The organism is Parasphingopyxis lamellibrachiae, assembly GCF_003385775.1.
Lineage (GTDB): Bacteria > Pseudomonadota > Alphaproteobacteria > Sphingomonadales > Sphingomonadaceae > Parasphingopyxis > Parasphingopyxis lamellibrachiae.
This window is the reverse complement of the sequence record NZ_QRDP01000004.1, coordinates 1730957-1786385: the sequence shown is the minus strand read 5'-3', so window position 1 is coordinate 1786385 and position 55429 is coordinate 1730957. Positions and strand designations below refer to the sequence as shown.

The following is a 55429-nucleotide window of genomic DNA, read 5'->3' as shown; positions in this document are numbered from 1 at the left end:
TCGACATCAATCTCGGCAAAGAGAATTCGTTGCCGCTGGCAAAGGAATTGCACGAGCGGAACATCCGGTTTGTCTTCGCCTCCGGTTATGATTCGAAATATGATGCCAAGAACATCACCGCGCCATTGTTGCGCAAACCGCTTGGCCTGGAAGAAATCCGAACCGCTCTGTTGCAGGACCGGCCCGACGAAACCAGCGATCGGATCGGCCGGATCGGTTGACGTTTTCACGTCCGCATACCATGCGGATGCCATGCGTTTCTTCTCCGACAATGCGGCCTCTGTATGCCAGCCCGTGCTCAATGCGCTGGCGGCGGCGAACAGTGTCGATACGGCCTATGACGACGATGCGCTGAGCCAGCGGCTCGACGGCGCTTTTTCCGAGATTTTCGAAACCGATGTGACGGCGCTGTGGGTGTCAACAGGAACGGCGGCCAATGCTCTGGCGCTGGCGGCCCTGTGCCCGCCGCACGGTGCGATCGTCTGCCATGAGGAAGCGCATATCCAGAATGATGAATGCGGTGCGCCGGAATTCTACACCCATGGTGCGAAGCTGCTGCTGGGCAAGGGGGATGGCGCGAAGCTCGCGCCTGACGAGGTCGAACGGCTGGCGGCATCAATCCGCGACGATGTGCACCAGATGCAGATCGGTGCGCTCTCCATCACCCAGGCAAGCGAATACGGCATGGTCTACAGTCCGGACGAGGTTCGGACCCTGGGCGATCTGTGCGATGCGCTGGGCTGGAACTTGCATATGGACGGCGCGCGCTTTGCCAATGCGGTTGCCCATCGCGAGTGCGCCCCTGCCGATATCACCTGGCGCGCCGGCGTCGATATTCTAAGCTTCGGCTGTGTGAAGAATGGCGGTATGTCTGCCGAAGCCCTGCTCCTGTTCGGTGATGCGCGCGAAAAGGCGGCGGAAATCCGCTATCGCCGCAAGCGCGGCGGGCACCTGCTTTCCAAGGGCCGTTATCTCGCGGCGCAGATACTCGCGATGCTCGATGACGATCTCTGGCTTACCAATGCGCGCGCGGCCAATGCCGGGGCGCGGCTGATCGCCAAGGCGGCGCCCGACAGGCTGGTTTTTCCGGTGGAAGCGAATGAGGTCTTCATCACGCTTTCGGCGGACGAGGCGGCATCGCTGCGCGCGGCGGGTTTCGATTTTTATGACTGGGGCATTGGCGAGGCCCGGTTCGTGACGAGCTGGGATCAGGGTGCCGAGGAAGTCCGGCCGCTTGCCGAGGCGATCGCAGCGCTATGAATCAGCCCGCAGCGGCGGACGCGGATACCAGTTTCTGGACGCCGCGGATCCTGCTTTCTTTTTTGCTGATTTCGCTGATCTGGGGTTCAACCTGGATCGTCATCAAGGACCAGATCGCCAGCGTGCCGCCGGTCTGGTCGGTCAGCTACCGATTCGCTGCGGCGAGCCTGGCGATGTTTCTTGTCATCCTCATCCGGCGGCAACCGCTGATGCTCGATCGACGCGGCCAGTTCTGGGCGATCCTGCTAGGTTGCAGTCAGTTCGCATTCAACTTCAACTTTGTCTACGGGGCGGAACTTTACATCACATCAGGGCTGGTGGCGGTGATGTTCGCGCTGCTGATGGTGCCCAACGCGATTCTCGGCCGCATATTCCTCGGCCAGCATATCTCCTCCGGTTTCGTGATCGGATCGGCGATCGCGATCGCAGGCATCGCGCTCCTTTTTGTGCGGGAATATCGGCTTGCGCCCGTCGGAGGCAGCACGGTTTTCATCGGCATCGGCCTGACGATGGCGGCGATCATGTCCGCTTCCGCCGCCAATATCCTCCAGGCCAGCAAGGGTGCGCAGGCGCATCCGATACTGACGCTGATCGCCTGGGCCATGCTCTGGGGCACGCTCTTCAATGCCGCTTTTGCGCTGGTGACGGTCGGGCCGCCCGTCGTCGAAATGCGCGCCGCCTATCTTGCCGGGATACTCTATCTCGGCGTGATCGGTTCGGCCGTGACCTTCCCCATCTATTTCGGGCTGATCCGCGAAATCGGCGCGGCGCAGGCCGCCTATACCAGCGTGATCGTGCCGATCGTCGCGATGATCCTGTCGACGCTGTTCGAAGGTTATAGCTGGTCGCTGCTGGCTGCCAGCGGGGCGGTGCTGGCGATTGCCGGGCTGCTTTATGCGATGCGCTCGCGGCGCGCCAGGCGGCCCCGGCTTCCCATCTAGCCCGCGATCGCTCTCAACCCCGCCCGGTAATCGGCATAGGCCGGCGCCCAGCCCAGCAGCCGTTTCGCCTTGCCATTCGCCACCCGGCGGTTCTCCGAATAGAAACCGCGCGCCATTTCGCTGAGCCCGGCCTCGTCCATCGTCTGGAGCGGCGGCGGTTCCATGCCCAGCAGGCGGAAGCCATGGGAAACCACGTCATTATGGGGCGCCGGCAGGTCGTCGGCGAGATTATAGACGCCGGGCGGTCCTTCGAGGCCCGCGACAATCCCGGCCACGATATCGTCGACATGGACGCGGCTGAAAACCTGGTCCGGCAGGTCGATCCGGTGCGCCCTTCCGGCCCGGATACGGTCGAGGATAGAGCGGCCCGGGCCATATATGCCGGGCAGGCGGAATATGCGGACGGAAGCGGAAAGGGTCTGCCAATCGGAATCGGCTTCGCTGCGCGCCTTGCGCCGCCCGCCGCCCGTCGGCGCGCTTTCATCGACCCAGGCCCCGCCGGTGTCGCCATAGACGCCGGTCGAGGAAAGATAGCCGATCCAGCCGGCGGGCGCGTCGGCGAGCGCCTTGCCATAGCGATCGAGCACGGGATCGCTCCCCTCGGCAGGCGGTACGGACGACAGGATATGGCTCGCCTGGCCGATTGCCCTGTTCACCGCGATATCATCGTCGAAAGCCATGGCGTCCGGCCCGGCCTCGCGCCGGGTGGCGGACACGGTCCAGCCATCGCAGCGCAGCCGTTCGGCCAGCCGCCCCGCCGTATAGCCCAGCCCGAAGATCAGCATGTGCGGCATCGCTCAGCCTTCCGGTTCGGCCTCGGGGGCGGGGGGCACAACCATCACCGGGCTTTCCACATTCGCGGCCTTCCAGTCCATCGCCATGCGCACGCGCGTCCGGCCCGAGGGGTGATCGAAAAAGACAAGCTCCTCCAGCGCGCCGGGTTCGATCTTGCGGTACTCCGACAGTTTCATCGCGATCGAGGCGAAGCCGTCCGGCTGGCGCGCGGCGTCGAGACCGAAGGCGTCGGCCTGGCTTTCCACGATACGGACCAGGCTGTTCTGCGCCGGGGTCATCAGCATCAGATACACGGTCAGGATCGCCACAAGCAGCGGAAAGGCCGCCGGATCGCCAATATCGCGCACGCCCCATTTTTCCCCGTGCCGCGCCAATATCCGGGGGGCGAGCTTTGCCGTTACGAACAGCCCGAGGCCCATGATCAGCGAAAGGACGACGACCAGCACCAGCACATGGTTGAGAACATAATGGCCCAGCTCATGGCCCATCACGGCCTCCACCTCTTCCGGCGTGCTCCGCTCCAGCAGATTGTCGTTGAGGGATATCCGCATCGTGCCGAAAAGGCCCGAGACATTGGCGGATATCCGGTCATGCTGGCGAGACTGATCGAACACATAGACATTATCGGCCGGCACATTATGAGCCTCCGCCATGGCGAGGATGCGGTCGCGCAGGGGGCCGTCTTCCATCGGCGTGTAATCGTTGAACAGCGGACTGACAAAGACCGGCATGATCGCGATTCCGATGGTGAAAAAGGCAGCGATTATACCGGTGCCCCACAGCCACCAGCGTTTCGGCGAGCGCCGGATAACAGCGAACAGCGCCAGCAGGAACAGTGCCATGCCGATGATGCCGAGGCCCAGGCCAATGGCCTGTTCGCCCAGCCAGGCCCCGAAGCCCAGATTCATCAGGCCGTAATGCCCCTCGCGCACAAAGCCGGTGTAGATCGTCCAGGGCAGGACGATCAGCGTCGAGACGATCACATAGGGAATGGCGTAAAGGGCGGGAACGAGCCAGCGGCGCTTTGTGATCCGTTCGCCCAAATCCCTGAAGCGTGCGGACAGACCCGTCCGCAGCAGGATCCATTCGGCAAGCACGGCGACGATCGTGCCCCAGAGGACCAGCCAGTAACCGCCTTCGAAATAGGCATCGGACCGGTCGCGCGCGGCGCCCTGCAATGTATCGGTATAGGCCCGGGTTGCCGTTTCGGGATCGAAGCTCCCGATGGTTGCCCATAACGCTGTCGGCAGGATCGCGAACGCCGCAACCATGGCGATTGCCAAATATCTCAGAATCATGACCCGCTCCCCGATTTCCTTGGCCGGCGTGATTGTGCCGCCGGTCCGGGAGGATTAGACGGCAATCATGTCCAATTTGCAATCTGCCTCCGCCATCCCGTCCGCCACCCTGCGCGAAGACTATAGCCCGCCCGACTGGCTCGTGCCCGAGATAGCGCTCGATTTCAGCCTCGATCCTGCACGGACGCTGGTTCGCGCGCGCATGACGGTCGTTCGTCACGAAGCGCATGACGAGCCGCTCCGCCTCGATGGCGAAGGACTCAAACTGCTCGAAGTCCGGCGCAATGGCGAAAAGCTCGACGATGGCGACTGGATGCTGGACGACGAGCGACTGACCATCCCGCTGACGGGCAGCGAAGCCACGGTGGAGACGCTGGTTGAGATTCTGCCGGAGAAGAACAGCCAGCTGATGGGGCTCTACGCTTCGGGCGGAATTTTGTGCACCCAGTGCGAGGCCGAGGGGTTCCGGCGGATCACCTTCTTCCCGGACCGGCCCGACGTGTTGACCCGCTACAGCGTGCGCATGGAGGCGGATCGCAAGCGCTTTCCCGTCCTGCTCTCCAACGGCGACTGCGTCGAGAGCGGGGACGGCGAAAACGGCGCCCATTGGGCGCGCTGGGAAGATCCCTGGCCCAAGCCCTGCTACCTGTTCGCGCTGGTGGCAGGCGATCTTTCGGCCAATCGCGACACCTTTGTCACCCGATCTGGCAAGGAGGTCGCGCTGGCGATCTGGGTGCGCGAGGCGGATCTGCCCAAGACCAGCCATGCGATGCAGGCGTTGAAGGACTCGATGGCCTGGGACGAGCATGTCTATGGTCGTGAATATGATCTTTCGCAGTTCAACATCGTCGCGGTTTCCGATTTCAATTTCGGGGCGATGGAGAACAAGTCGCTCAACATCTTCAATTCGCGCTATATCCTGGCCGATGCGGAAACCGCGACCGATGCCGATTTCGAAGCCATCGCCGGGGTCGTCGCGCATGAATATTTCCACAACTGGTCCGGCAACCGGGTTACGTGCCGGGACTGGTTCCAGCTTTCCCTGAAAGAAGGGTTCACGGTCTTTCGCGACCAGCAATTTTCGGCGGACCAGGGGTCCGCTGCCGTCGCCCGGATAGGCGATGTGCGGATGTTGCGCGCCGCGCAGTTTCCGGAAGATGCCGGCCCGCTCGCGCACCCCGTGCGGCCCGAAAGCTATATCGAGATTTCGAACTTCTACACCGCGACCGTCTACAACAAGGGCGCGGAGCTGATCCGGATGATGCACGCCATGCTGGGCCCGCACGATTTCCGCAAGGGCGCCGATCTCTATTTCGAGCGGCATGACGGCACTGCGGCGACTTGCGAGGATTTTGTTACTGCGATGGAAGATGCCAGCGGTACCGATCTTGGCCAGTTCCGGCTCTGGTACAGCCAGTCGGGCACACCGAAGGTAACGGCAAAGCTCGACTATGAGGCCGAAGACGCGAGCGCCGTGCTGACCCTGTCGCAAACCGTGCCTGCAACACCGGGCCAGCCTGAAAAGAAGCCCATGGCGATTCCGCTGAAAACGGCATTGCTCGGGGAGCGGAGCGGCAGGCCGATTGTCGCCGAGCATCTGGTGATGCTGACCGATAATGAGCAGGAGATTGTTTTCGAGGGATTGCGGGAGCCGCCTGTGCTTTCGATCAACCGCGATTTCACCGCGCCGGTCGCGATGGACAGCGAGAAGGATCCTGCCACGCTCGCATTCCTTTCCGCCCATGATGACGATCCCTTCGCGCGCTATGAAGCGATGCAGCAGTTGATGGTCGAGACGATCATCGATGCGGTTTCAGGACGGCCCGTCGATCACGACCCGGTTATCGAAGCCGTTCGCCAAACCCTAACCGATCCCGATCTCGACAAGGCATTCATTGCCGAGGCGGTGTTGCTGCCGAGCGAGAGTTTCGTTGGCGATCAAATGTTGATCGTGGAACCGGAAGCGATCCACCGGGCGCGCGAGGCGCTTCGCGACGATCTCGGCGAGACGCTCGCTGAAGACTGGCGCGCAGCCTATGCGGCTTCGAGCGGCAATGCCTATACCTATAATCCGGCAGCCACGGGGCTACGGCGATTGCGCGCCGTGGCGCTTGGCTATGTTGCCGCAAGCGGTCTGGACGAGGCGCCGCAGTTAGCGACCGATCAGTTCGAAAGCGCCGACAATATGACCGATCGGCAGGCCGCGCTTGCCGTACTGGCCAATAGCGAATGGCCGGAACGCACCGGTGCGCTGGAGCAATTTTACGACCGCTACCGGAACGATGCGCTGGTTCTCGACAAATGGTTCATGGCACAAGCCCTTTCGACCCGCGAGGATACACTGGCTTCAGTAGAGGCGCTTTCCCGCCATCCTGACTTCAGCATCGACAATCCCAACCGGCTGCGGTCGCTGGTCGGAGCTTTCGGCAGCAACCAGCGGGCCTTTCATGCCGCGTCCGGGCATGGCTATCGCTTCCTTGCCGATTTCATCCTGAAGGCCGATGCGATCAACCCGCAAACCGCGGCACGGTTGCTCCCGCCTTTGGGTAAATGGCGGCGTTTCGACGAAGAGCGGGGCGCGATGATGCGCGCCGAGCTGGAACGGATATTGGCAGGACCCAACCTATCCAAGGATGTGTTCGAACAGGCATCCAAAAGCCTTGGCTGAGCAGTTGCGTATCGAGCGGCGCGATGCGCAATCGGCCACCCCGCAAGACCTGATAGCCTAGCTGGAAACCCAGTCGGAAAATTCAATCGCCATGCGGTTCGCCGCACGGTTGAGCGCCTGGGCAACGGTCTGTGCATCCTGCTCGAAGACAGGTTCCCGCTGCTCGAAGCGGCGCGTGCGGATACCGGCATTGTCGGTGATTGTCGTATCATAGACGATGACGACTTCGTTGGTCCGCGCATCCAGTCCGAACTCGTGTAGCTGGCCGCGGATTATTGTCCCCGGATCGCCGGAATAGGTGGCCGGATCCAGAACGACACGCCCGGTTCGCGCCGCCACAACCTCGCTCAGGAGCGAGCGCAGAAGTTCGTTCGGCGTATCGACCCAAAGCGCGTTGGTCAGATAGGCAATCGTCGTTTCACCGGTCTGCACGGGCAGGCGATTGGTGATCAGCTTCTGCGGGACTTCTGGCCGCTGGATCGTGATGGCCTGGCCCATGGTGGCCGAGCGGCTCTCCCCGCTTTCGATCTGCTGATCCGGGCTGAGTGTCATAAGGAATGGCGGCGGGGTCGATCCGAAGCTGACACAGCCGGCAAGCGTAGCCAGAGCGATCAATGGAATTAGGCGTTTCATCATCGGCTCCTATTGCGGCTCGTAATCGGGCAGGCGGGCGGTTCCGACAAGCGAACCGGCGCCTTCGCGGTTGATGCGCTGTGAAATCGCCGTCATCGCTTCGGACATCTCTCCGAGATCGCGAACGAGCTGGCCGATCTCCGGAATGGTTTGTTCGGAAAAGGCGTTGAGTCCCGGTTCGGCGGCGGTGATCGTGCGATCGAGAGATTGCATACTGGATTCCGCCGAAGCCACGGCCGAGCGCAGATCGCGCATCAGCGCTTCACCCTCGGTGCCGAGCAGATTGTCCGTGGTATCAGCAAGTTCGCCAATCTGCTCCAGCGCCACACCGGCCTGGCGGATCGCGATCCGGCTTTCCGCCAATGTTGCCGTTATTTCAGGGCCCTGGGCGGACAGTTCCGCAGTAAGGCGCTGGGTATTTTCAAGAATGGCGGCGATCGAATTCTGGTTGCGGTCGCCCAGCAGTTCGGTCAGCCTTTCGGTCAGTGTCGTCAGCCGTTCCAGCAGTCGAGGCGCGCTGTTGAGCAGCTCGCCAAAGGCTCCGGGCCGGGTCGGGATAACCGGCACGCCGCCGGGGCCCAGTTCGTCGATCGGGTCGGCGCCCTGAATGCCGCCATTGAGAGAGATTTGGGACACGCCGGTAAAGCCAATCCCCTCAATCGTTGCGCTGGTTCCCTCCAATACCGGAACATCGTCGCTCACCCGGATGCGGACGCGGACGAATTCGGGATTGTCGGGGACGAGCGATATTTCCTCGATCTGGCCGACCGGGACGCCAGAATAAGTGACGCCCGATCCGCTGGCGAGGCCGTCCACCGATTGCGAAAAATAGATGTCATAGGATTTGGCGCTGCCATCGCCGATCCGGGCCAGCCACACAGTGAACAGAATGAGTGCCGCGAGCAGCAGCAGGACGACACTGCCCACCAAAATCTGGTTCGATCGGTTTTCCATCGGTTTAACCTTTCGCTGCCATTGCGGCGCGGCCACGCGGCCCGTTGAAATATTCCTGTATCCAAGGATGATCGAGAGCAAGCAATTCTTCGATTGTTCCGCTGGCGATCACCTTCCTGTCGGCAAGCACGGCGACCCTGTCGCAAATCGTGTGCAACGTATCCAGATCATGGGTGATCAGGAAGATTGTGAGGCCCAGCGCCTCTTTCAGCTCGAGAATGAGATTGTCGAACGAGGCGGCCCCTATGGGATCGAGCCCCGCCGTCGGCTCGTCGAGGAACAACAGCACCGGATCGAGCGCCAGGGACCGCGCCAGCGCCGCCCTTTTGCGCATGCCGCCGGACAGCTCGGACGGGTATTTGGGGGCATCGTCGCCGTGAAGGCCGCTCATGACGATCTTGAAGGTTGCAATTTCGCAGAGCAGGCTCTCGTCGATATTCTTGTAGAATTCGCGGATCGGCACCTGCACATTTTCCGCCACGGTGAGCGTGGAAAACAGCGCTCCATTCTGGAAGAGCACGCCCCAGCGGCGCCGCAGATCGAGATTTTCCTCGGCCGTGGCGCAGTCGATTCGTTCGCCGAAGATGCTGATCTCCCCCACATCCGGCTCCTGCAGGCCAATGATCGAGCGCAGCAGCACGGATTTTCCTGTACCCGATCCGCCCACGACGCCTAGAATTTCGCCCTTATTCACGTCAATGTCGAGATTTTCGTGCACGACATGTTCGCCAAAGCTGTTGCGCAGCCCGCGGACGGAGATGATCGGATCGTCGCTCATCGCCAGCCTAACCCCAGCCTACCGACGAGAAAAACACTGCGAAAAAGGCATCCAGCACGATGACGAGGAAGATGGCCTGGACGACGGCCGCGGTGGTGCGCTGGCCGACTTCCTCGTTATTCCCCCGCACCTGCATGCCCTGGTAACAGCCGGCGAGCCCGATAATCATCCCGAAGACCGGCGCCTTGAGCAGCCCGACCCACAGATCGGTCATCGGGACGACCTCTCGCAGGCGCAGAATGAAGGTTTCGGGCGGAATTCCGAGCCCGATCCAGCACAACAGCCCGCCGCCGATAATCATCAGAACCGTGGAATAGAAACCGAGGAGCGGCATCAATAATGTCGTGGCAAGAACGCGCGGCAGGATCAGCGCTTCCATCGGCGGCACGCCGATCGTGCGCATCGCGTCTACTTCCTCGGCCAGTTTCATCGATCCGATCTGCGCGGCAAAAGCGCTGCCCGACCGGCCCGCTACCATGATCGCAGTCATGAGCACGCCCAGCTCGCGCGTCGTGATCCGGCCGACCAGGTTGATCGTGAAGACCTCGGCCCCGAACTGGCGGAGCTGCACCGCGCCCTGCTGGGCGATCACGATACCGATGAGGAAGCTCATAAGCCCGACAATGCCCAAGGCCGATACGCCGACGGTTTCGAAGCGCTGGACTACGGCGTTGAGGCGCAGGCGGCCCGGATGGCGCAGCACTGTCCCCGTGGCGATCAGCAATCCGCCAAAAAAGGCGAGCAGCCCCTTGAGGCTCGACAGGGCGTCTATCGTCGCTTCGCCGACATTCTGGAGTATCCGCCGGAGATGGCTTTCATCGTCATGATGGGTTTTGGCGGGGTCGTCGGCAATGGTGACCTGCCGGATCAGGCGTTCGGCAAAGTCGCTGGCCCCGACAATCTCGGCGCCATAATCGCGCTTGAGCTTGTGGAGGATCCATGCGCCGACCGTGTCGACGCGGTCTACGGCGGAAACGTCGGCGCGTACCGGACGCACTTCCAGTACATCGAGCCGCTGCGGGACATCGCCGAGCCGGGCTATGGTCAGTCGGCCGGAAAAGCGCACGACGCGCTCGCCCCCCTCGTCCAATTCGGTAAAATCCGCCTCGAGACTCATCGCCCTGTCTTGTGCGGATAAAATCGACGCTCGGCAAGACGGCGCATCATGCTATGGATGGCAACGATGACGAAAATCGCGCTTTACGATCTCGACAAGACGATCACCAAAAGGCCGACCTATATGCCCTTCCTGCTCCACGCGGCATGGCGGCATGAGCGTTGGAGGCTGGCCTTCCTGCCCGGTCTGGTCTTCCTCTTTGCAGGCTATCTCGTCCGCGCTCTGGACCGTGCGCGCCTCAAGGAATTGATGCAGGCGATGTTGCTCGGCTCGCAGGTCGATGCCGGGAAAATGAAAGAGATGGCCGAAAGTTTCGCCAAGGCGACCCTGGAGGGCAATGTTCATATTCAGGCCTTGGCGCAGATCGCCAAAGAAAAGGCCGATGGATATCGCCTCGTTCTGGCAACCGCCTCCTATGCCTTCTACGCCGCACCGCTGGCCCGGCTGCTGGGTTTCGACGATGTGATTGGAACGCTGGTTAAGCGTGGCGAGGATGAAGCGATCCTGCCAAAAATCGACGGTGAAAATTGCTATGGCGAGGCCAAGCTTCGGATGGTCGAGGCCTGGGGTGAAGAACACGGTCTGCCGCGAGACGATCTGGATGTCCGCTTCTATTCCGACAGCCAGACTGACCTGCCGGTGTTTGACTGGTCGGATGACCCCATCTCGACCAATCCAAACGCCAAACTCCGCGCAATCGCTGAAAAGCGCGGATGGCGCATTATCGCTTGGGGGTAAACAGGCACAGTCTCTTCAGCTTGACTCTGCTCTAAAATACAAATATTTGTACAAATATGTTTGGTAACCGGAAGTGACTTATACAATGGTGGATCATGATCGCGCTTTTTCCTACCTGTCTGAAATCAGGCCTGCCTTTCTCGGTCATCTGGCTAGTCGGTTGGACACGCTGATCGGACGGCAGACTAAGGCGATGTTGATCCATGCTGGCGCGCAAACGCCAGGCCGGTCTGTGTCTGTGATGTTGTTTCTCTTGAAGCATGGCGAGGCGAGTATCGCGGACATGGCGCGGCGCGATGGTCAGTCGCACCAACTTGTCGCATCTCGTATCGGTCCGTTGGAAAAGCTCGGCCTATTGGCGGTTTCTGTCGATCCGGATGACGAGCGCCGGAAACTCTGCCGACTAACATCCGATGGTCGCGCAGATGCCAAGATCGTCGAACGGGTCAGTCGCGAGGTTGCCCGCACCCTCAGCACTCTCAATCAGGAACTGGGCTTCGATCTGATGGATGCGATCGAGCTCGCCGAGAAAAGCCTGTCCAGAATCCCCCTGTACGAGCGCTGACGCACAGATCTCAATCCCTCCTATTGTCGAGCTGAAAATCATGAAAACAGATATGTCCTACCGTCACTTGGTTCGCCTCAAGGCGGGATTTTTTCTGCCGTTCTTTGGTCTTTTGATGGCTTGCGCCCATCATCCCCAAGTGCGTGCGAGCTGCGATCTCGGCATCTACGGCAATGAGCGAGAGATTGCAGTCGTTTACGACCGCGAGATGGAACCCGGCGAGCGGACGACCCGTTACACTTTCGTTGATGGCCGACGCGGTGTCATCGGCGATGCAGAGGCGGCCCTTCAATGCGTGGACGGCCAATGGCAAACCACCCCGCGAGCGGCACTTCGGGAAATTCAAACGGTGGAGACGGATACCGTTTTTCGCAGTGGTGAACTGAATCTTGCTGGCCGATTGATAGAGCCTGTCAGGGAAGCCGATCACGCGCGACCTCTCGTCGTGTTCGTCCATGGATCGGAAAGCACGCCAACCGTCGGCAATTCCTACTATCCCCTTCTGCTGGCCGCTCAGGGTGTATCGGTGTTTGTCTATGACAAGCGCGGGACGGGGCAATCCGAGGGTAGTTACACCCAAAATTTCGAACTTCTGGCCAGCGATGTCGTTGCCGCAGCTGCGGAAGCGCGGCGACTGGCGACCGGGCGATATGAACGGTTTGGGCTATTCGGCGGTAGCCAGGGCGGCTGGGTTGCGCCGCTTGCGGCCAACAGGGCGGGTGCCGAGTTTCTGGTAATCGGCTTTGGTCTCGTCCTGTCACCGCTCGAAGAGGATGCTGAGCAGGTTTATGATGAGTTGCGGCGTGCCGGATATGGCGAGGATGTTCTGGCCGATGCGCGCGCGGTAACGCGAGCGACGGGCGAAATCGTTGGCAGTCATTTCACCAGCGGGTTCGAAGCGCTTGTCGAGGTCAAGGCGCGCTTTGGGGGTGAGGTCTGGTTCCAATCGATCGAGGGCGAGTTCACCGGAGATATTTTGCGCGCCAGCGAGACCGGTCTGCGTCGAGGCGTTGCCGGGGATTTCGAAGATTCAGGAGTGCTTTGGCGCCACGATCCGATAGCCGTTCTGCGGACGATCACGGTCCCGCAGCTCTGGGTCATTGCGGCCAACGATACGGCCGCGCCGGGCCTTGTGACGCAGGAACGCCTTGCATCGCTGCAGGCGGAGGGCTTCCCGATCACAACCGCGCTCTATCCGAATACCGATCATGGCATGGTCGAGTTTGAGCAACTTCCGGACGGTTCGCGGCGCTATACCCAGTTTACCGAGGGCTATTTCCGCCTGATTGCGGACACTATGCTGGATATCCGCTCGCCGCCTTATGGGCGAGCGGATATCCGAATGCCGATCGAGGATTGAGGTCTAAACCTGCTCCAGCGCCTGCATGAAGTCAGCGATCAGGTCGTCGGCGTCCTCGACGCCGATCGAGACGCGCACCAGATTGTCAGTGATGCCGAGCGCAGCCTTGCGGTCGTCGGGCACCGACAGATGGGTCATCGCCGCCGGATGGCTGGCCAGCGTTTCCGTGCCGCCCAGGCTGACCGCGAGCTTGGCGATCTTCAGTGCATCGAGAAAGCGGAAACTCTCTTCCTCGCCGCCCTTGATGAACACAGAAAAGGTCGAGCCCGCACCAGAACAGTGCCGGTCGTAGATATCGCGCTGGCTCGATCCTTCTTCGAGGAAACCGAGATAGCCGAGCCCTTCCACCTTAGGGTGATCGCGCAGGAAGGCGCAGACCTTTTCGGCATTCTCGCCGGCCCGCGTCATGCGCAGTTCCACCGTTTCCAGGCTGCGGAGCAGCATCCAGGCAGTGTTGGGATCGGTGATCGTGCCGATCGTGTTGCGCATCGCGCGGATCGGATCGAGATGCGCCTTGGAGCCCATCACGCCGCCGGCGACGAGATCGCTGTGCCCGCCCACATATTTGGTGAGGCTGTAGATGGAGATATCCGCGCCGTGCTTGAGCGGCTGCTGCCAGAGCGGGCCGAGGAACGTGTTGTCCATGGCGATCGGCGGGCCGTCCGCGCCAAAGGCTGCGTCGCGCGCTTCCCTGACCATTTCGATATCGACCAGCGCATTGGTCGGGTTGGCCGGGCTTTCGAGATAAACGATCGCGACCTTGCCCGATCCCGTCGCCATGGTCTTGGCTTTTTCGAGCAGGGTATCGACCTCCTCGCGGCTGGCGCCAGCGGGAAAATCGAGGAAGGTAACGCCAAAGCGGCCGAGCACGCGGTTGATCAGCGTTTCTGTCGCGGCATAGAGCGGGCCGGAATGGACGACGACATCGCCCTGATTGACATTGGCGAGGAGCACGGTGGCGATGGCGGACATGCCGCTGGAGAAGACGAGCGCTTCTTCCGCTTCTTCCCAGACGGAAAGCCGGTCTTCGCAGATTTCCTGGTTCGGGCCGTTAAAGCGTGAATAGACAAGGCCTTCCGCGCCGCCGGGCCGCTTGCCGGTGATGCCTTCGAAATGGCGCTTGCCTGCGGCCGCATTCTCGAACGCAAAGGTGGATGTCAGGAATATCGGCGGCTTCAGAGAGCCTTCGGAAAGCACCGGATCATAGCCATGGCCCATCATCAATGTGGCTGGCTTCAGCTTGCGATTGCCGATCTTTTCGATCTCGGGTTTGGGTTTGCGGCGCGGGGTCGTGCCCGCGAAATCGGCCGGAGTCGAATCGGGATTGTCGCCAGATTGTTCGGGGGTATCAGCCATCATGTGGCTCCTTCCTGTTTACGCTCCTAGGAAGGCAGGAGCTCAATGAGACGGCGAGGGCCAGGGCTCCTACCTCCAAGGAGCGCATCTCCCTCAACCGGCCAAGGTCGAGACGCCCCATGTCAGCAGGACGATCATCGGAATACCGCAAATATCCAATAGAAATCCGGATTTCAACATGCTGGGCAGGGCGATGTGGCCCGATGCCCATGCAATAGCGTTCGGCCCCGTGCCGGAGGGCAGCATAAAGCCCCAACTTGCCGCCATTGCCGCTGGCATGGCGAGCAGCATCGGATCGGCGCCCGTTGCGACAATCAACGCAGCGATAACGGGCATGACGCCGCTGGCGGTAGCGACATTGGAGGCGAATTCAGTGATCAGCACAACCAGCGCCGTCACGGCCAGCGCAATGATGATCACCGGCACGGTCTGAAGCGGCTCCAGCGCTTCGCCCAGCCAGGTGCCCAGGCCGGATGCGATTATGCCCGATGCCAGCGCCAGCCCGCCGCCAAAGAGCATGATCACGCCCCAGGGTGCACGATTGGCTTCCGGCCAGTTGAGCATTGGCCTGCCGCTGCCGTCGGGGAGCACGAACAGGAGCAAGCCGCCAAGAATGGCGATCGTGCCGTCATGGATAGCGCCGTCGGGCAGATAGGTTTTGATGAAAGGGAGGACGACCCAGCCGGCAACGACGAGCATGATTACCGGCACGAGCCTTTTCTCAGCTCCGGACCACGCCCCGGGATCACCAATGGCGATCTTCGCGGCGGCAATATCGAATGCCATCCGGGTGACCCGCTGGGTCCGGATCAATATGAACAGACAGAGCGGAATACCAACGGCAACGACCGGCAGGCCGAACTTCGCCCAGGTCAGGAAATCGATTTCCGTACCGGTGGTCCGGTTGATCAGCCCGGCCGCGATGGCGTTTGTCGGCGATCCCACCAGCGTCCCGATACCGCCGATCGATGCGGCAAAGGCGATACCCATGAGCAGCGCCCCGGCAAAGCCCTTCGTCTCGCCTTCAGCGACGCCGCCCGCGGCAAGCACGGCGATGGCGATCGGCACCATGATCAGGGTCGTCGAGGTGTTGGAGACGATCATCGACAGGATTGCGGTCGCTGCCATGAAGGCGAAGAGCAGGCCCCAGGCGGTTTTCCCGGCCCGGCCGATGATCGCGAGCGCCAGGCGACGGTGCAGGCCGGTCCGTTCGATGGCAAGCGCCAGGAATGCGCCGCCAAGGATCAGAAACAGGATCGGCGAATAATAGGTTGCCGCCACTTCATTGGTGGTCATCGAGGTCATGAAAGGAAGCGCGACGAAAGGGAGAAGCGCGGTGGCTGTCAGCGGCAGCGCTTCGGTCATCCACCAGCTGGCCATCAGGGCAACCAGCGCGGCCACGCGCCAGGCCTCGACGGGCATGCCTTCGGGGGCCGGTAGCAAAAGCAGGGTAATGAACAGGGCGAGCCCGCCGAAAAACCCGTATTGCCTGGCTGTCATTCCGTCATTCCCCCCGCAGCTCGCCTAACATCATTTGCCGGCTTCGCGAAGGTGGCAATGCAGCGGCGTGTCAAAGTGCGATTATCGAGATGTGGCGGCCATAGTCGGGTTCGTCGCGATGGGTGGCGCGGCGATAGCTGAAGAATCGGTCTTCATTGGTATAGGTGTCGATGCCGAGGGCTTCGACAGTGCCAATGCCGGCAAAGGCCAGCCAGGCGGCGACATAGGCTTCCAGGTCGAAATAATGATGGCCGGGCGCCCCGTCGCGAAAATATTGCGCATTTTCGGGTTCGATAGCCTCGAAGCGCTTCCGGAAATCGCTGTCGACTTCATAGGATCCGCGCCCGATACACGGGCCGATAGCGGCGACGATCCTCGCGCGTTGCGCGCCCAGTTCTTCCATCGCTTCGACCACCGATTTGGCGACGCCGGTCATCGCGCCTTTCCAGCCGGCATGCGCCGCGCCGATGACGCCGGCTGCTTTGTCGGCCAGCAATATCGGCGCGCAATCGGCGGTGAGAATGCCCAGCGCGAGGCCCGGACGGTCCGTTACCATTGCATCGGCCTGGGGGCGGTCATCATCCGGAAAAGCATGGGTTATTTGAACCGCCTCGGCGGAGTGGACCTGATGCAGTGTAACGAGCGCAGCGTCCTTCGAAACCGCCTCTACCGCGCGCCGGCGATTGATTTCGACGTTGGATCTTATGTCGTCCGATCCCAGCCCGACATTGAGGCTTTCGAAAATGCCGGTCGATACGCCGCCGGCCCGGCCCAGAAAGCCGTGGGCGACGCCGTTCAGCGCATCGGCGTGTATGGATTCTATTCTTGCGGCCATATATCTCCTGCCCGCTCAGTGTCGGGCCGGTCTTCTTAGCGGCGTTTTTCGCGGTTGCAACGCGCGGCGATCAGAAGGCGGCGGGTGCCGGCCAATCCGGTGCGACCAGTGCCATCGCCTTGAACAGGGTACCCATCTCTTCGGGCTTGGTGAGCCGATCCCGGGCGGAGATCAGCTCGTCGTGACGGTGCGGCGCGGCTTTGACGAGCGCGGCTGTACGCGCGCCGATTCCGAGCGATTCCAGCCAGGCACCCTGACCGATCGGGCCATGCACAGTCAGCCCTGCTGCGCGCCCGATGCCCGCCAATGAGCTGAAATTGACATGCGCGGTAAGATCGCGTTCTCCCGGTTCGGTAAATATATCGGCATGCTCATGGTGCGAAACGGCTTGCAGCGTGTCGCCCGTCACCGTGCCTTCATAGCCATAATCGACGATCAGCGCGGCGCCGCCCTGTTTGGCAATCCGCGCCGCCAGCGCGCGCGCGATGCTTTCGGTTGGCGGCGACATCTCGATCACGCTGCCCTCCGGCGCATCGGCAAGCGGCTCCGGAACCAGCGTGTCGAGCGGCGGGCCCGATGTCACCGGAACGAAGGCACCGTCCTGATAGTCGACCATGATCTCATGCCAGCCGGAGGCGCAGCGCTGGACCTGCCGGATCGGCAGCGCATCGAAAAACTCGTTGGCGATCACGAGTAAGGGTCCCGTCTCCGGCAAGTCATCGAGATCGTTGTGCCAACGGGCGGTAGGCAGCCGTGTCGCCTGATTGTGGCGGAGCACCGGACTGGTTTCCACAAGATGGATAGGAGGTTCGAAGCGCGCCGCGCGCATCGCCCGAAGCGCGTCTTCCGCCAGCGTGCCGCGGCCCGGACCGAGCTCGGCGAAATGGGCATTGGTGGGTGCGCCGGCCCGCGACCAGAGATCGGCGAGCCACAGCCCGGCCAGCTCGCCGAACATCTGGCTGATCTCTGGCGCGGTAATGAAATCGCCGTCCGCGCCCAACGGATCGCGGGTCGCATAATAATGGGCATTGGCCTCGGCCATGAACTGGGCGAGGGAAATCGGTCCGGCAGCCGCGATTACGCCAGCCAGTCTCTCGCCGAGCGGCTTATCGGCAGCCGATTGTCCGTCAGGCGGAGGCATCCGGCTCTGCGGGCACGGGCCTGACCCCGTCTGCCCGTCCCTTCGCGGTAGCGATCAGCCAGAGCCCACCGATCAGCATCGGCACAGTCAGCGTTTGTCCCATCGAGAGCCCCCATGCGAGATGCTCAAGCCCGGCATCGGGCTGACGGAAAAACTCGACTGCGAAGCGGGAAAGGCCATATCCGACAAGGAAAATACCGACGAGCTTGCCCGGCTGATGGCGGGCGTTCGTCTTCCAGAACATGAACCAGAGCAGGGCGAAGAGGAGGATGCCTTCAAGCCCGGCTTCGTAGAGCTGGCTCGGGTGGCGCGGTTCTTCGCCGGCGCGGGTGAAGATCATCGCCCAGGGCACATCGGTCGTGCGGCCCCAAAGCTCGCCGTTCACGAAATTCGCCAGCCGCCCGAAAAACAGGCCGAACGGGATGGTGCAGGCTACATAGTCATGGATGCGCAGCCAGTGCAGCCGGTTCTTCCAGGCCATGAAGAGGATCGCGAGGCTGACGCCGATCACCCCGCCATGGAAAGACATGCCGCCATCCCAGACCCTGATGATACTGGCAGGATCGGCAAAATATTCGGCCGGTTTGTAGAAGAGGACATAGCCGAGCCGTCCGCCGATCAGAATGCCGAGTGTGGCGTAGAACACCAGGTCGTCGGCATGGCGCCGGGCCATGGGGGCGCCGGGCTGGGCGATCAGCCGGAGCAGATACCACCAGCCGATAACGATGCCGGCGATATAGGCGAGGCTGTACCAGCGAAGCTCGAAGAATCCTATTTTCAGCGCGACGGCATGAAGGCCGAGATCTTCGAACCGCAGATATTCGGCGCCCGTCGTCAATGTCGCGGATATTGTCGTTGCCAGAAAGTCCAAGGCTTTCCCCCTTGCTTTTTTGCCTTCATAATGGTGGCAATCGAAAACGGAAAGCGCCGCGATAAGCAAGATAAGCAAAAGGCGCAGGAGAGAAGGATATGGCGACCCAGGCACCCGAGCAGGAATCGGCGAGCAGCGGCTTCACGCGCATGCAGGATGGCAAGGCCGAAGACTGGGCCATTATCGGCAAGGAACATCAGGACCATTATAAGACATCGGCGCCCCAGCGGATCCTGCAGCATCTGCGCGACCTTGGCGAACTGACGCTCGGTTTCAGCTGCGACCAGCTCCAGCACTCCCTGATGACGGCAACGCTCGCCCGCCGCGCCGGCGCAAGCGATGAGGAAGTGGTCGCCGCGCTGTGCCACGATATCGGCAAGACCATGTCGGTGCCCAATCACGGGGCGATCGCCGCCGAAATCCTCAAACCCTATGTCAATGACGACCTCTATCACGTCATCAAATATCACCAGGATTTCCAGGGCGCCTATTATTACAACTATATGGGGCGCTCGACGACGCTGCGGGAAGATCACAAGGATGCAAGCTGGTATCGGCTTGCCTGCAAGCTCGTAGACGAATGGGACGCCCCGGCTTTCGACCCGGACTTCGAGGTCGATAGCCTGGAGAGCTTCGAGCCGGAGATCATGCGGGTCTTCGGTACGCCGAAGATGATGTAGACCGAACAAGGCCGACTTCCCCCAGCCGTCTTTCGAAGGATATCGATATAGCCTCCAACGCACCGCCCTCGGGGCCAGTCGTCGCCACGCCGAATTTTGGAGTTGGCGGAGCGCTAGGCAAAACCGGTTTTGCCTGGGCGATCTTCGAATGGGCACGCAATCCCTATTATATACTCATCGTCATCTATATTTTCGCGCCTTATTTCGCGCGCGACATCATCGGCGCGGACATATTGGCAAGCGGCGCGCTGGCCGGCCTCGATGCCGAAACCGCGACCCAGACCGCCAATGCCCAGGGGCAGGCGGCGATAGCATCGGTCACCAAATGGGCGGGGCTCATTGCCGCGCTGACCGCGCCTTTTCTCGGCGCGGCGCTGGACCGCGGCGGGAAACGCAAACCGCTGCTCGCTTTCCTGCTGGGCACGATCGCCCTGATGTCCTGGCTGCTCTGGTACGCGATTCCGGGTGAAGAAGGACTGCCGACGGGCGCAGTCATGCTGGTTCTGGTGATCGCCTATGTCTGTTTCACCTATTCGGAAGTGATGCACAATTCGATGCTCAGCGCGGCGGGCGAACCGAAGCGCCTGCCGATGATCTCCGGATTGGGTCTCGGGCTGGGCAACCTTGCCGCAACGATCATGTTTCTTGGGCTGGTGGCGCTGTTCGTGTTGCCGGCGGCGGTTCAGTGGCCGTTTGCAGAGCCGCAGTTCGGGTTCGATCTGGAGCGGTACGAACATGTGCGCATCACCGGGCCGCTATGCGCTGTCTGGCTGATCCTGTTTTCCATTCCCTTTTTCCTGAACGCCAAGGATCCGGGGGTGAAGGGCGCAAGCTGGACGGTGGCCGTGATCGATGGCGCCAGAGCGGTCGTCCGCACGGTTCGCGAAGCGGCAAAATATCGCGAGCTGTTCAAATTTCTCATCGCGCGCATGTTCTATGCGGACGCGATGGCGGCGCTGCTTGCACTGGCGGCGGTTTATGTCGCGCTGTTCCTCGAATGGGGCTTCCTCGAGATGATCAGCTATGCGATTTTCGCGTCGGCCTGGGCCTTTGCCGGCGGGTTGTTCGGGGGCTGGCTCGACACCAAAGTCGGCGTGAAGGCAGCGTTGATCATCGAAATTATCGGCATGGTGGTTGCGTTCGCGGTGCAGCTTTCAGTGACCCAGGAGACGCTGTTTTTCGGGCTTATGGACAATTATCAGATATGGGACGGGCTGGTATTCCAAACGCTTTCCGATCTTACTTTCCTCGCTCTGGTGAGTGTCGTCGCGGTCAGCGCCACCGCCAGTATTTCCTCGAGCCGCGCGATGCTGGTCCAGCTTGCGCCGCCGGGGCGAAGCGGCGAGTTTTTCGGTCTCTATGCGATCGCCGGTACGATAACCGTCTGGATGGGGCCGCTGCTCGTGCAGGTCTTCACAAGCGCATTCAATAACCAGCGGATCGGCATGGCATCGATCGCAATCCTGTTCGCCCTGGGCCTTGCCCTTCTCTCCTTCGTGAAAGTGGCGGACACCGCGGCAGCGCACTGAACACCCATGCCGCACTGCGGCTGGCATCCTTGATCGCCACCCTTTAAAGAGCCAGCCATGTCACAAGCTTCCCGTCTTGGCATTACCCGCCGCCGCCTGTTGATTGGCGGAGGGGTCGGCGCGGGCCTGGCCGTCGCCTGGGGCGTCTGGCCGCGCCACTATGTGCACAATCTGGTCGCCGGCGAGGGCGAAACTGTGTTCAACGCCTTTCTCAAGATCGGTGAGGACGGCAATGTCAGTGTTATCGTGCCGCAAGCGGAAATGGGGCAGGGCGTCTGGACGGCGCTGCCCCAGGCGCTGGCCGACGAGCTGGGGGCGGACTGGCGGACGATCGGTGTCGAAACCGCTCCCATAAACCCGCTTTATGCCAATGATTTTCTCGTCACCGAGGGTGCGGAAGGCGCGCTGCCTTCCTTTTTGGGCTCCATTGGTCAATGGGCGACGCGCGAATATGCGGTGCGCAACGCGCTGATGATCACGGGCGGGTCGACTTCCATTCGCGGCTTCGAGCAGCGCTTCCGCGAAGCTGGTGCCGCTGCACGCGCTGTCTTGTGCAAGGCGGCCGCCGCGCGCTGGGATGCCGACTGGCAGGCCTGCGACACAGCCGACGGATTTGTGGTGCTTGGCGATCAGAGGCTGCGCTTTGGCGAACTGGCCGCCGATGCGGCGCAATATTCCCCGCCCGATACGCTCACACTCCGCAATCCGGAAGGGCGTCCGATCACCGGCCAGTCCATGCCACGGATCGATCTGCCGTCCAAGGTCGATGGCTCGGCGCGCTATGCCGGCGATGTCCGCCTGCCCGAAATGGTTTTTGCGTCCGCGCGGCAGGCCCCGTCGAGCCGCCATCGGCTGACCGCCGTCAACCGCGATGCCGCGAACAATGTGTTCGGTGTTACCGCGATCTTCGAGAACCCCCGTTTTGCCGCCTGTGTGGCAACCAACTGGTGGGCGGCCAATCGCGGTGTCGAGGCACTGGCACCCGAATGGGAGAGCGACGACGAGGGGGTAGTCGATGATGCCAGTATCGATGCAGCGCTGCAGGTGGCCCTGGATGGAGATGGCGGCACGCGGTTCGTCAGCGAAGGCGATCTGGCGGCAGCTTTTGGCACATCGGGAGCTCACCGCGCGACATATAGTGTCGGGCTGGCACCCCATGCCGCGATAGAACCGCTGACGGCAACGGCGCGCGTAACCGGCGATCGGCTGGAAATCTGGGCACCGACCCAGGCGCCGGGCCTCATGCGCACTGCCGTGGCGGATGCGATCGGCTATAGCGAAGGCCAGGTCACCATATATCCGATGCTTCTCGGCGGGGCCTTTGGCCGCAAGATCGAACATGACGCGGCGGTGCAGGTCGCGATTATCGCGCGGCGCATGAACCGGCCGGTTCAGCTCACCTGGTCGCGTGAAGAGGAAACCCGCAGCGATTATTATCGCCCGGCGGCTCGCGGGCGGCTGACGGCGAAACTCGGTGCTGCCGGCGCCATATCCGCCTGGCACGCCCGGATTGCCGCCCCTTCAACGGGTAACCAGCTGTTCCGGAGGATCATGCCAAGCATGTTTTTTGGCGGTGTCGGCGATGCCAGCCCGGGCGCCGTGGAAGGGGCAAGACCGGCCTATGCGATTCCAAATCTGGCGGTCGAGCACATGCCCGTCGATATCGGCGTGGAAACCGGGATCTGGCGGTCTGTCGCGCATAGCTACACGGCTTTTTTCACCGAATGCTTCATGGATGAAATGGCCGCGCAGGCTGGTATCGAACCGTTATCCTTCCGTATCGCCATGATGGGTGATTCTTCACGCCTCGCCCGTTGTCTGACCGCCGCCGCAACCCTGGGCGGCTGGGATGGCGGCGAGCAGGGCGGCGGTATGGGGCTAGCTGCGCATAGCTGTTTCGGAAGCCATGTGGCGATGGTCGTCCGCTTGCATATCGGCGATGGTCAGCGCCCGATCATCGAGAATATCGCGGCGGCGGTCGATTGCGGTCGGATGATCAATCCGGAAATCGTCCGGCAGCAGATTGAGGGCGGTATCGTGTTCGGTATGTCGCAGGCGCTGGGGGCTGCCATTGCCTATGCCGATGACGAACCGCTCGTTTCCAATTTTCACGATCTGGGCCTGCCGATACTTACTGATATCCCGCAGATCGAGATTGAGCTCATCGACAGCGATGAAGAGCCGGGCGGGGTTGGGGAGATCGCCGTGCCGCCGGTGGCGCCGGCGATCGGCAATGCAATCTTTGCCGCGACCGGCCAGCGGCTCCGCTCCATTCCTTTCAGAGTAGGCGGCGTCGCATGACGGAAAAACCCGACTTTCATCCGGACATTGCGGCGCCCAAAATCGGTGTGCTGCTCGTCAACCTGGGGACGCCCGACGATCCGACGCCGCAGGCCGTTCGGCGCTACCTGGCGGAGTTCCTGTCCGACAAGCGCGTGGTCGAGCTGCCGTCCCTGTTGTGGAAGCCCCTGCTGCACGGCATCATCCTCAACACCCGCCCGCGCAAATCGGCCCGGGCCTATGCCAAGGTCTGGATGGAGGAAGGATCGCCGCTTGCCGTCTATACCAAACAGCAGATGGCGGGTCTGCAGCAACGTCTCGGCGATGCCGTGCGGGTGAGCTATGCGATGCGCTACGGCCGGCCCGGTATCGGGTTCCGGCTTGAAGAGATGAAGGCGCAGGGCTGTGAGCGGATATTACTCACCCCGCTCTATCCGCAATATTGCGGAGCGACGACGGCGACCGTTGTCGATGAGGCGGGGGCAGAACTTGCCGATATGCGCTGGCAGCCGACGCTCAGGGTGATGCCGCCTTATCATGACGACCCGGCCTATATCGATGCACTGGCGAGATCGGTGCGCGAAGGGCTTGCGGGACTGGACTTTGAACCCGAAGCGCTGATTGCGAGTTTCCACGGTATGCCGCGGCGAACCCTGGAGCTGGGCGATCCGTATCACTGCCAGTGCCAGAAGACGGCAAGGCTGGTGAGCGAAGCGCTCGGGAAGCCGCTTTTTACAACGTTTCAGTCGCGCTTCGGACGGGCGAAATGGCTTGAACCGGCGACCGCCGACCTGCTCGGTGCGCTGCCCGGCAGGGACTTGAAAAAAGTGGCGATCTTTGCCCCCGGCTTTTCCGTCGATTGCCTGGAGACGCTGGAAGAACTGGCGATGGAAGGGCGCTCGCAGTTTCTGGATGCCGGCGGGAGCGACTTCGCCTATATACCCTGCCTCAATGCGAGCGATGAAGGCATGGCTATGCTCGAAACCCTTGTCCGCCGCGAACTTGGCGGCTGGATTTCCTAGGCTGCAGAGGCGCGCCGCGCCGCCGGCTTGGCAATCTTGCTGGGGCTTTCCCCAAGGCGTTCCAGATCGAAATTGCGGGCGAATTCGATACCCATCCGTTCCTTGTCGGACCAGCGCACCGTGCTTTTGAACATCTGCCCTTCGAGGATTTCGATCAGGATGTCGGTTCCGGCCTTGATATCCCCTATTCCCTCGACCATCGCGCCGGTGCTGGAAATATTGCGGATGAGCGCCTTGTTTTTGGCCCCGTCGATATCGACGGTTGCGGACCGGAACAGGCTCCTGCGCGGGCTGCGGCTGGCCCGATGGCCTTCGGCAGTCGCCACGCCTTTTCCGCCAGACAGTTGTTTCAGAACCTCTTCATGCGGCATCGGTTTGCCGTACACATATCCCTGAATGTGGGAACAGCCGAGCTGTTTGACGAGTTCGATCTCGTCCTTGAGCTCAACGCCCTCGGCGGTGGTTTCCATATAAAGGGATTCCGCCAGTGAGACGATTGCCTTTATGATCGCGGCATTGCGATTGCCCACGACCGCCGCGCCGCGGATGAAGGACTGGTCGATCTTGATCTTGTCGAAGGGTGCGGTTTTCAGATAGCCGAGCGCCGAATAGCCGGTGCCGAAATCGTCGAGTGCCAGGCGAACGCCGATCCGCTTCAATGTCTTGAACATCGTATTGGTGTCGTGGCCCTCATCCAGGAAGACCGATTCCGTCAATTCGAGTTCCAGCCGTTCCGGTGCCAACTGGGCGTTGGCCAGTGCGCTGGCCACGACTTTCGGAAAGTTCGGATTCACAAACTGTATGGGTGAGACGTTGACGGCTACACGCGCATTACCGGGCCATTGGGCCGCATCCATGCAGGACTTTCGCAAGATCCATTCGCCAATCTGTTCGATCAGGCGGACGTCTTCGGCAACCGGAATGAAATCCTCCGGCGAAATTGCGCCCTGGCTCGGGTGGGTCCAGCGGATCAGCGACTCATAGCCGACGATCTTCTCGGTCGTGGTGCTGACTTGCGGTTGGTAAGCAATGTGCAGTTCGTCGTTGGACATGGCGACCCGGAGATCGTCTTCGGTCCGCTTGCGCTGTTTCGCGCCGGCATGCATTTCACGCTGGTAGAAGCGGTGGACTCCGCGGCCATCCGCCTTCGCCACATATAATGCGAGATCCGAATTTCTGACCAGTTCTTCCGACGTCGCGCCATCGGTGGGCGCTACCGCGATCCCGATCGAACAACCGATAGAAAGTGTAATCCCGTCAATCATATAGGGCTGGGACAAATCGCTGATGATCTGCGCGGCGAGATCGTCCAGCGGACCCTGTTTGCTCATATCTGGCAGTACGACCTTGAATTCATCGCCACCGAGGCGGCCGACCATGCCTTTGCTGCCTACGACCCGGAACAGGCGCTTCGACACCTGTTTGAGAAGTTCGTCTCCCACCGGATGGCCCATCGTATCGTTCACCGCTTTGAACCGGTCGAGATCGAGCAGGAACAGGGCCACTTCCGCCGAACCATCCTCCTTGGCATCAAGCGCTTTTTCGAGCGCCATCTGCATTTCCTTCCGGTTCGCCAGGCCGGTCAGCGAATCGTATCGGGCCAGGCGATTGGCTTCCGCTTCCGAGCGCCGTTTTTCGGTCAGATCGGTTCCGCTGCCCGCATAGCCCCGGAACTGGCCGATCTGGTCGACAATGGGACGACCCGAGATCGCCCACCACAATTCTTCACCCTGAACGTCCGCGCGGACGGTTACGTCGTTGAAGGAACTGCGCGTCGAAAGGTGAAATCCAAGCGCGCGCTCGCCATCCTGGGCGCCGCCCTCGAACCGGATGAGCGAGGTGAACGGCTTACCGATAACATCCTTTGCTTCCCGGCCCAGCGCTTCGAAAAGCTTGGGAGATACATAGACGATCCTGCCGCTCCGGTCGGTTTCCCAGAACCAGCCATTGCCATTGGCTTCGAACTGTTCGAGCAGGCGATTCGCGCGCCTTGCCTTGGACTCGTTGCGCTCCCGCACATGGCTCTGGGTTGTGTCCAGCCGCATATTGATCAGTGTCGCGATCCAGAAGGCCGTGAAGACGACGATACCGACCACCATCACCTGATATTGGCCGGACTGCACGGTTCCTGTGACGATCGCTGCAGCTACGAATGCCAGTGCAGCGGCCTGGACCGGCATCAGGGCGGTGAGCATGATCAGGAAGGTCACCGCGAGCGAAATGATGCACAATGTTACGATCGGCAGGGAGCCGAAGGCAATCAGCTCCCAGCCGAGCAGGGCAATGCCGATGCTCATCATGCCGGCAACCGGAACGATGGCGCGGATGACGTGGTGGGGCGGCAGACGCCTGATCCGTTTCGAACGGATGGCCAGCAGGGCGATCAGGTTGAGGCCAAGAACCGCCGCCGCATAGACAGGGGCGTCCGTTCCGAAATTCTGGGCCTGCAGGCTCCAGGCTGCGGTCAGGGCGAGTGTCAGGGTCAACAACTGCGCAAAGATGGTCATCGGCCACATAGCCGCCGTACGCTCGACCCTGGCGACCTGGTCCTCTGCCTGGAAAGTCGTCGATGCCTCGGCCAGACCCAGACCGGCGATCCAGCCAGCCCGTTCCCCCGCATCCGTTTCGGTCAGTTGAGAGCGCAAATCCATGCCCATGGGCTAGACCATATGTGTGAGAGGTCCTTTTAGGGTTGTGGTTAATATGGCTTTTACACTTCGTTCGCGATGCCGGTTTACGGCCCGATAACGCTTGCACGGCCGCACGCCACTACCCTAAACATATGATGGAGACGAGCGACGGTGAGGGGACCTGGAAATGACGAGAATAGCGATTGTAACCGGCGGAACGCGCGGCATCGGAGAGGCGATCAGCGTTGCCCTGAAAGAACAGGGTATGACCGTCGTCGCCAATTATGGCGGCAATGACGAGAAGGCGCGCGCCTTTACGGACCGTACCGGTATCGAGGCCCGCAAATGGGATGTTGGCGATTTCGATGCCTGTCAGGCCGGGTGCGCGCAAGTTGCCGAGGAAGTCGGTCCGGTCGACATTGTCGTCAACAATGCCGGCATCACGCGAGACGGCACGCTTGCCCGGATGAGCTATGATGACTGGCATGAGGTCATGCGCGTCAATCTGGGCGGCTGCTTCAACATGGCCAAAGCCTGTTTTCCCGGCATGCGCGAACGCGGCTGGGGCCGGATCGTTAATATCGGATCGATCAACGGCCAGGGCGGCCAATATGGCCAGGTGAACTATGCCGCCGCTAAATCAGGAATTCACGGTTTTACAAAGGCTCTGGCCCAGGAAGGCGCCAAGGCGGGCGTTACCGTCAACGCGCTGGCTCCCGGTTATATCGATACCGATATGGTGGCCGCCGTTCCCGAGCCGGTTCTGGAGAAGATTGTCGCGAAAATTCCCGTGGGCCGTCTGGGCCGGGCCGAGGAAATCGCGCGCGGCGTGGCCTTTCTCTGTTCGGACGATGCGGGTTTTGTCACAGGATCGACCATGTCGATCAATGGCGGCCAGCATATGTATTGATGCCGATGATGGGCGGTGACGGCAATCTCTATCGGCCGCCGGTCAAGCGCAGCGTCACCATTGCGGGGCACCAGACCTCGATCACCCTCGAACCGCTGTTCTGGGACGCGCTTGAACGGGCTGCCGAGCAGGCGGCCCTGCCGTTGAACGCCCTTGTCGCGCGGATCGATGCCGCGCGGTTGGAAAGCGCGGACCCGCCCAATCTGGCGAGCGCGCTGAGAAGCTGGCTCTACGCAAATGCGCGCCAGCACGATGGGCAGGATCCGGCCTGAGGTCTTAGACTTCCCGGTCGAGTAATATCCGGGCCTGCGCACCGATCTGCGCGAGCATTGCCGCGCTGGGGACCGGGGTCAGTTTCGCCCGGTCGATCAGATCCGCGAACTGCTTGACCCGCGGACTATGAAGAGCGAGCCAGTTTGTCACATCCCCCATGGGATCGCCGGAATTGCCACGGGCCAGGAAGTCGAGGCGCAATTGCTCGAAATCGCGGCTGAGATTGGCAGCAAGCAGCCGTTCCCAGGGATCGCTTGAACCAAAGCGCAGCGCCGTGGCGTTGGCCCAGTCTAGGCCCAGCGCTTCGCCAAGCCGGGTATAAGCCAGGGCGACATCGATTTCTGCGACCCCCAGCCGTGCGGCCAGATCCGACGTCGTGACAAGACCTTTCAGTTCGACGATGCGCACGATCCGGTCGATCAGCTCCCGGCTGACATCGATATCGGCAACCTGCTGATGCATGGCTTCCGAAAATGACCGGGATTCATCCTTGAGAAGTTCGTCCAGCGCAATGCTGAGCCGCTCGACGCCCGGCCCGAGCCGATCCGCCAATGCGCTCGGGTTCGTCGTTTCGTCGCTGACGCGGATAAGGTCCGCCATCGGCATCCGCAGATTTGTGCGGGCCAGATTGAACAGGCGCAGCCGCTCAGCTTCGCTGATGTCGGCCTGCTCGATATCCTGCCAGAGCGATTCAAGGCCGAACAATCGGTCGGCCGTGAAATAGGCGAGCGCGATATGGGCGAGGCCCACGCCCTCTTCTTCGCTGAGTTCGAACGGCATGACGAAACCGATGCGGTTGACGACGCGGTTGGCGATCTTCGTCGAGATGATCTCGCGCCGCAGCCGATGGTTGGCGATCGCTTCGGGGAAACCCTCCTGCATGGCTTTCGGAAATGCGTTGCGCAGCAAGGGCTCGAGCATCGGATCGTCGGGAAGCGCCGTGGCCTCGACGGCGTCCTGCAGCGTCAGCTTGCTGTGCGCCAGCAGCACCGAAAGCTCCGGCCGGGTGAGCCCGCGATTGTCATTCTGCCGGCGGAGCAATTCATCGTTCGCGCCCAAGCCTTCCACCAGCCGGTCTATCCGCTCGCTCGCTTCCAGGGTCTCGATCACCCGCACATGGCTGGGCAGATCGGCTACGCTGTTATGCTCGGCAAGGGACAAGGCCAGCGTTTGCAGGCGGTTATCCTCGAGCACGAGAAACCCGACCTCATCCGTCATCGATTCGAGAAGCGTGTTGCGCGCCTCGAACTCGAGCCGGCCTTCGAGCATCTCCCGGTTGAGCGGGATCTTGATATTGACCTCGTTATCCGAACAATCGACGCCCGCGCTGTTGTCGATAAAGTCCGTATTGATGCGCCCGCCATGCACGGCATATTCGATACGCCCGGCCTGGGTGAGGCCCAGATTGGCGCCTTCGCCGATTGCCTTGGCGCGCACGTCGCGGCCGTTCACACGCACCTTGTCATTGGCCGGATCGCCGACCTCGATATGCGCTTCGCTCGATGCCTTGATATAGGTGCCGATACCGCCGAACCAGATCAGGTCGATCTCGGCCTTGAGGATCGCGGAGATCAGCTGCGAGGGGCGCATCGTCTCTTCGGTGACGCCGAGCATTTCCTGCACTTCGGGAGAGAGCGGGATTTCCTTCATGGAGCGCGGGAACACGCCCCCGCCCTTGGAAATGAGTTTCCCGTCATACTCTTCCCAGCTCGAACGCGCCAATTCGAAAACCCGCGCACGTTCGGTCCAGCTGGTCGCCGGATCGGGATCCGGATCGAGGAAGATGTGGCGATGATCGAACGCAGCAACAAGTTTGATCGCTTTCGAGAGCAGCATGCCGTTGCCGAACACATCGCCGGACATATCGCCGCAACCGCCGACGCGTATCGGATCGGTCTGCACATCGATGCCCATTTCGAGGAAATGCCGCTGCACGGAAATCCAGGCGCCCTTGGCGGTGATGCCCATCGCCTTGTGGTCATAGCCATGGCCACCGCCGCTCGCAAAAGCGTCGCCGAGCCAGAATTTGCGTTCCATCGCGATGCCGTTGGCGACATCGGAGAAGCTTGCCGTGCCCTTGTCCGCGGCGACGACGAAATAGGGATCGTCATCGTCCCGGATCACGACGCGATCCGGATGGACGACTTCATTCTCGACGAGATTGTCGGTCACCGACAGCAAGGTGCGGATGAAGATGCGGTAGCTTTCGGTGCCCTCGGCAATCCACGCATCCCTGTCTTCCGCCGGATTGGGCAGGGCTTTGGGGTAGAAGCCGCCCTTGGCGCCGGTCGGTACGATCACCGCGTTTTTCACGAGCTGCGCCTTCATCAGGCCGAGGATTTCGGTCCGGAAATCGTCCCGCCGGTCCGACCATCGCAGGCCGCCGCGTGCGATGGGTCCGCCGCGCAGGTGAATGCCTTCAACACGTGGGCTGTAGACCCAGATTTCGCGCCACGGCACGGGCGCCGGCAAACCCGGAATGCCCGAGCTGTCGAGTTTGAACGCCAGGGCTTCACTGGCTGCGGAGGCGAATGCGTTGGTACGCAGACATGCGGTGACGACCGAGCGGATGGCGCGCAGGATCGCATCGTCGTCGATCGCCGCCACCCTGGTGAGCGCTGTGTCGATTTCATGGTTGATTGCCCGCAGCTTCGCCTCCCGGTCTCCTTCGAAATCGGGATTGTGCAGCGTATCGAACAGCTCGATGATGGCGCGGGTGATGTCGGGTTCGTCGCGCAAGGTTTCGACGACCGTCGCCAGACCATAGCTCAGCCCCGTCTGGCGCAGATAGCGGAACCAGGCGCGCAGCAGCGTAACATCGCGCGGGTTCAGGCCGACCGATATGACCAGCTGGTTGAACTCGTCATTCTCGGCGCGTCCTTCCAGCACCGCTGAAAGCGCGCCCTCCTTGATACCCGCTCGCTCGATCAAGGTATCAAGGTCGGAGACGCCGTCGACCTCGAGCAGAAAATCGTGAATATAGCCGAGCCGGCCGCCATTCAGCGGCGTCGGAATTTCCTCAAGCACGCGAAAGCCGAAATTCTCGAGCACCGGCACCGTGTCGGACAGGGGGATAGAGGCGCCAAGCCGATAGAGTTTCAGTCGCAATTGCGTGCCGCCATCGCCTTTGAGCCGATAGAGGCGCACGCCGCGCTGATATTCGCTCAGGCCGCGCAGTCGCAATATATCCCGGGCTGCTTCCTGAGGGCCATATTCGCCGCGATATCCGTTCGGAAATGCGTTGGCATAGACAAGCGTCAGCCGGGCCGCGCGAGCGGAAGGCAGGCGTTCGCCCAGTTCGGCCTCGACGGCGGGGGACCAGCCGCGGACCATCTGCTCGATCTCGGTATCCAGCGCTTCGGCGTCCGGTTCCAGAGGGTTTTCGCCGATATCCAGCGTATAGCGGATAAAGGCGAGATCGCCGTCTCCCAGTTCGATCGCCCAGCTCGAAATCATGGATCCCGTCGCTTCTTCAAGGCGGCTGCCGATCGTCGTGCGCCGGTCAGTCGAAAGTTCGTCGCGCGGCAGCCAGACAAAGGCGAACAGATGGCGTCGCATAGGCCCCTGGATAAGAAGCAGCTTGGGCCGCGGGCGGTCGGCGAGCGACATGGCCGTCAACGCGGCCTGCTTCATTGCCTCCGCGTCGAAGGAGATCAGGAGATCGTGCGGCAGGCGTGACAGCGCATGTTCGAGCGCCTTGCCGGCATGGCTTTCCCGGTTGAAGCCAAGATCTTTTTCCAGCGCTTCCAGGCGCTGTCGCAGAACCGGGACTTCGTTGGCGGGGGCATGGAGGGCTACACTGGTCCACAGTCCGGCATGGATCGACAGGCTCGTCAATTCGCCGTCTTCGTATATTGGCGTGATTGCGAGATCGAGCGGCACGCGGCGATGAACCGTGGCGAGCCGGTCAGCTTTGGACAGCAGGGGCGCCGTTCCGCCATTTTCGAAATAACTGAACGCGGCATCGCGTGTCCGGATATTCCAGCAGGAGGGGCCAAGCGCACGAAAAATGCCGAGGCCCGCCTCGCGCTCGCCGAGCCGGTTTTCGATATAATGGCCGACTTGCGTAAAATGATGGTCCGCAAACCAGGTGAGCAACGCGCGGCCTTCCGGATCAGCTGTCGCCTCCGCATCTGCGCGCATTCTTTCCTGGAGCGCCGGCCAGTCGCGCACTGCCGCACGCACGTCGAGCATAACCTGATGCACGTCGGACAGGAGTTCCAGCCGGGTGCGGGCGTCGGCCCGGTCGACTTCCAGATAGACGAAGGACTCCCGTTTTGCGTCTTCGCGGTCGGACGTATATTCGACGATCCGGTGATCGTCGTCGCGCCGCACCGACATGATGGGATGCAACAGCCGCAGCACAGTAAGGCCGTGCGCGCCGACCGCGCCGGTGATCGAATCGACGATGAAGGACATGTCGTCATTGACGATCGCCATCCGCATGAAGCGGCGGCCCTTCTCATCGGTTATCGATTCCAGCTTGATCTGCGCCATGCCGGGCAGTCGTTCGGCCGCTGTGGCGGCGACGAAACGTGCCGCCTCCATGGCCTCGGCTTCGCTAAAATTGTCGGTTTCCCCGGGCAGCGCGTCGTGCACAAGTGCGTCGGCAATAGCTGCGATATGGGCTTCGGTTTGCTCGCTCGGCGAGTCTTGCGGAACCTGTGTCATGGCGGGCAGCTATGCTCTCCAAACAAGGGCTACTCAACCCTTGTTTGAAGAAGAATCTTGATGATTTCCGCGTCCCGGAAAACAGATTGGCTGTCAGCCAGCGACCTTACGGATTGCGCGATCCGTGAGCGCCTTGTCGTGCGGCACCGCTCCGATCACGGCGATCCTCCCGTCGGGAAGGCGGCGGGCCATCAGCAGCGCGAATTCTTCGTCGCTGTCGGCGTCCTGATCCAGGGTAACATAGTCCAGAACCGGAGCATGGCGCAGCGCCTCGCAGGCATCTTCAAGCTTGTCTGGGCGCGATGCCGGGCGGCGTGCGGCGCGTTCGGCCGCAACGACAGCCTTGAGGCCGCCTTTGTGCGATTTGAGATAGTCGGCAAAGGTGCCGGCGGCGATGTGCTCGCGCTTGGCGTGGGAGAGCGCCGCAGCGAATTCCGTCAGCCGGGTCTTGTCGTAATCGACCCCGAAAACAAGTTTGGTGATGGGCGTCATCGGCGCGCGATCCTGTCCGGTAATGCCGGCATCCTGGAGGATTTCGGCATAGGTTTCCGGTTCGGCCTCTGCGCAAAGAGCAAAATCATAGGCGCGGCCCAGCGCATCGTAGAGCGCGGCACGGCTGCGTTGATCGGCGGATTTTGCCTGTTCGGCACTGTCCCGCGCCGCGACCAGATAATCGACCAAGCGCTCGGGCCCCGCAAGGCTCTCGTCGAGCGCTGCAAAATCACCGCCATGGCTGGGCGTGTCATCCTCGGAAGAAAAGGCCGGTGCTGCAGGATCGGAGGATTCAAAGCTCCTGTTCGGGCCGTCGGCCCATAGCGGCGCAGCTTCCTCGACCGGCGCCAGCCGGGCGGCAAGGGCCTGATCGACCCCCTGCTGGAGATCCGCGTGAACCTCGGCGGCCGCAACCTCTTTCCAGTTGATCACGCCATATATGAAATCGATTGTATCGTCGTCGGACGAGAAGGGCATCAGGATGCCGCGATACAGCATGTTCACATCGCGATGATTTTCGAACTCAGCTTCAAAGCCGACCGGCGCCTGGTTGGCGATGATCTGCATATAATGGTCCGTCAGGCGGGAGAGCAGAGACCGCGGCGGTACATCTGCAATGTCTTCGATAGTGTCATCGATGTCGCATTCGGTGCGCAATGCGCCGCCAAGCCAGGCGATGGACGGATTGTTCAGCCCGGCCGTGAAATCGAGTAAAACGCTATGGGGCCCGAAATCGCCAATGGTTGCCGGGTCCAGATCCTCGATCGAGGGATAGGCGCGGCTGTGCAGCAGGGACGCCCAGTGATTATAGGCGCGAACATGCATCCGCCGCTCATCCGTGCCGATCTGCGGCGGCGGTTCGATCGCCGCATCACCTTCTGCATCCGCGATGCCGCTCTCATCGGCTTCGAATGGCTGGGGATTATCCATAGCTGTTTTGCCCTCGCGGAGATGGTTTACAAGGCCCTTATGGACCGGGATGGTTTACGAATGGTAAATTCGCATGTGCCGGAGCGGCGTTTCGCGAACAAATAACCCGCTTGTTTCGCCGTTCGGTGCTTGGTAAGGGCCACGGCCCATAGAGGGAGCGTGCCGCTTTAGCTCAGCTGGTAGAGCATCGCATTCGTAATGCGGGGGTCAGGTGTTCGAGTCACCTAAGCGGCACCACGATTTTTCTTCTTTGATATCAATAAACTAACTCAATAATAGGGCCGGAAAACCTGCCTGTTTCCCGAGGCTTGCGGCCCTTGGCTTCTTGGAAGCGGTACGAGAGACGCTTTTGGGGTCATTGGACCTCGCACAAATAGCCCCAAGTCTCTGAGCGGCTATGTTTTGTATTCAAACTGGAATGTCCGCTGATGGGCCTATTGCAGACTGTCCAGCTTCAATTAGGCAGGCGAACAGAGTCGACAAAATCCATGCAGAACAGGCAATCAAACGTAGACTAAATTCAGTGGAACCTTCATTTTTCTTGTCATTTATTCTATAGATTTCCGAATTATTAGGAGATTTATTTTTTCATGGCTCAAAACAAGCGTTCAATTCCTGAGATCCGGGCGCGGATGCGGGAAATTGCCGATGAGTACGAGATAGAAGAGCTACATGACCTCGCCGATGAGACGTACAGAAATTCCCCGGTCAAGCGCGCTTCAAGGAAGAGCGCTTCGCTCACGCCCGAACTGGCTGAGAAAATTCGGGCTTTTGTTGCGAAAAACCCGAAACTGCACCAACGCGATGTTGCTCAAAAATTCAATGTAAACCCGGGTCGGGTGTCGGAAGCTCTCAACAATCAAGTTTAAAATCGCAGATTTTGGGCCGAATGCGGACTGTCCGCTCAGCTTAGGTTTGTGCAGGACTGCTGGCGGAAAGAAGCGGTTATCCTTTGCTAGGCGGATCCGTTTTCCCATGAGTGTCACTGTCTATGATCTGACCCTTTTTGTGGACCGACCCATCTCTTGATGCGTGCTCGCGTACTTCTCCGCCACCGCTGTTGGTGGCAAACTCTGCCGCCCTCTGCCGCGCTTCTTCTTTCGTAGGAGCATACCCGCTGCGCTTGCCAGCCCCGTGCTTTTGAATGGCCCATTCATCGCCATCCTTAGAAATTGAATAATTTGACATGGTGTTAGCTCATTCGATTGTTGCAAGAATGATTGGGACAGCCTCAAACAAAGCTGCCCCAATCAAGTTTTGTGGGGATTATGACGGCGTGCATGTCATGCCATTGCGTTTTGCGTTCGCAATGCAATCTGACTTGTTGACGTAAGCCTCTGTCGAAGCCCCTACAATATTGCCGTTTCGAGCAGTACGGCGCCAGCGCCAGCCGCCCGAATTATAGATTTCCCATTTGTCGCCATTTGAGGCTGTACACGATTCAGACATGTGGTTTTCCTTATATCAGTTCACTGCAGTATAGCGATTGCTATACTTGACGCAGGTATAGTGAGGACTATACGCGCGTCAAGCGCAAAACGTGTAAGAGGTGAAAAATGTCGGAAAAGTTTGGGGATAAGCTGCGGCAGATGCGTACAGGCAAGGGGGTGACGCTTGAAGTTTTGGCTGCGGCAGTTGGCAGCTCAAAGGCCTATATGTGGCAACTTGAAAACAAGCCAAATGCCAAGCCATCTGCTGAAATGCTCTTAAAGCTCGCCGGTTACTTTAGTCAGAGCCCCGAGTTTTTTATTGATGACGGACAAATAGAGCCGTCAGAAAATCAAATGGAGGACTCTTTCTTTCGTAAGTTCAAGAAGCTATCTGATAGCGATAAGAGAACTATCGAGAGGATGATTTCAGGACTTGAGGAAAAAGAGCCAGAATAGGCCGATAAAACATGCCAATAGGCTGACAAGATTCTGGCAAGATTATGGCCCAAACACATACCCGCTAGATATTGACCTCCTCATTGAAGGAGCAATTCAATCGAGTGGCTACAATGCTTGTTTAGAAACGAAAAGAGGCTCGTTCGATTCCTTCGAAGGATGTTTGCTTCGTGTCGCGAAAACGGATCGTTGGAATATCCTGATCAATGAGAACATAACAAACCAGAGGCGATTGCGTTTCACTCATGCTCACGAGCTAGGGCATTTTATGTGCCACCGCGAACAGCAGAATCGGTTCGAGGACAGCCCCGATACGCTCAATGACTTTCAACAAGAGCTCGAGGCGGAGGCAAACACCTTCGCTTCATGGCTGCTCATGCCAGCCAATGTTGTGCGTGATGAATTTGACCGATCTAGCTGGACTGTGGACACACTCCGGAAGTTGGGCAATCGATTTGAATGCTCTCTACAAGCCAGTGGATTGCGCTTTGCCGACATAGCCAGCAAGCCTATTGCATTCGTTGTTTCACGCGACGGAATGATCTTGTGGGCAAAGAAGAGTCCATCCGCTCCATACATGAAAGCCTTCTGCTCAGGTGACGAACTGCCCAGTGATAGCGAGGCGGGGAAACTGTCCGCCAGTAGCAGTCGTCATTCCGACGATGTTGATTCAGGTCATGCTTGGAATGAATATCGCCGAAGCGCAGAAAGTCAGTATTTTGATCAAACCGGAAGAGGGTATCAGTATACGTGTATTGAATTTGAAGAGTGACTGTTTCGCATTGCCAAGCCGCCCGACTTTATCAGCTTGAGTAACAACGCGCATTCGCAGTTGCGGTAGATTATCGACCCGTAGTGTGGCACCGATGGCAACCATAAAGGGCTTCGGCTGTAGCGGTCATCAACGTCCGTTAGCGGAACTAATGATCTCGACCAGCTATGCCCCCTCTTGGGCGCGAAGCGGGCCTTTAAGCGCGCGCTCCCAAGTTATAAATTTGCTCCGTCCAAGCGATTGGTAACTTGGCAGATTGACTAAGATCCCGCCGCGTCAACGTTTCGGGTTGGGTTCCAGAGACTACTGCTTCCACAATCTCGGGGGCCAACCACCCAAGCCGTGCCAGCCGCCCCGTCCATTGCTTCGTGCTGCCACGTGACGATGCAATATCGTCCAACGCCTCGCCGGCGATCAATTTTTCCCGCACAATAAAGCCCTCGGCAATCAATCTCACCAACCTCTCATTTGGAGCTGTCGTTCCCGCATCAGGTCCGACAACGAGCTTCGTTTCCTGACCGACTTTGATTTTGACCGCTGGTATCGAGAAGATCGCTTCGCGCTCAAGCAGTCCGATTTCGCTGTCGCTGGTCAGCTGAATGCTGATCTGCGCTTGGTCTACGATGATGCGTGCGATCACATCTTGCAGGGTCTTTCGCCTATCCGATGGTGATCCCTCCCCCAACGCCTGGGCGACCGAACTTGCCTTTGAAGCAATAAGTTCAATCTGCTCGATTGGATAATAAGCTGCCAGTTCGGATTTGCTGCGCAGCAAATCGCAAAGCCGGTTGATGACCGCCTCCTCCAGATCATGCGCGGGCACTCTGACATTGGGCGTTTCTGTATCGATAGGTAGATCGGTCGGCGTCACATAGTAACGATAGCGTCGCGGACCACGCGTCGCATGGCTGGGTGTCAATCGACGGCCGTGTTCATCAAAAACAATTCCGGATAAAAGTGACGGCGATGCCGCCCGGACGCCATTGTTCTTGTCCGATAGATTTTTATCGACAAGAGCCTGAACGGCGTCCCACAGTTCGAGATCGATGATTGCCTCATGCTCTCCCGGCCATGCCTTGCCCTTGTGTACCATCATGCCGCGATAGACTTTGTTGCGCAGCATTTGCTGCAGGCTGCCAGGCGCAAAGGTGCAACCCCCTACTGTCCTGCCGGACTTGTAGACACGCACCCGTGTACGAATCCCAAGCTCCTCGAGACGCTCCCCCAGCGCCCGCATTGATCCCAATCGCAGATACTCGCGAAACAATGTTCGGACCTGCTCGGCTTCAGCTTCGTCGATCAGCAGTTTGCGATCTTGAACCCGATAGCCGAGCGGCACCGGCCCGCCCATCCACATACCCTTCTTCTTCGATGCGGCGATCTTGTCGCGTATGCGTTCGCCGGTGACCTCACGCTCGAACTGCGCGAAGGACAGGAGAACATTAAGTGTCAGCCGTCCCATGCTCGTCGTTGTATTGAACGCCTGGGTGACACTGACAAAGGAAGCGCCTGCATCGTCCATGATCTCGACGATCTTGGCGAAATCGGCGAGGCTCCGGGTGAGCCGGTCAACTTTGTAGACGACGATGACATCAATCTTCTTCGCTTTGACCAGCGAGAGAATCTGGCGGAGGGCAGGGCGGTCCAATGATCCGCCAGAATATCCTCCGTCATCATAAAGTGTGTCGTCGAGCGTCCAGCCTTCGTGCTGCTGGCTCATCACATAGGCGCGGCACGCCTCGCGCTGCGCATCAAGCGAGTTGAACTCTTGCTCCAACCCTTCTTCGGTCGATTTGCGTGTGTAGATTACGCAGCGGAGTTTACGCTTGCGATGGTCGTCATGCAGCATCGGAAGATGCCTTGGCCTTGGTCAGTCCGAAGAAGCGTGGTCCCGACCAATGCGCACCTGTTACCTGGCGGGCGATTTCACTCAGCGATCCATATTCCTGATCGTCGAACATGAACCCGCCATCGGTTACGAGCACGACGATGGTCTGATCATTCCAGCGACGAACAAGCCGTGTGCCCGGCTTAAGTTTGCCGATCGGTTTGGTTCCCACAGGCTCTCCCTTGGCGATGCGGCGCAGCTTCGCCTGCAATGATCGCGACAGGCCGCCAAACATCTTTTCCTGAATGCGGTACGCGATACCGAACCGGAGAAGTCCGGGAGCAATGTCAGGTGGGTCGGATTTGTAATGGCGTTGCCATTCGATCTGGAGTTCAGCCTTGCGCATGATGGAGAGCGCGGCGAGTTGTTTATCGACGGCCGCGTTCATTGGGCGGGTTCCGCCGTGATGTTGTAACGACGACCCTTATCGGCTGCCTCGCTGTCAATGGTGAAGCCGGCCTTGCGCAAGCCGGACAATGCCGCGCGGCTCGAATGCCGCTGCCAGCCTGTCGCTTTGATGATGTCATCGAGTGTTGCGCCGCTCTTGCGTTTCAACAGCCCAATCAGGATCAGTTTGTTGGACTTGGTTGGTTCTTTTGCTTTGTCGGTCATCAAGGGTTCCTTGGGTTATGGGGCAGCATCATGCTGCTCCCACTGCCCAAGGCCCCGGCAATCGAGCTGACGGGGCTCGCGGCCTCCAAACACCGCACTGCACGGACGTACCAATGCTTGCTTTGCTACGACAGTCCAGTCCGCAGAACGATTGTTTCTGAGATATGGATAGGGCTCACGTCGTCGGTTTCACCTAACGAGAATCCGGATTGGATTTGACGCACAGGGCAACAATTGCATCCGCGATAGTGGATATTTCTTCGCCAGCCGATGCAAGCTGCTCGGCCAACAACCTCAGGTCAGATGTTGACCTCGACTTACCTTGTCCCTCGACAGCTAGTGTGGCGCCATCCTCGCACTTCATAGTGATCAGCGTGAATAACCTTGAGATTAAATTTGTACATTCGCTGTGGTCAGGTTCAGCCATGCAGACACACATGCGGGGAAGCTTCCCAAAGTCCAGTCCCTTCAGAGCATCATTCATAGTTTGCGCAAGCAAGACTTCGATTTTTGGTGAGTTGCCGGTGAAGTCGAACGCTTACTGTGCCGGGTTCCGGTCTAACGCGGGCTAAGGAGGTCAATGTGACTGACGGACAGCGCCACAGATAATTCGTAGACGGTCAGAATAGTGGGATTGCGCCGCCCGCGTTCCAGCCCGCTGATATATTGCTGCGAGAGCCCGGATTGCTCGGCAAGTTCCTCTTGAGTGAGTCCGCGCTCCTTACGGATTCTGGCACAATTGTCGCCAACGAGTTTCCGCATATCCATGCGAGAAACTATTGGCGATCTGCCAGCACAGTGTTTATCAACTATAGTATGTATTATGCAGTAAATGGACGATTTAGCGGAAGTCGCAGTGGCTGAGAGCAAAGCTAGCAGCAAGGCGCGCACCGTAACCGGGCAAAGTACGGCAAGGCGTGCGGCCAAACTTCTTGCTGCTTCTGATCCTTCCTATGTCGAACCAACAAGGCAGGAACGCGATGCGATGCTTGTGGGCTTCGCCATGCATCGCAAGGTCCTCTATGGCGCGGCCTTCGACCTAGTGAAACTTGATGCCGATATCGATCTGAGCGATCCGGAAGCGATCGCGGCCAACATCGGTGCCATACAAGTGATCGAGGTCAAATCGACGAACCAGGAGCGGATCGGAGATGACCTAAAGGGCTATTTCTTCGATCTGACGAACGCAGAATTGCTCGTTGCGCAAAAACTCGGCGATCAGTTCAAATTTGTGTTCGTCAATATCGTCAGTGGGCGATGGCAAGAGATGAGCATCAATGAGGTGTTCGGCCGGGCCAAAGCGATCTACCCATCCATGCATATCCGCTTTTAACGGCGGATCTAGAAAACAAACTCTTCATCACATCTAGCCCGGCGCCTACTAGAACGTTTGCGTGCAATTGCACTAACAGCCAACTGTCCGCTTTCAACCCATTGCAGACGTAGAGTGATATCTGAATGGGGGTGATGGTTCAGTTTGTCGCGGACAATGCTTGATTGCGCCATCCCGCGATCATGCCGTCCTAACCCTCGATTCTAGATCCCTTTGCGGAATTGAATCCTCTCGAGCGCATCCGCAAATGATTTCTGACGAGCACGGGATATCGAAAATTCCAGTTTCCCCATTTCCGTGTTCAGAGCACAGATTCGAGCGGTTTTGTGATACGACCGTACTGCACCAACGCGCACTGCTGTTTGGCGGCTGATCTGGATGAATTCAGAGGGATCAAGCGTATCAAGAACAGCGGCCAAAGATTCCTCACAAATGAGTTCCTCACCCGATGTCGTGATAAGTTGGGTCACTTTCATCCAGCTTTTCAAGGCTACCACCGACGAAACAGGGACAACATCCAACGCACGGTGGCGCTCCGCGAGAAAGCGTTGTCGGTACTGTGTGTCGTTTACATGGAGGTTGCGCCAAGTCTCCGGATTTACTGTCAGGCCGACCAATTTGTCATATTTGGCGAGCGCATGCTCCAAAGCCGGTTGAGTGACCGGTTTCAGAAGATAATCGATACTGTTCACTTTGAACGCCCGCAGAGCGTGTTCCACATAGGCCGTGCAGAATATGACCGGCGCGGCCACTTCGACCGCTTCCAACAACTCAAAAGCATCGCCATCTTCCAACTGGATATCGAGAAAAACGAGATCTGGAGGGGGATTGGTCGAAAACCAAAGGCGCGCTGATGCTATGCTCGCAAGCTGCCCGCAAATCGATATGTCCGGTCGAGCCGCTTTTATCATGCGGGACAAACGCCGCGCCGCGCGCATTTCGTCCTCGACAATAATGGCTTTCATCGCGCTTCGGCTTCTAAGATCGGAGCCCTCGCCCAAAAAATGCCCGGGCGTTCGCCAAATGAAAAAGGGCGATCGGTTACAAGTGCGATCCGTTGTTTGAGCGTCGTCAAGCCGGTTTTGAAGGAAACAGCATTGCGATTTGGGTTGCTTGAATTTTCGACCAGGAGTTCATCTCCCTCTATCGTAACTGTGATGTTGAGAGGAGCGTCTTTTGAATAGATGTTGTGCTTAAGCGCATTTTCCAGAAGCATTTGTAGAGTCAGCGGAACGATTTCCAGATCTTCTATTTCGGCGGAAGTTGGCAAGGCGACATTAAACGCGTCTGGATGGCGCGTTTGAAGGATGAACAGCAAGGAACTAACTGCGGCAAGCTCATCTCTAAGCGGAGCGCGTTCGGCGTCCTGCCGTTCGATCAGATACCGATACACTGCCGCCAGATTGTCTATGAACTGGATTGCTAGCGAGGGCTCATCTTCGACGATATCAGTTAAAGTGTTGAGGCCGTTGAACAGGAAGTGAGGGCTGAGCCGCGATTTGAGCGTTTCGTATCGGGCCTCAAGGGCTGCCTTCTCTGCTTCACTTGCACGCAGCTTCTCAATATCCACTTTCTCGGTCAGGATAAGGCGATCCCTGACGCCGGCAATCAGAAGCGGTGTCAAAAGGGCCAAGACAGCCACATCAAACAGGAAATTGCCTTGGGCGCCAAACGGAAACACGATGGTATAGTAGAACCAGGTGAATGTCGCAGCGGCGATGGCGCTCGCAAACCCGATGCTGACATATCGACCGCGGCCCAATGTATTCAGCAGGCTATTCATCAAGATCAGGCCAAGGGCGAGCAGAGACGAAAACAGATACTCGACCCATAAATCGGGAGACAGAAAATCACGCCATGTGATTTCGCCTTCGATTATGTATTTCAGCTTGTAATATGTCGGGAGGAACAGCGCGATCAGGCCGGCGGTTATCCAATCCGCTTTTGTTAGCCTAAATCGCGCCATCACCGATTTCACTGCTCGGGCCTCCCAACCATTTTAGCTCCAGGGCTGAAGCCAGTATGAGGCGCTGCGGTCCATATGGTTGCGCGCTTCGGATTCAGCTTCTCTGTACATCGGATCGTCAAACAAGCCATGGGGGTCTTCGACACGCCAGATCTCAAGATAGTCGGGCGCGGGGACTTCGATGCCGCCATCGGCGAGGCCCTGATTGGCCATCATGCCTTGTGAATGCACCAATGTTTCAAGGCCATATTGTGTGCCGCTTTGGCTGATTGCGGCGTCACGAGCGAGGATCGCTGCATGATGGTCTGCGCCTTCCTTTATCCAACCGATACTCAGCAAGATGTTATCGGCTTCTGTGGTTCCGGCAAGCGAAAAGGCTTCGCGTGTGAATACGACCGTGTGTTGATCGATAATGCCAACAAGAGAGGGGAAAAGGGCTTGAAATTCCGGGTCGGCAAAGAAAGCTCCGAAGCTTTCCGGATCGGGCGCGGACCCAAATGTGATGGCATGTGCGGGCAAGGCGTCTGCGCTGCCATTTACAACGCGATAGGTTTCAAGCGTCATGCCATATCTTGCCATGATTGGCTCAAGCGCTGCTGTATAATTCGAAAAGACCTCCGATTCAGGAAGGCCTCCGTCACCCGTGAAATAGTTAAAGCCGACATAGTATACTGGATTTTCCGGGGGCGGGTTTTCTTGCGCGCACGCACTTGTCGCCAAGGCAAACCAACCAAGGACGAAGTAAAGAATTCTCATGATGCTTTCCAATCTTATCTGGGAGAGCGCAAATTCCTACCGGTCACACGATAGTGATCAATACTTGGCTGACCGAACGGTCATAATCTGGCACCGAACTGTCCCCCGTCAGCCTTCGACCCATTGCAGACGTTCGTTGTGGTCGGTTGAATCCAGATATTGTGCTCTATCACTGAATGTCCGCTTTCGACCCAAAGCGGACATACGCCGGTTTTTTTAGCCGATGGCAGATGTATCCCAAAAGCGAGTACCTCTCCTAACCTAAGCGTCGTAAGTTTATGTCTTGCCAGGTGCCTCGCGAGGGAATTGCATTATGTTTAGAAGAACCTACGGACTTGTTCTCTATATGCTCGAAACTTGTCACCGTACATTTGTTCCAGCCATGGTTCCTCGAAAATGGGAGCAAACAGGTAGAGCACAGCCCAAAATCCCAACAATATTGAGACCAAAATTGAATTGGCTATGAGTCCCCAACCGACAAGTCCTACCCAAGTCGCCACATAAACCGGATTGCGACTTTTGGAGAAATAACCGTCTGTCACCAGCCCGCGTTTTTCTCCAAATGCATTGCGCCACCCCATGCGAAGGGTAATTCGGACAGCAAATCCAAATCCCACGCAGGACAACAAAACGCCGACCGCAATCGCGACATAGCGAGTTGGGATACTGCTGATGTCAAATTCCAGCACTGACAGAACGATCAATGGATACAAAAAGCATCTGAATAAAATCAGGAAGCTTTTATGCTGCCAGCTTTTTCCGGATGGTGGCGGCCAAAATTGAAAATTGTCCAACCGCGCTGCAGCCAGCGATAGAAGCAAGATGATGCAAACCGAACTGAGGGAAATTCCGAAGAGAATATGGGGCAACAAATCCAAGTTCATTTTGAAATTCCGACCCAGCGGGGCACTTCGCTACAAAACTGTTCATAGGCCGGGCCAAAACTCTTGCTAAGATGCGCCTCTTCAATCCAGACTTGCGCATGGCAGGCTAACGCAAACGCAAGCATTGCAACCCAGCCCCACCAAATGCCGGCACTCACAGCAATGCCTATGCCGAGCAATATCATTCCTACGAATATCGGGTTGCGGCTGAACCGGAATAGTCCGTGCCGAATAAAAAGCGGCGCGTCTCCTTCACGAACGCCGATGCGCCAAGCACGGCCCATCTGTATTTGGGCAACGATTACCACCAAGCCGCCAGCAACGGTTAGAAGCGCTCCGAACCATGCATAGTTGGTTGCAGGCTGCAGAGCTGCCAGGACGCTTGTAACTGTCAGCATGGCTGTACTGATCGAATATGCCAGTCCGGTTAGTCGCTGTTTGCCTTTTGCCGAATTGAATGCCCATGCGCTGATACCTGATGATCGGGCCACTGAACGACCACGCCAGAGCGAAGCAAGGAGGATGACAATCAGTACGATGATTGGAACCGTTTGAATCATCCAACTTCTCCCACAGAGAGTTCGCGGTTTTTCACGGATGTCAGTTCACTTCTAGCCTGCAAGATAATTTGGATACCGCCAGTAATGGCCAAACCCGCCATTATTCCCGCAACTCCAAGGTCGGGCCATGCGCTGCCAGTCCCCGCGACGCCAAGTGCAGCGGCAATCACAGCAACATTGCTGATCGCGTCATTGCGTGAGCATATCCAAACCGACCGCATATTCGCATCACCTGTGCGGTAGCGAAAAAGCATGAGGGCAACGCCCACATTCACAAACAATGCCAGAGTTCCGACAATGCCCATCGTTTCGGCAACCGGTGATGTGCCATTGAAAAATGCCCAAATTGCAGAACCCATCACCCATAGACCGAATAGCAATATGGTTGCGCCCTTGAACAATGCCGCACGTGAACGCCACGCAAGCGCCATTCCAGCTACACCGAGGCTGATTGCATAGTTCGCAGCATCACCGAAAAAGTCGAGCGCATCGGCCTGAAGCGCACGTGAATCCGCCTGAATGCCAGCGCCCATTTCGATGAAAAACATTGCCGCATTGAGAACAAGCGCAATCCACAAGATACGCCGCCAGCGTTTGTCGTTCAACGCATCTCCAGTCCCACAGGCATCGGCACAGCAATTATCAGACATGGTTTTTCCTAGACAAAATTCGATTCGCCGATACTATGCACCCTGTAGTAACTATAGGGTCAAGCGATGAAGATTGGAGCACTGGCAAAGGCAACGGGCACAAAGGTTGAAACCGTCCGCTACTATGAGAAAATCGGCCTGTTGCCGCCTCCAGCACGAACTGTTTCAAATTACCGAGACTACGGAAGCGACCATCTCGCCAGGCTTTCATTCATCCGCCGTGCCCGAAACCTTGGCTTTACCCTAAAGGCGCTGCGCGAATTGCTGGCATTATCGGACAATAAAGATCAATCCTGTAAAGCGGTGGATGAAATTGCAAGCAGACACCTTGCTGAAATTGATCAGAAAATTGACGACCTAACAACTCTACGTTCTGAGCTAGGACGTGTGATTGGTGCATGTCAGCATGGAACAGTAGCTGAATGCAAAATCATTGAAACGCTGGCACCGCGAATTTGAAAACAGCAATAGTGCTGTGGTGGATTGCGATTTCGTAAAACCAATACTGGTATCAAAAGATATTTCCGGGTCCGCTTCCAGCCATTTGGCGACGTCGACTTGCGCCCGAAGCAGACATACAACCTAGCCGAATGAATCCCTATGACTCCGTTGATGTTGAACGTCCGCTCCCGGCCCATAACGGCTATCGATAGGCTCTCATCTCAATTCAAAGGATCGGGAGATCTCTTCGAACCGTATGCTCCCCACACCCACTCCAGAATGAAAGTAGAGAGCGCCAAAACGATGGTGACGTTGCTGATGAGGGAAACGCTGATCGATCCAAGATCGGCAAATTCAAATCCAACCAGGAATGTCGCCAGCGCGCCGATTAGAAAGATTGGCCCGGAAAAATAGCAATGCAACCGACCGCAGCGCGCCGCGTTAATGACGCAACCAATGCCCATCCACGTAAAAGAGCCGATTATCATCCAAAGGACGATTGAAACTGGCCAGAAACCCTGGACGATATTCACCGAAACCAGAACCAGTATCGGAATGCCCCAGTTGAAAAGAAACGGGATCGGCTTGCGTGCATGGTCCAGCTGCTTTTGTGCGACCTCAGTCATTGGCTTCTCCATGGTTAGCAGCACTCCGCCTGTGTGCCATTGTCACGCGCTTCTTGGATCGGCGGACAGGGAATGGTGCCAAACGAACAGAAGACACAACAATCACCTGCGTTGGGGCGGAGCACGGCGTTGCACCCTTTGCAGTCGTAGAAAAACTGACAGGCGTCGGTCGGCATGGCTTCGGTTTCGCGGTGTCCGCATTCGGGACAGGTAAGCGTCGAACTAAGCTGCATCATTCACCTGCATTTCTGAGTTTCATCAGCGCGAAGACAATCAGCCCCGAAAAGAGGATGAGTGCTGCAAACACCGTGTAGTCGAGCCAAAGGAGCCAGGCGGACAGCCCGGCAGTTCCTAAAATGATAACGAGCAGCGGAGTGGCACAGCAGATGGCTGCGATGACGGCTCCGATCACTCCCATTTTGAGTAACACTTTATCGTTCATAGTCGCTCAGCAGTATTGCTTTGTGCGGGATAACCAGCATCGGTCGAGGCCGCTGCAATGGCATTAGTTGTGGTTCGGGTGGGATCGAACCGTGCGGTAGCGGTCTTTGCTTCAAAGTTGATCGTTACATCATGGACTCCGTCAACGCCCTGCATCGCCTGTCGCACCGTAATCGGACAGGCCGCGCAGGTCATGTTTTCGACCGCAAAGCTCGCCGTTTGCAATTCCGCTGGGCTTTGAGCAACAACTTCGCTGGAAGTCTGCGGCAACAAGGTGGTTGCCCCAATTCCCGCTCCGGCAAGTCCTAATACAGCAACCACAGCCATCGTTGTTTTGTTCATTTTCTTACTCCTAATAAAATAGCGGTGCCCACCAATCGACCGTCGCCGAGAGCGCGACGAGCCCAGTCGCCAGCCACAAAGCGCTTTTAACAATCAAGCTCGCTTCGGGACGCGCGCAATACGTGCCATCCTCGCAAGGAACGGCTTGCCGGAAATAGACATGCCAAAAGCCAAGGGCGAGAAAGGCCGATGCGATGGCAATGAATGCCCATTTATACGGTTCGAGCGCGGTCAGATTGCCGATCCATGCGCCGCTTATACCAAGTGTCACCAAGATCAGCGGCGCGATGCAGCATGATGAAGCGAGGATAGCTCCAAGCGCCGCTCCGGCTGCCGATAATTTTCCGGTGTTTTTGCGCGCTTGATCGACCATGAGCGAGAGTATACTCTCTGTAGTAACTACAGGTGCAAGGGCTAGTTTTGGAAGTGGATGGCGAGGATGTCACATATGATAAAGCGGGGTGCGCTGGCCGAGGCGACCGGAAGCAATATCGAAACGATCCGATACTATGAAAAAATCGGCCTACTGCACGAGCCTGATCGAAGTGCAAGCGGACACAGGCTCTATTCGCGTGATGACCAGAAGCGACTTGGTTTTGTATTGCGGTGCCGGGAACTCGGGTTTTCCATTGCCGAACTGCGCGAACTTCTAGGATTGGTGGATACCAAGGACTATACGTGCGCGGAAGTGTTGGCTGTGACCACGCAGCATATCGAAGACATTGCGAAAAAAATTGCTGATCTGAAACGACTGAAACGGACCCTGGATCGGATGTCAGCCGAGTGCAGCGGAGAAGCGGTTCCTGATTGCCCACTGGTTGAAGCTTTGTTTGAGTAGTGAAGGTCTGCTTTCCACCAATAGTGTTGAAAAACTCCGCGAGCAGTTTTCGCGAGCAATATTACTGTACCCTAGCGACAATATGCGCAGCAAAGATTCAAGCGCGCGGCTTCCATTGATTCAATATTGCTGGAAATTGGCGTCGTCGAGCGTCGACCCGAGTTCTTCAACAGTATCCACCCATTGCGGACTTTCAACGAAAGACATCCAATTAGCGGCCATGCGCTGATTGTGCCTTCCCAACTTCTTGTTATCCCGTTCCCCTTAGCGGAGACCAGTTGGTTATTCTCAACCAAAAGCGCCGGAAATCAGATGGTAATGCATAGGCAGCTGGAACCACTAGTAGCGTTAAAAACGTTGAAGTCGTCAAACCGCCAATGATGATGAACCCCATTGCGTTGCGCCATTCCGCTCCGTCTGACTGCGCAAAAGCGACGGGCATCATGCCGAAGATCGCGGCGAGAGCCGTCATCAGAACTGGCCGGAGACGTTCGGGTGCCGCTCGGCGCATGGCCTCTGCCGCTTCCTCACCAGAATCCCGGTATTGGTTCGCTTGATCGACGAGCAGGATGCCATTCTTCATGACAATCCCCATAAGCGCTATAAGTCCGATTTGACCGAACAGGCTCATCTCCTGACCGGAGAGCCACATTGCCGCAAAAGCTCCCGAAAAAGAGAGAGGCGCTGTCAGCATAATGAGAATCGGTTGACCAAAACTGTCGAACTGGCTTGCAAGAACAATGTAGAGTGCGACGAGCGCCAATATGAAGGCGAAAATGATCGCATCGGCGGTGTCAGCCAAGCGTCGCGCCATGCCTTCGGTCAGCGTCTCCAATCCTTCGGGTGGGGGATTTTCCGCGAGTATTTCGTCAAGCCGGTCGACCGCCGTGCTCAATGCGACACCCGGCGGCGTATTGGCGCGCACGGAAATTTGGCGTGCGCGGTCAATGCGGTCAATCTGTGCGGGTCCGTCAGCCACGCCGACCTCGGCGACTGCAGCAAGATCGACCACTGTGCCGTCGCCAGATCGCACGGGAAGCGTTTCGATATCGATCAAGGTCTGGCGCCTGCTTTCTTCAAGACGAACACGAACGTCGTAGCGGCGCCCTTCGTCTTCAAAGCTGCCAGCCTCCGTGCCGCCGATAAGCGTCTGAGATGCGGTAGCCAAACTGCGCGCCGAGACACCGAGATCGGCAGCCCGGTTTCGGTCAAGCCGGATTTGCAGCTCTGGCCGGCCACCTTCATAGCTGGTCTGGACGTCAACAAATTCCGGCGATGCGCGCATCTGGTCTGCCACCAAAATCGCATAGTCGTTGATCGACTCCAGATCGGGGCCGGTTACGACCAGATCGATAGCCATTTGCCCGACGCCGCTACCGGAAACCCACGGAACATCTTCAGCCAATAGATCGTTCGCCTCCGGCACGGCCTGGGCTAATGCCTCACGAGCAAAGGACATGATCTCGCCTTGATGGATATCGCGGTCGTTTTTTGGCGTCAGGCCGACATAAAGGTTCAAAATGTTCGTGCTCTGATTGGTGCCCGCTCCAGCAGTCACAAAAACGAGATCGATTTCGGGATGCTCTCTCAGCGCCTGGTCCGCCCGGATCGCAGCGTCCTTCGCTGTTTCGATACCGGTGCCAAGCGGCAATTCGACCGTCGCGAGAAACTCGGATCGGTCGGTACTCGTCATAAAGGTGGCGGGAACCAAGGATGCGAAGAAGCCGCCAATGAACACGCTGACCAGAGCGCCCAGAAGGACCAGATAGCGGCGGCGGATAGCCCATCCGATTAGGCTTTCGTAGCGCGACCGAAGCGCCTTGTGGAAATTCTCGATGCGGCCCAACCAGCCGACATGACCCTTTTCGGGCCGCAAGAACCGGGCCGACAGCATCGGCGTCAGCGTGAATGCCACCAGCAGCGACACGCTCACAGAGAATACGATGGCTAGCCCATACTGGAAGAAGAAGCGGCCAACGATCCCTTCCATAAACGCGATCGGCACAAAGACGGCGAGGGTGGCGAACGTGCCTGCAAGCACGGCAAGAGCCACCCGCTGGGTCGCCGTCGAAGCTGCCTTCCGGGGCTCCGCCCCGCCATCAATATCGTTTTGCACCGCTTCGACCACCACGATTGCATCGTCGACGAGCAATCCGATGGCCACGGTGAGCGCGAGCAATGTCATCATGTTCAGTGTGAAATCAAACGCGCCAAAGGCTGTAAATGTCGCGATTATCGATGTGGGGATCGCAAGCAGGACGATAATTGTCGCTCGCCAACTCAAAAGGAACAGAAACGTCACCAGCACGACCAAAACGATGGCGATGGCCAAATCGAACAGCACATCTTCGATGGCGGACTCGATAAAGCGGGCAGTATCGCGGGCGACAACCATGTCGACGCCCTCCGGCGCACCTTCGCGCAATCGTTCGATTTCATCGCGAAGGGCATTTGATACCTCGACGGTGTTTTCGCCCGATTGTCGGCGCACTTCAAGCACGACGCCCGGACGGCCGTTGAGCTGCGCATAGCTCGTTTCATCTTCAACGGAGTCTTCGATCCGGGCGACATCCCGGATACGTGTGGTCTGGCCATTGGGCCTATAAGCGATAGCGAGATTGCCGAATTCCTCCGCTGTTCCCGCTTCCGCAAGAGTTCTCGCGCCGAACTGCCTTGTGCGCCCCTCGATCTCCAGTCGCCCACCGGGCAACTCGGCATTCTCATTCGCCAGCGCCTGCACGACATCGTCGGCGGTCACGCCGCGTGCGCGCATTGCACTTGGATCAAGCCATACGCGCATTTCGCGCTCGCGTCCGCCGACCAGCGAAACAGAGCCGACGCCTTGGACACGCTGGAGCCGTTCCTTGACGACCTCATCCGCATAGGTCGTGAGTTCGCGCACCGACATATCGCCGGACAGCATGATCGACATTATCGGTGCAGCGTCGGGGTCGACCTTTGCGACGACAGGAACCTCCGCATCCTCCGGAAGGTCGCCGGTTATTATCGCTATGCTGTCACGCACATCTTGCGCTTTGACGTCCGCATTTTCCTCAAGTTCGAATTCCAGAGAAACCTGGCTGACACCTTCCGAACTGATCGAACGCATCTGACGCAGGCCCGAGATCGTATTGACCTCTTCCTCAACGACATCGGTGATTTCCGTCTCGACCGTATCGGGTGATGCGCCGGGCAGCTGCGTGGTCACCGAAACATAAGGAAATTCGATTTTAGGAAACAGATCGACACCCAGATTGCCGAACGAAACAATTCCGAGAACCACCAATGAAAGAATGAGCATCGTCGCGAAAACCGGGCGGCGGATGGAGACATCAACGAGCCACATCGGGTTGAGCCTCGCTACGCCGTATTTGTGCGACCTGGTCGCCGTCTCTCAATGTCGAAGGAGGTTCGCTGACGACCCGTTCTCCCTCTTCCAATCCCGAAACGATTATCACCCTGTCAAAATCGATGCTGTCCGTTTCCACATTCCTTCGACGCGCCACATTGCCCTCGACAATAAACACATAAGGCGCTGCGCTGTCACCGAGCACGGCGGACCGGGGCAAGATCATCACCGAACAAGGCGGAACTTCAATCTCCGCACGGGCGGACAGGCCGGGGCTGATTCGATAGCCTGGATTGCGGATCGGCAGCCGCAACTCCACCGTCCGCGCAGTCGGATTGACGCCATCATTGATGATATAAACTATGCTGTCGAACGGCTCGTCAAAACCATCGATGAACACCCGTGCTGGCAGGTTGCGCCGGAATTGGTCGACATGCGCCTGCGGCGCGTTGACGATGGCCGCGACAATGCCAGCTTGCTGAAGCTCGATGGCCGCAGATTGACCGCCCGTGGAGAACCGGTTGTTGAGATAGACACCCTCATCGATGAGTCGCCCCGTCACAACGCCATCATAAGGGGCGCGAGCCACAGTATCGCTCAACGCTTGTTGTGCGGTTGCTAAAACCGCCTGCGCTTGCGCGGTCTGGGCACGCGCCACGGCGAGATCGGTCTCTACGCTTTCTACGTGCGCTCGCGATACGAAACCACGCGGCGCGAGGGCCATCACCCGCTCATATTGCCGTTCCGCCTGTGTCGCTTGCGCAGTGGTGAGATTGACGGCGGCCTGCATCTCGGAAACCCGGCGACGATAATCGGCTTGCCTGACGCGAAAAAGTGGCTGACCCCGTGTCACTCGATCACCGATGTTGACAAATATCCGATCAACCGGACCTTCGACGAGCGCGCCTATGGAACTGCGTTGCTGCGCTGCGATTGTACCGAACGCCTCTACCGGCTCCGACACAAGCTCCGTCGAGGCCGTTACTGTCTCGACTTGGGCGGGGCCGCTTTCGAGCGCTTGCGCGTCACTTGCGGCCTCGTCTTCGGCACCCGAACATCCCGGCACCAGAACACAAAGAGCCGCAAGGGCTAGAAGGTGATTGCGCGACATTGGGTCTATCCGCTCACATAGGCACCGCGGCCGCTTGCAAGAAGCCGTCCGTCCGCACTCAAAATTTGCGTGTCTGCGATGCACAGGGTGCGGCCCATTTTTATCGGGTGGCCGATTGCGCGAAGCGGTCCTTCGGTAGCGGCCCGATGAAAATCGACACGAAGATCGGCTGTTGCTTTTGCAACACCGCCTGCCGCGAGGACAGCGTATAGGCCGGTCAGGTCGACAAGTGCCGACAAGATACCGCCATGCGCCGCACCGATGGCTGGATTGGAAACGATCTCATCACGCCATGGCATTTCGAGTTCCAGACTATCATTGGCTTGCGAAACGATCCGAAGCCTAAGCCAGCGATGGAATGGTGAGATTAGGAGAATATCCTGCAGTCGTTTCGCGTCCATCGGTCCAGTTGGTGTTTCCGTCACAATGCCCGTTCCTTTCCGTGCATTTGATCGAGAAAGGCGAGAATCGCTGAACAAAAGGCGTCGTTTCGGTCGCCGACAACCATATGCCCGGCTCCGGCAATGTCTGTATAATGCGCGTCGGGTACGAGTTCGCGCAGATGCGCAACGGCGTCTTCCGACACCAGATCGCTGGACCCGCCCCGGATCAGATGCACCGGCAGCGTCAGTTTGGAGACTGCTTCGCTAAGGGAGTTCAACCCGCCATCCCGCGCCTCGCTGCTATCACTGCGCGACTTAGTGACGTTCTCGATGAACCTGGGATCCCAATGCCAATAATAGCGGCCATCATCGCGCTGTCTGAGATAACGATTGAGGTTGCCCGATGATTTGCGTTCGGGCCGGTGTGGAAGATATTCGGCAATGACCTTCGCCGCTTCCTCGGGCGAGGCGAACCCGTCATCGACATGGGCCTGCATGAAACCAACGACACGCGACACGCCGGCGGCTTCCATCTTCGGGGCAATGTCGACCAGCGTAAGCGACGCGAAGCTGTCTTGCGCCAGTTCTCCCGCTGCAATCATCCCGGCGATGCCGCCAAGCGATGCTCCCACCATTGCGGGTCGCCGATCTAATTGTTCGGATATTGCAACAAGATCAGCGGCAAAGTCACGCATGTCATATGCGCCATCGGAAGCCCACTCGCTGTCGCCATGACCGCGCAAATCGATGGCTATTGCCCTGTATCCAGCATCCCCCAGCTCTCCGACGACCCGTTTCCACGCGAGCCGTGTTTGTCCGCCGCCATGCGCAAGCAGCACCGGAAAGCCGTCACCGGGCCCGGACACGCTCGCTGCGATCTTCAGACCCGCACAGCCTTCAAATTTCATGTCGTTTATGGTCATCGAGCGCACTATATTGTAAATTACCTTACAGTAAATGACTTTATTATTTTTCCTGCTTCGTTTATCAATGTTCTGATGACCACCAACGCCGATCTGAAAGAAGCCTCACCAAGCGCGAGTTTCTTAACGGAAACCGACGAACTCGCCTTTCTGCTCGAAGAGGTGCCGAGACGGCTGCGCCAAGTCTTCGATGAGTCGATCAAGCGCTTTGGACTGACGCGAACGCAATGGCGGACCTTGGCATATGTGTTCCGGTCGGAGGGGCTTACGCAAACTGAGCTGGCGCAATGCGTAGAACTGGAGCGGGCCAGCATCGGACAAACAATCGACCGGCTGGAAGAGCTGAATTACGTCGAACGGCGAAAAGTGGACGACGATAGGCGCGTATGGAAAATCTATTTGCTCCCCGCCGCCCTAGAACTCCTGCCGACACTGAGACACGAGGCCGATACCGTCTATGAAAAAATGCTCAAGGGGATTTCCGAGATCGAAAGAGTGCGGCTCTTCGAAATCCTCAGTGATTTGAGTAACAACCTAGCAGAAGGTAGTAAGTAGAGTGAAAATAGAATCTCCTTATCAGCGGATCCCATTTAGCAGTTGAGCCCACGACCCATTGCGGACATTCAACGACAAACCCGCAATTGTCTGCTTCGCGTCTAACTCGATCGTCGCAGTCGGTTCGGTCCGTCATCGATGGTAGGCGTTCGATCGGGCAAGCCTGTGTTCTCGGATGATGGCCAAGATAGGCTAGCAGTAAAGTCTTTGTCCCCGCCGGCATATTTCCGCTTGGACAGCCCGGTCATTGCCCGAGGGCGTCGATGACGCGCTTAAGCTTTTCGCGAACGGTTTCAGCAACCGATTTCAGTGCAGAATTGTCCACCGCCTGCATCGAGGCGGCGGGATCGACGGCCGCGACTTCGACGCTGCCATCCGTTTGCTGGACGATCACGTTGCAGGGCAGCATTGTGCCGATCTTGTCTTCGGCTTGCAATGCTTGGCGTGCGAGATGCGGATTACACGCACCCAATATGCGGTAATTGCGAAAATCCTTATCGAGCTTCTTTTTAAACGTTTCCCGAATATCAATGTCGTTCAAAATGCCGAAGCCCTCATTCTTCAGTGCGTCTGTCACATTGTCGACGACGTCGTCAAAGCTTTTGCCAGTAACGGTTTTTGCGAAATAGTAGCTCATGATTTTCTCCAAAAAGTTAGCGCCGATAAAACTGTCTTTGAGCGCTCACTGTGCGCTCGGCACGGTTTCGTCGGACGGTGTATTTGCTCTGCGCCCATGAAACATTTGATAAAGAGCAGGCAAACCAAAAGCGTCAGGATTGTAGAGGAGACAATGCCTCCGATGACCACGGTTGCCAAAGGCCGTTGCACTTCCGATCCAGGCCCAACGTTCAGTGCCATCGGAACGAACCCCAGACTTGCCACCAGC

57 protein-coding genes and 1 tRNA gene (1 of these 58 only partly in view) are annotated in these 55429 nt (G+C 58.7%); 21 read left to right on the top strand and 37 right to left on the bottom strand.

The window, feature by feature from the left end; genetic code table 11:
- The 3 genes in view from DFR46_RS08875 to DFR46_RS08865 are tightly spaced (at most 31 nt apart) and all read left to right on the top strand, a layout consistent with a single transcriptional unit that may run on beyond the window.
- Positions 1–221, top strand: the 3' portion of a protein-coding gene (locus tag DFR46_RS08875; protein WP_147297655.1) for a response regulator. It extends 196 nt beyond the left edge of the window; the window shows 221 of its 417 coding nt (coding positions 197–417); the start codon falls outside the window, past its left edge; it ends in the stop codon at positions 219–221.
- A 31-nt stretch (positions 222–252) separates the two neighbouring features.
- On the top strand, positions 253–1260 hold the full coding sequence (locus tag DFR46_RS08870; RefSeq protein ID WP_116236123.1) for a threonine aldolase family protein: 1008 nt from the start codon (positions 253–255) through the stop codon (positions 1258–1260).
- Entirely contained in the window at positions 1257–2201 is a 945-nt protein-coding gene (locus DFR46_RS08865; protein ID WP_116236122.1) for a DMT family transporter, read from the top strand. The genes DFR46_RS08870 and DFR46_RS08865 overlap by 4 nt, the downstream gene beginning before the upstream one ends.
- Here the strand turns inward: DFR46_RS08865 and DFR46_RS08860 are convergent.
- Together DFR46_RS08860 and DFR46_RS08855 are read right to left on the bottom strand one after the other, a co-directional pair.
- The gene (locus DFR46_RS08860; RefSeq protein ID WP_116236121.1) at positions 2198–2995 is read right to left on the bottom strand and encodes a Rossmann-fold NAD(P)-binding domain-containing protein; all 798 of its coding nucleotides are present in this window, start codon (positions 2993–2995) and stop codon (positions 2198–2200) included. The two genes, DFR46_RS08865 and DFR46_RS08860, sit on opposite strands and share 4 nt — an antisense overlap.
- Before the next feature lie 3 nt (positions 2996–2998).
- Positions 2999–4294, bottom strand: coding sequence for a M48 family metallopeptidase (locus DFR46_RS08855; protein WP_245953769.1), 1296 nt, complete (start codon positions 4292–4294; stop codon positions 2999–3001).
- A gap of 67 nt (positions 4295–4361) precedes the next feature.
- Between DFR46_RS08855 and pepN the strand changes: the two genes are divergently transcribed.
- Entirely contained in the window at positions 4362–6962 is a 2601-nt protein-coding gene (gene pepN / locus DFR46_RS08850; protein ID WP_116236119.1) for an aminopeptidase N, read from the top strand.
- A gap of 57 nt (positions 6963–7019) precedes the next feature.
- Here pepN and DFR46_RS08845 read toward each other — a convergent pair whose 3' ends face one another.
- The 4 genes from DFR46_RS08845 to DFR46_RS08830 are packed head-to-tail and all read right to left on the bottom strand — an operon-like array spanning position 7020 to position 10444.
- Complete coding sequence (locus DFR46_RS08845) at positions 7020–7595, bottom strand: ABC-type transport auxiliary lipoprotein family protein (protein ID WP_211306402.1); 576 nt, start codon at positions 7593–7595, stop codon at positions 7020–7022.
- A 9-nt stretch (positions 7596–7604) separates the two neighbouring features.
- Complete coding sequence (locus tag DFR46_RS08840) at positions 7605–8549, bottom strand: MlaD family protein (RefSeq protein WP_116236117.1); 945 nt, start codon at positions 8547–8549, stop codon at positions 7605–7607.
- A 4-nt stretch (positions 8550–8553) separates the two neighbouring features.
- The gene (locus DFR46_RS08835) at positions 8554–9327 is read right to left on the bottom strand and encodes an ABC transporter ATP-binding protein (protein ID WP_116236116.1); all 774 of its coding nucleotides are present in this window, start codon (positions 9325–9327) and stop codon (positions 8554–8556) included.
- A 7-nt stretch (positions 9328–9334) separates the two neighbouring features.
- On the bottom strand, positions 9335–10444 hold the full coding sequence (locus tag DFR46_RS08830) for an MlaE family ABC transporter permease (protein ID WP_116236115.1): 1110 nt from the start codon (positions 10442–10444) through the stop codon (positions 9335–9337).
- A gap of 66 nt (positions 10445–10510) precedes the next feature.
- Here DFR46_RS08830 and DFR46_RS08825 point away from each other — a divergent pair, with 66 nt between their 5' ends.
- From DFR46_RS08825 to DFR46_RS08815, 3 genes are all read left to right on the top strand, one after another.
- Complete coding sequence (locus tag DFR46_RS08825; protein WP_211306401.1) at positions 10511–11182, top strand: HAD family hydrolase; 672 nt, start codon at positions 10511–10513, stop codon at positions 11180–11182.
- A gap of 73 nt (positions 11183–11255) precedes the next feature.
- Positions 11256–11747, top strand: coding sequence for a helix-turn-helix domain-containing protein (locus DFR46_RS08820; RefSeq protein WP_147297654.1), 492 nt, complete (start codon positions 11256–11258; stop codon positions 11745–11747).
- A 52-nt stretch (positions 11748–11799) separates the two neighbouring features.
- Positions 11800–13107: an alpha/beta hydrolase family protein gene (locus DFR46_RS08815; protein ID WP_211306400.1), complete on the top strand. Its 1308-nt coding sequence runs from the start codon at positions 11800–11802 to the stop codon at positions 13105–13107.
- 3 nt (positions 13108–13110) lie between these two features.
- Here the strand turns inward: DFR46_RS08815 and DFR46_RS08810 are convergent, their stop codons facing one another.
- The 5 genes from DFR46_RS08810 to lgt form a co-directional block, all read right to left on the bottom strand.
- On the bottom strand, positions 13111–14463 hold the full coding sequence (locus DFR46_RS08810) for a cystathionine gamma-synthase family protein (protein ID WP_116237242.1): 1353 nt from the start codon (positions 14461–14463) through the stop codon (positions 13111–13113).
- A gap of 93 nt (positions 14464–14556) precedes the next feature.
- Positions 14557–15963 carry an SLC13 family permease gene (locus DFR46_RS08805; RefSeq protein ID WP_116236111.1) on the bottom strand — a complete coding sequence of 469 codons (1407 nt, stop codon included), beginning with the start codon at positions 15961–15963 and terminating at the stop codon, positions 14557–14559.
- A gap of 70 nt (positions 15964–16033) precedes the next feature.
- Entirely contained in the window at positions 16034–16798 is a 765-nt protein-coding gene (gene pgeF, locus DFR46_RS08800; protein ID WP_116236110.1) for a peptidoglycan editing factor PgeF, read from the bottom strand.
- A 70-nt stretch (positions 16799–16868) separates the two neighbouring features.
- Complete coding sequence (locus DFR46_RS08795; protein WP_116236109.1) at positions 16869–17939, bottom strand: class I SAM-dependent methyltransferase; 1071 nt, start codon at positions 17937–17939, stop codon at positions 16869–16871.
- The gene (gene lgt / locus DFR46_RS08790) at positions 17926–18801 is read right to left on the bottom strand and encodes a prolipoprotein diacylglyceryl transferase (RefSeq protein WP_425453158.1); all 876 of its coding nucleotides are present in this window, start codon (positions 18799–18801) and stop codon (positions 17926–17928) included. The genes DFR46_RS08795 and lgt overlap by 14 nt, the downstream gene beginning before the upstream one ends.
- Before the next feature lie 107 nt (positions 18802–18908).
- On the opposite strand from lgt, the gene DFR46_RS08785 reads away from it, so the two are divergent.
- The 4 genes from DFR46_RS08785 (at position 18909) to hemH (ending at position 24321) form a co-directional block, all read left to right on the top strand.
- Positions 18909–19490 (top strand): HD domain-containing protein, encoded by a 582-nt coding sequence (locus DFR46_RS08785; RefSeq protein ID WP_116236108.1) that lies wholly within the window; start codon positions 18909–18911, stop codon positions 19488–19490.
- 233 nt (positions 19491–19723) lie between these two features.
- The gene (locus tag DFR46_RS08780) at positions 19724–21019 is read left to right on the top strand and encodes an MFS transporter (RefSeq protein ID WP_245953765.1); all 1296 of its coding nucleotides are present in this window, start codon (positions 19724–19726) and stop codon (positions 21017–21019) included.
- 57 nt (positions 21020–21076) lie between these two features.
- Positions 21077–23320, top strand: coding sequence for a xanthine dehydrogenase family protein molybdopterin-binding subunit (locus DFR46_RS08775; RefSeq protein WP_116236106.1), 2244 nt, complete (start codon positions 21077–21079; stop codon positions 23318–23320).
- Complete coding sequence (gene hemH / locus DFR46_RS08770) at positions 23317–24321, top strand: ferrochelatase (RefSeq protein WP_116236105.1); 1005 nt, start codon at positions 23317–23319, stop codon at positions 24319–24321. The genes DFR46_RS08775 and hemH overlap by 4 nt, the downstream gene beginning before the upstream one ends.
- Here hemH and DFR46_RS08765 read toward each other — a convergent pair.
- A complete protein-coding gene (locus DFR46_RS08765) occupies positions 24318–26972 on the bottom strand; it encodes a putative bifunctional diguanylate cyclase/phosphodiesterase (protein ID WP_116237240.1) in 2655 nt (884 codons plus the stop codon). The two genes, hemH and DFR46_RS08765, sit on opposite strands and share 4 nt — an antisense overlap.
- Positions 26973–27138: 166 nt before the next feature.
- Between DFR46_RS08765 and phbB the strand changes: the two genes are divergently transcribed.
- Together phbB and DFR46_RS08755 are read left to right on the top strand one after the other, a co-directional pair.
- A complete protein-coding gene (gene phbB, locus DFR46_RS08760; RefSeq protein ID WP_116236104.1) occupies positions 27139–27861 on the top strand; it encodes an acetoacetyl-CoA reductase in 723 nt (240 codons plus the stop codon).
- A gap of 5 nt (positions 27862–27866) precedes the next feature.
- A complete protein-coding gene (locus DFR46_RS08755; RefSeq protein ID WP_425453157.1) occupies positions 27867–28133 on the top strand; it encodes a ribbon-helix-helix domain-containing protein in 267 nt (88 codons plus the stop codon).
- Between the two features lie 4 nt (positions 28134–28137).
- Here the strand turns inward: DFR46_RS08755 and DFR46_RS08750 are convergent, their stop codons facing one another.
- Entirely contained in the window at positions 28138–32805 is a 4668-nt protein-coding gene (locus tag DFR46_RS08750) for an NAD-glutamate dehydrogenase (RefSeq protein WP_116236102.1), read from the bottom strand.
- A 93-nt stretch (positions 32806–32898) separates the two neighbouring features.
- Complete coding sequence (locus DFR46_RS08745; protein WP_116236101.1) at positions 32899–34227, bottom strand: PAS domain-containing protein; 1329 nt, start codon at positions 34225–34227, stop codon at positions 32899–32901.
- Positions 34228–34388: 161 nt separating this feature from the next.
- Here DFR46_RS08745 and DFR46_RS08740 point away from each other — a divergent pair.
- Positions 34389–34464 (top strand) — tRNA-Thr (locus tag DFR46_RS08740).
- Between the two features lie 353 nt (positions 34465–34817).
- Entirely contained in the window at positions 34818–35096 is a 279-nt protein-coding gene (locus DFR46_RS08735; RefSeq protein WP_116236100.1) for a hypothetical protein, read from the top strand.
- Positions 35097–35172: 76 nt separating this feature from the next.
- On the opposite strand, the gene DFR46_RS15045 is transcribed toward DFR46_RS08735, so the two are convergent.
- Together DFR46_RS15045 and DFR46_RS15025 are read right to left on the bottom strand one after the other, a co-directional pair.
- Positions 35173–35415 carry a DUF2188 domain-containing protein gene (locus DFR46_RS15045; protein WP_116236099.1) on the bottom strand — a complete coding sequence of 81 codons (243 nt, stop codon included), beginning with the start codon at positions 35413–35415 and terminating at the stop codon, positions 35173–35175.
- A gap of 78 nt (positions 35416–35493) precedes the next feature.
- Positions 35494–35676: a YegP family protein gene (locus DFR46_RS15025; RefSeq protein ID WP_116236098.1), complete on the bottom strand. Its 183-nt coding sequence runs from the start codon at positions 35674–35676 to the stop codon at positions 35494–35496.
- A 107-nt stretch (positions 35677–35783) separates the two neighbouring features.
- Here DFR46_RS15025 and DFR46_RS08720 point away from each other — a divergent pair, with 107 nt between their 5' ends.
- Both DFR46_RS08720 and DFR46_RS08715 read left to right on the top strand, forming a co-directional pair.
- Positions 35784–36113, top strand: coding sequence for a helix-turn-helix domain-containing protein (locus tag DFR46_RS08720; RefSeq protein WP_116236097.1), 330 nt, complete (start codon positions 35784–35786; stop codon positions 36111–36113).
- Entirely contained in the window at positions 36091–36885 is a 795-nt protein-coding gene (locus tag DFR46_RS08715) for an ImmA/IrrE family metallo-endopeptidase (protein ID WP_116236096.1), read from the top strand. The genes DFR46_RS08720 and DFR46_RS08715 overlap by 23 nt, the downstream gene beginning before the upstream one ends.
- 196 nt (positions 36886–37081) lie before the next feature.
- Here DFR46_RS08715 and DFR46_RS08710 read toward each other — a convergent pair whose 3' ends face one another.
- The 4 genes from DFR46_RS08710 to DFR46_RS08690 form a co-directional block, all read right to left on the bottom strand.
- A complete protein-coding gene (locus tag DFR46_RS08710) occupies positions 37082–38734 on the bottom strand; it encodes a recombinase family protein (protein WP_116236095.1) in 1653 nt (550 codons plus the stop codon).
- Positions 38724–39161 (bottom strand): DUF2924 domain-containing protein, encoded by a 438-nt coding sequence (locus tag DFR46_RS08705; protein WP_116236094.1) that lies wholly within the window; start codon positions 39159–39161, stop codon positions 38724–38726. Before DFR46_RS08705 ends, DFR46_RS08710 begins: the two co-directional genes overlap by 11 nt.
- Positions 39158–39385 carry a DUF3489 domain-containing protein gene (locus DFR46_RS08700; protein WP_116236093.1) on the bottom strand — a complete coding sequence of 76 codons (228 nt, stop codon included), beginning with the start codon at positions 39383–39385 and terminating at the stop codon, positions 39158–39160. Before DFR46_RS08700 ends, DFR46_RS08705 begins: the two co-directional genes overlap by 4 nt.
- 558 nt (positions 39386–39943) lie before the next feature.
- On the bottom strand, positions 39944–40147 hold the full coding sequence (locus DFR46_RS08690; RefSeq protein ID WP_342769845.1) for a helix-turn-helix transcriptional regulator: 204 nt from the start codon (positions 40145–40147) through the stop codon (positions 39944–39946).
- A gap of 94 nt (positions 40148–40241) precedes the next feature.
- On the opposite strand from DFR46_RS08690, the gene DFR46_RS08685 reads away from it, so the two are divergent.
- Positions 40242–40718 carry a DUF3883 domain-containing protein gene (locus tag DFR46_RS08685; protein WP_245953763.1) on the top strand — a complete coding sequence of 159 codons (477 nt, stop codon included), beginning with the start codon at positions 40242–40244 and terminating at the stop codon, positions 40716–40718.
- Positions 40719–40921: 203 nt separating this feature from the next.
- On the opposite strand, the gene DFR46_RS08680 is transcribed toward DFR46_RS08685, so the two are convergent.
- From DFR46_RS08680 to DFR46_RS08655, 6 genes are all read right to left on the bottom strand, one after another.
- Complete coding sequence (locus tag DFR46_RS08680; RefSeq protein WP_116236089.1) at positions 40922–41683, bottom strand: LytR/AlgR family response regulator transcription factor; 762 nt, start codon at positions 41681–41683, stop codon at positions 40922–40924.
- The gene (locus DFR46_RS08675; protein WP_147297653.1) at positions 41680–42696 is read right to left on the bottom strand and encodes a sensor histidine kinase; all 1017 of its coding nucleotides are present in this window, start codon (positions 42694–42696) and stop codon (positions 41680–41682) included. Before DFR46_RS08675 ends, DFR46_RS08680 begins: the two co-directional genes overlap by 4 nt.
- 21 nt (positions 42697–42717) lie before the next feature.
- The gene (locus DFR46_RS08670; RefSeq protein ID WP_147297652.1) at positions 42718–43452 is read right to left on the bottom strand and encodes a hypothetical protein; all 735 of its coding nucleotides are present in this window, start codon (positions 43450–43452) and stop codon (positions 42718–42720) included.
- Between the two features lie 305 nt (positions 43453–43757).
- Positions 43758–44324, bottom strand: coding sequence for a methyltransferase family protein (locus DFR46_RS08665; RefSeq protein ID WP_116236086.1), 567 nt, complete (start codon positions 44322–44324; stop codon positions 43758–43760).
- Positions 44321–44884: a methyltransferase family protein gene (locus DFR46_RS08660; RefSeq protein WP_116236085.1), complete on the bottom strand. Its 564-nt coding sequence runs from the start codon at positions 44882–44884 to the stop codon at positions 44321–44323. The genes DFR46_RS08665 and DFR46_RS08660 overlap by 4 nt, the downstream gene beginning before the upstream one ends.
- The gene (locus DFR46_RS08655) at positions 44881–45534 is read right to left on the bottom strand and encodes a cation efflux transmembrane domain-containing protein (RefSeq protein WP_116236084.1); all 654 of its coding nucleotides are present in this window, start codon (positions 45532–45534) and stop codon (positions 44881–44883) included. The genes DFR46_RS08660 and DFR46_RS08655 overlap by 4 nt, the downstream gene beginning before the upstream one ends.
- A 66-nt stretch (positions 45535–45600) precedes the next feature.
- On the opposite strand from DFR46_RS08655, the gene DFR46_RS08650 reads away from it, so the two are divergent.
- Entirely contained in the window at positions 45601–45993 is a 393-nt protein-coding gene (locus DFR46_RS08650) for a MerR family transcriptional regulator (protein WP_116236083.1), read from the top strand.
- 203 nt (positions 45994–46196) lie between these two features.
- Here DFR46_RS08650 and DFR46_RS08645 read toward each other — a convergent pair whose 3' ends face one another.
- From DFR46_RS08645 to DFR46_RS08625, 5 genes are read right to left on the bottom strand one after another with little or no spacing between them, the layout of a single operon-like run.
- Positions 46197–46601, bottom strand: coding sequence for a hypothetical protein (locus DFR46_RS08645; protein WP_116236082.1), 405 nt, complete (start codon positions 46599–46601; stop codon positions 46197–46199).
- 14 nt (positions 46602–46615) lie between these two features.
- The gene (locus DFR46_RS14995; protein WP_116237239.1) at positions 46616–46834 is read right to left on the bottom strand and encodes a GDCCVxC domain-containing (seleno)protein; all 219 of its coding nucleotides are present in this window, start codon (positions 46832–46834) and stop codon (positions 46616–46618) included.
- On the bottom strand, positions 46834–47043 hold the full coding sequence (merF, locus tag DFR46_RS08635; protein ID WP_116236081.1) for a mercury resistance system transport protein MerF: 210 nt from the start codon (positions 47041–47043) through the stop codon (positions 46834–46836). Before merF ends, DFR46_RS14995 begins: the two co-directional genes overlap by 1 nt.
- A complete protein-coding gene (locus DFR46_RS08630) occupies positions 47040–47384 on the bottom strand; it encodes a heavy-metal-associated domain-containing protein (protein WP_116236080.1) in 345 nt (114 codons plus the stop codon). The genes merF and DFR46_RS08630 overlap by 4 nt, the downstream gene beginning before the upstream one ends.
- Before the next feature lie 10 nt (positions 47385–47394).
- Positions 47395–47757 (bottom strand): mercuric transporter MerT family protein, encoded by a 363-nt coding sequence (locus DFR46_RS08625; protein WP_116236079.1) that lies wholly within the window; start codon positions 47755–47757, stop codon positions 47395–47397.
- Positions 47758–47823: 66 nt separating this feature from the next.
- Here DFR46_RS08625 and DFR46_RS08620 point away from each other — a divergent pair, with 66 nt between their 5' ends.
- Positions 47824–48222, top strand: a complete 399-nt coding sequence (locus tag DFR46_RS08620; protein WP_116236078.1) for a MerR family transcriptional regulator — start codon at positions 47824–47826, stop codon at positions 48220–48222.
- 250 nt (positions 48223–48472) lie between these two features.
- On the opposite strand, the gene DFR46_RS08615 is transcribed toward DFR46_RS08620, so the two are convergent.
- Genes DFR46_RS08615 through DFR46_RS08600 form a run of 4 tightly spaced genes read right to left on the bottom strand, consistent with a single transcriptional unit; the run spans position 48473 to position 53988 of the window.
- Positions 48473–51568, bottom strand: a complete 3096-nt coding sequence (locus DFR46_RS08615; protein WP_116236077.1) for an efflux RND transporter permease subunit — start codon at positions 51566–51568, stop codon at positions 48473–48475.
- Positions 51555–52682, bottom strand: coding sequence for an efflux RND transporter periplasmic adaptor subunit (locus DFR46_RS08610; RefSeq protein ID WP_116236076.1), 1128 nt, complete (start codon positions 52680–52682; stop codon positions 51555–51557). The genes DFR46_RS08615 and DFR46_RS08610 overlap by 14 nt, the downstream gene beginning before the upstream one ends.
- Before the next feature lie 5 nt (positions 52683–52687).
- Complete coding sequence (locus DFR46_RS08605; RefSeq protein ID WP_116236075.1) at positions 52688–53107, bottom strand: hotdog fold thioesterase; 420 nt, start codon at positions 53105–53107, stop codon at positions 52688–52690.
- Positions 53104–53988: an alpha/beta fold hydrolase gene (locus DFR46_RS08600; protein ID WP_116236074.1), complete on the bottom strand. Its 885-nt coding sequence runs from the start codon at positions 53986–53988 to the stop codon at positions 53104–53106. Before DFR46_RS08600 ends, DFR46_RS08605 begins: the two co-directional genes overlap by 4 nt.
- Positions 53989–54063: 75 nt before the next feature.
- On the opposite strand from DFR46_RS08600, the gene DFR46_RS08595 reads away from it, so the two are divergent.
- On the top strand, positions 54064–54543 hold the full coding sequence (locus tag DFR46_RS08595; protein WP_116236073.1) for a MarR family winged helix-turn-helix transcriptional regulator: 480 nt from the start codon (positions 54064–54066) through the stop codon (positions 54541–54543).
- Positions 54544–54787: 244 nt separating this feature from the next.
- Here DFR46_RS08595 and DFR46_RS08590 read toward each other — a convergent pair whose 3' ends face one another.
- Positions 54788–55192: a DUF302 domain-containing protein gene (locus DFR46_RS08590; protein ID WP_245953760.1), complete on the bottom strand. Its 405-nt coding sequence runs from the start codon at positions 55190–55192 to the stop codon at positions 54788–54790.
- Positions 55177–55401, bottom strand: a complete 225-nt coding sequence (locus DFR46_RS08585) for an efflux RND transporter permease subunit (RefSeq protein ID WP_245953897.1) — start codon at positions 55399–55401, stop codon at positions 55177–55179. The genes DFR46_RS08590 and DFR46_RS08585 overlap by 16 nt, the downstream gene beginning before the upstream one ends.
- Between the last annotated feature and the right edge of the window lie 28 nt (positions 55402–55429).

Bases quoted from the DNA above. Each gene is read 5' to 3' on its own strand.
- DFR46_RS08870 (WP_116236123.1), top strand. From the start codon at position 253: ATGCGTTTCTTCTCCGACAATGCGGCCTCTGTATGCCAGCCCGTGCTC.
- DFR46_RS08865 (WP_116236122.1), top strand. From the start codon at position 1,257: ATGAATCAGCCCGCAGCGGCGGACGCGGATACCAGTTTCTGGACGCCG.
- DFR46_RS08860 (WP_116236121.1), bottom strand. From the start codon at position 2,995: ATGCCGCACATGCTGATCTTCGGGCTGGGCTATACGGCGGGGCGGCTG.
- DFR46_RS08855 (WP_245953769.1), bottom strand. From the start codon at position 4,294: ATGATTCTGAGATATTTGGCAATCGCCATGGTTGCGGCGTTCGCGATC.
- pepN (WP_116236119.1), top strand. From the start codon at position 4,362: ATGTCCAATTTGCAATCTGCCTCCGCCATCCCGTCCGCCACCCTGCGC.
- DFR46_RS08845 (WP_211306402.1), bottom strand. From the start codon at position 7,595: ATGAAACGCCTAATTCCATTGATCGCTCTGGCTACGCTTGCCGGCTGT.
- DFR46_RS08840 (WP_116236117.1), bottom strand. From the start codon at position 8,549: ATGGAAAACCGATCGAACCAGATTTTGGTGGGCAGTGTCGTCCTGCTG.
- DFR46_RS08835 (WP_116236116.1), bottom strand. From the start codon at position 9,327: ATGAGCGACGATCCGATCATCTCCGTCCGCGGGCTGCGCAACAGCTTT.
- DFR46_RS08830 (WP_116236115.1), bottom strand. From the start codon at position 10,444: ATGAGTCTCGAGGCGGATTTTACCGAATTGGACGAGGGGGGCGAGCGC.
- DFR46_RS08825 (WP_211306401.1), top strand. From the start codon at position 10,511: ATGACGAAAATCGCGCTTTACGATCTCGACAAGACGATCACCAAAAGG.
- DFR46_RS08815 (WP_211306400.1), top strand. From the start codon at position 11,800: ATGTCCTACCGTCACTTGGTTCGCCTCAAGGCGGGATTTTTTCTGCCG.
- DFR46_RS08810 (WP_116237242.1), bottom strand. From the start codon at position 14,463: ATGGCTGATACCCCCGAACAATCTGGCGACAATCCCGATTCGACTCCG.
- DFR46_RS08805 (WP_116236111.1), bottom strand. From the start codon at position 15,963: ATGACAGCCAGGCAATACGGGTTTTTCGGCGGGCTCGCCCTGTTCATT.
- pgeF (WP_116236110.1), bottom strand. From the start codon at position 16,798: ATGGCCGCAAGAATAGAATCCATACACGCCGATGCGCTGAACGGCGTC.
- DFR46_RS08795 (WP_116236109.1), bottom strand. From the start codon at position 17,939: ATGCCTCCGCCTGACGGACAATCGGCTGCCGATAAGCCGCTCGGCGAG.
- DFR46_RS08785 (WP_116236108.1), top strand. From the start codon at position 18,909: ATGGCGACCCAGGCACCCGAGCAGGAATCGGCGAGCAGCGGCTTCACG.
- DFR46_RS08775 (WP_116236106.1), top strand. From the start codon at position 21,077: ATGTCACAAGCTTCCCGTCTTGGCATTACCCGCCGCCGCCTGTTGATT.
- hemH (WP_116236105.1), top strand. From the start codon at position 23,317: ATGACGGAAAAACCCGACTTTCATCCGGACATTGCGGCGCCCAAAATC.
- DFR46_RS08765 (WP_116237240.1), bottom strand. From the start codon at position 26,972: ATGGATTTGCGCTCTCAACTGACCGAAACGGATGCGGGGGAACGGGCT.
- phbB (WP_116236104.1), top strand. From the start codon at position 27,139: ATGACGAGAATAGCGATTGTAACCGGCGGAACGCGCGGCATCGGAGAG.
- DFR46_RS08755 (WP_425453157.1), top strand. From the start codon at position 27,867: ATGATGGGCGGTGACGGCAATCTCTATCGGCCGCCGGTCAAGCGCAGC.
- DFR46_RS08750 (WP_116236102.1), bottom strand. From the start codon at position 32,805: ATGACACAGGTTCCGCAAGACTCGCCGAGCGAGCAAACCGAAGCCCAT.
- DFR46_RS08745 (WP_116236101.1), bottom strand. From the start codon at position 34,227: ATGGATAATCCCCAGCCATTCGAAGCCGATGAGAGCGGCATCGCGGAT.
- DFR46_RS08735 (WP_116236100.1), top strand. From the start codon at position 34,818: ATGGCTCAAAACAAGCGTTCAATTCCTGAGATCCGGGCGCGGATGCGG.
- DFR46_RS15045 (WP_116236099.1), bottom strand. From the start codon at position 35,415: ATGTCAAATTATTCAATTTCTAAGGATGGCGATGAATGGGCCATTCAA.
- DFR46_RS15025 (WP_116236098.1), bottom strand. From the start codon at position 35,676: ATGTCTGAATCGTGTACAGCCTCAAATGGCGACAAATGGGAAATCTAT.
- DFR46_RS08720 (WP_116236097.1), top strand. From the start codon at position 35,784: ATGTCGGAAAAGTTTGGGGATAAGCTGCGGCAGATGCGTACAGGCAAG.
- DFR46_RS08710 (WP_116236095.1), bottom strand. From the start codon at position 38,734: ATGCTGCATGACGACCATCGCAAGCGTAAACTCCGCTGCGTAATCTAC.
- DFR46_RS08705 (WP_116236094.1), bottom strand. From the start codon at position 39,161: ATGAACGCGGCCGTCGATAAACAACTCGCCGCGCTCTCCATCATGCGC.
- DFR46_RS08700 (WP_116236093.1), bottom strand. From the start codon at position 39,385: ATGACCGACAAAGCAAAAGAACCAACCAAGTCCAACAAACTGATCCTG.
- DFR46_RS08690 (WP_342769845.1), bottom strand. From the start codon at position 40,147: ATGCGGAAACTCGTTGGCGACAATTGTGCCAGAATCCGTAAGGAGCGC.
- DFR46_RS08680 (WP_116236089.1), bottom strand. From the start codon at position 41,683: ATGAAAGCCATTATTGTCGAGGACGAAATGCGCGCGGCGCGGCGTTTG.
- DFR46_RS08665 (WP_116236086.1), bottom strand. From the start codon at position 44,324: ATGAACTTGGATTTGTTGCCCCATATTCTCTTCGGAATTTCCCTCAGT.
- DFR46_RS08660 (WP_116236085.1), bottom strand. From the start codon at position 44,884: ATGATTCAAACGGTTCCAATCATCGTACTGATTGTCATCCTCCTTGCT.
- DFR46_RS08655 (WP_116236084.1), bottom strand. From the start codon at position 45,534: ATGTCTGATAATTGCTGTGCCGATGCCTGTGGGACTGGAGATGCGTTG.
- DFR46_RS08650 (WP_116236083.1), top strand. From the start codon at position 45,601: ATGAAGATTGGAGCACTGGCAAAGGCAACGGGCACAAAGGTTGAAACC.
- DFR46_RS08645 (WP_116236082.1), bottom strand. From the start codon at position 46,601: ATGACTGAGGTCGCACAAAAGCAGCTGGACCATGCACGCAAGCCGATC.
- DFR46_RS14995 (WP_116237239.1), bottom strand. From the start codon at position 46,834: ATGCAGCTTAGTTCGACGCTTACCTGTCCCGAATGCGGACACCGCGAA.
- merF (WP_116236081.1), bottom strand. From the start codon at position 47,043: ATGAACGATAAAGTGTTACTCAAAATGGGAGTGATCGGAGCCGTCATC.
- DFR46_RS08630 (WP_116236080.1), bottom strand. From the start codon at position 47,384: ATGAACAAAACAACGATGGCTGTGGTTGCTGTATTAGGACTTGCCGGA.
- DFR46_RS08625 (WP_116236079.1), bottom strand. From the start codon at position 47,757: ATGGTCGATCAAGCGCGCAAAAACACCGGAAAATTATCGGCAGCCGGA.
- DFR46_RS08620 (WP_116236078.1), top strand. From the start codon at position 47,824: ATGTCACATATGATAAAGCGGGGTGCGCTGGCCGAGGCGACCGGAAGC.
- DFR46_RS08615 (WP_116236077.1), bottom strand. From the start codon at position 51,568: ATGTGGCTCGTTGATGTCTCCATCCGCCGCCCGGTTTTCGCGACGATG.
- DFR46_RS08610 (WP_116236076.1), bottom strand. From the start codon at position 52,682: ATGTCGCGCAATCACCTTCTAGCCCTTGCGGCTCTTTGTGTTCTGGTG.
- DFR46_RS08600 (WP_116236074.1), bottom strand. From the start codon at position 53,988: ATGACCATAAACGACATGAAATTTGAAGGCTGTGCGGGTCTGAAGATC.
- DFR46_RS08595 (WP_116236073.1), top strand. From the start codon at position 54,064: ATGACCACCAACGCCGATCTGAAAGAAGCCTCACCAAGCGCGAGTTTC.
- DFR46_RS08585 (WP_245953897.1), bottom strand. From the start codon at position 55,401: ATGGCACTGAACGTTGGGCCTGGATCGGAAGTGCAACGGCCTTTGGCA.